At 32.4% G+C, this 57671-nt stretch carries 63 protein-coding genes, 2 tRNA genes and 1 pseudogene (2 of these 66 only partly in view); 13 read left to right on the forward strand and 53 right to left on the reverse strand.

Going from position 1 to position 57671, the window contains the following annotated elements; genetic code table 11:
* Together KCTC32516_RS00845 and kynU are read right to left on the reverse strand one after the other, a co-directional pair.
* Window positions 1-773, reverse strand: partial view of an FAD-dependent oxidoreductase gene (locus KCTC32516_RS00845; protein WP_301401375.1) — the 5' portion only. Its footprint begins 652 nt before the window's first position; the window shows 773 of its 1425 coding nt (coding positions 1-773); the start codon lies at window positions 771-773; its stop codon lies beyond the left edge, outside the window.
* Window positions 774-854: 81 nt separating this feature from the next.
* Window positions 855-2117 (reverse strand): kynureninase, encoded by a 1263-nt coding sequence (gene kynU / locus KCTC32516_RS00850; RefSeq protein ID WP_301401377.1) that lies wholly within the window; start codon window positions 2115-2117, stop codon window positions 855-857.
* A 90-nt stretch (window positions 2118-2207) separates the two neighbouring features.
* On the opposite strand from kynU, the gene KCTC32516_RS00855 reads away from it, so the two are divergent.
* Complete coding sequence (locus tag KCTC32516_RS00855) at window positions 2208-3401, forward strand: C40 family peptidase (RefSeq protein WP_301401379.1); 1194 nt, start codon at window positions 2208-2210, stop codon at window positions 3399-3401.
* Here KCTC32516_RS00855 and KCTC32516_RS00860 read toward each other — a convergent pair.
* The 4 genes from KCTC32516_RS00860 to KCTC32516_RS00875 form a co-directional block, all read right to left on the reverse strand.
* Window positions 3398-3550 carry a hypothetical protein gene (locus tag KCTC32516_RS00860; protein ID WP_301401381.1) on the reverse strand — a complete coding sequence of 51 codons (153 nt, stop codon included), beginning with the start codon at window positions 3548-3550 and terminating at the stop codon, window positions 3398-3400. The two genes, KCTC32516_RS00855 and KCTC32516_RS00860, sit on opposite strands and share 4 nt — an antisense overlap.
* Window positions 3551-3575: 25 nt before the next feature.
* Window positions 3576-3887 carry a hypothetical protein gene (locus KCTC32516_RS00865; RefSeq protein WP_301401383.1) on the reverse strand — a complete coding sequence of 104 codons (312 nt, stop codon included), beginning with the start codon at window positions 3885-3887 and terminating at the stop codon, window positions 3576-3578.
* A 430-nt stretch (window positions 3888-4317) separates the two neighbouring features.
* Window positions 4318-6201 carry a phosphoglycerate dehydrogenase gene (gene serA / locus KCTC32516_RS00870; RefSeq protein WP_301401385.1) on the reverse strand — a complete coding sequence of 628 codons (1884 nt, stop codon included), beginning with the start codon at window positions 6199-6201 and terminating at the stop codon, window positions 4318-4320.
* Window positions 6202-6207: 6 nt separating this feature from the next.
* Entirely contained in the window at window positions 6208-7023 is an 816-nt protein-coding gene (locus tag KCTC32516_RS00875) for a UbiA prenyltransferase family protein (RefSeq protein ID WP_301401387.1), read from the reverse strand.
* A gap of 152 nt (window positions 7024-7175) precedes the next feature.
* Between KCTC32516_RS00875 and gcvP the strand changes: the two genes are divergently transcribed.
* Window positions 7176-10061, forward strand: a complete 2886-nt coding sequence (gene gcvP / locus KCTC32516_RS00880; RefSeq protein ID WP_301401389.1) for an aminomethyl-transferring glycine dehydrogenase — start codon at window positions 7176-7178, stop codon at window positions 10059-10061.
* A gap of 307 nt (window positions 10062-10368) precedes the next feature.
* Here gcvP and KCTC32516_RS00885 read toward each other — a convergent pair whose 3' ends face one another.
* Both KCTC32516_RS00885 and KCTC32516_RS00890 read right to left on the reverse strand, forming a co-directional pair.
* On the reverse strand, window positions 10369-11880 hold the full coding sequence (locus KCTC32516_RS00885; protein WP_301401390.1) for an FMN-binding glutamate synthase family protein: 1512 nt from the start codon (window positions 11878-11880) through the stop codon (window positions 10369-10371).
* A gap of 143 nt (window positions 11881-12023) precedes the next feature.
* Complete coding sequence (locus KCTC32516_RS00890; RefSeq protein ID WP_301401392.1) at window positions 12024-12275, reverse strand: type B 50S ribosomal protein L31; 252 nt, start codon at window positions 12273-12275, stop codon at window positions 12024-12026.
* Between the two features lie 173 nt (window positions 12276-12448).
* On the opposite strand from KCTC32516_RS00890, the gene KCTC32516_RS00895 reads away from it, so the two are divergent.
* The 4 genes from KCTC32516_RS00895 to KCTC32516_RS00910 all read left to right on the forward strand — a co-directional run bounded on the left by KCTC32516_RS00895 (window position 12449) and on the right by KCTC32516_RS00910 (window position 16497).
* Window positions 12449-13489, forward strand: coding sequence for a glutaminyl-peptide cyclotransferase (locus KCTC32516_RS00895; protein ID WP_301401394.1), 1041 nt, complete (start codon window positions 12449-12451; stop codon window positions 13487-13489).
* Between the two features lie 113 nt (window positions 13490-13602).
* Entirely contained in the window at window positions 13603-15117 is a 1515-nt protein-coding gene (locus KCTC32516_RS00900; RefSeq protein WP_301401396.1) for a hypothetical protein, read from the forward strand.
* Window positions 15118-15482: 365 nt separating this feature from the next.
* The gene (locus tag KCTC32516_RS00905) at window positions 15483-16034 is read left to right on the forward strand and encodes a YceI family protein (protein ID WP_301401398.1); all 552 of its coding nucleotides are present in this window, start codon (window positions 15483-15485) and stop codon (window positions 16032-16034) included.
* A gap of 1 nt (window position 16035) precedes the next feature.
* Window positions 16036-16497: an OB-fold protein gene (locus KCTC32516_RS00910; protein WP_301401400.1), complete on the forward strand. Its 462-nt coding sequence runs from the start codon at window positions 16036-16038 to the stop codon at window positions 16495-16497.
* A 65-nt stretch (window positions 16498-16562) separates the two neighbouring features.
* On the opposite strand, the gene KCTC32516_RS00915 is transcribed toward KCTC32516_RS00910, so the two are convergent.
* Window positions 16563-17843, reverse strand: a complete 1281-nt coding sequence (locus tag KCTC32516_RS00915) for a metal-dependent hydrolase family protein (protein WP_301401402.1) — start codon at window positions 17841-17843, stop codon at window positions 16563-16565.
* Between the two features lie 89 nt (window positions 17844-17932).
* On the opposite strand from KCTC32516_RS00915, the gene KCTC32516_RS00920 reads away from it, so the two are divergent.
* The 3 genes from KCTC32516_RS00920 to KCTC32516_RS00930 all read left to right on the forward strand — a co-directional run bounded on the left by KCTC32516_RS00920 (window position 17933) and on the right by KCTC32516_RS00930 (window position 20394).
* Window positions 17933-18613: an SDR family NAD(P)-dependent oxidoreductase gene (locus KCTC32516_RS00920; RefSeq protein ID WP_301401404.1), complete on the forward strand. Its 681-nt coding sequence runs from the start codon at window positions 17933-17935 to the stop codon at window positions 18611-18613.
* Window positions 18614-18734: 121 nt separating this feature from the next.
* Complete coding sequence (locus KCTC32516_RS00925) at window positions 18735-19328, forward strand: SprT-like domain-containing protein (RefSeq protein ID WP_301401406.1); 594 nt, start codon at window positions 18735-18737, stop codon at window positions 19326-19328.
* Complete coding sequence (locus tag KCTC32516_RS00930) at window positions 19318-20394, forward strand: mannose-1-phosphate guanylyltransferase (RefSeq protein WP_301401408.1); 1077 nt, start codon at window positions 19318-19320, stop codon at window positions 20392-20394. The genes KCTC32516_RS00925 and KCTC32516_RS00930 overlap by 11 nt, the downstream gene beginning before the upstream one ends.
* Window positions 20395-20503: 109 nt before the next feature.
* On the opposite strand, the gene KCTC32516_RS00935 is transcribed toward KCTC32516_RS00930, so the two are convergent.
* From KCTC32516_RS00935 to KCTC32516_RS00960, 6 genes are all read right to left on the reverse strand, one after another.
* Window positions 20504-21967 carry a DUF389 domain-containing protein gene (locus KCTC32516_RS00935; RefSeq protein ID WP_301401410.1) on the reverse strand — a complete coding sequence of 488 codons (1464 nt, stop codon included), beginning with the start codon at window positions 21965-21967 and terminating at the stop codon, window positions 20504-20506.
* 82 nt (window positions 21968-22049) lie between these two features.
* A complete protein-coding gene (locus KCTC32516_RS00940) occupies window positions 22050-24449 on the reverse strand; it encodes a TonB-dependent receptor (RefSeq protein ID WP_301401412.1) in 2400 nt (799 codons plus the stop codon).
* Between the two features lie 90 nt (window positions 24450-24539).
* Window positions 24540-24621 (reverse strand) — tRNA-Tyr (locus KCTC32516_RS00945).
* A gap of 43 nt (window positions 24622-24664) precedes the next feature.
* Window positions 24665-24737: transfer RNA gene (locus KCTC32516_RS00950), tRNA-Lys, on the reverse strand.
* 63 nt (window positions 24738-24800) lie between these two features.
* The gene (locus tag KCTC32516_RS00955; RefSeq protein ID WP_301401414.1) at window positions 24801-25568 is read right to left on the reverse strand and encodes an ABC transporter ATP-binding protein; all 768 of its coding nucleotides are present in this window, start codon (window positions 25566-25568) and stop codon (window positions 24801-24803) included.
* Entirely contained in the window at window positions 25569-26309 is a 741-nt protein-coding gene (locus tag KCTC32516_RS00960; RefSeq protein ID WP_301401416.1) for an MlaE family ABC transporter permease, read from the reverse strand.
* A 106-nt stretch (window positions 26310-26415) separates the two neighbouring features.
* Here KCTC32516_RS00960 and pafA point away from each other — a divergent pair, with 106 nt between their 5' ends.
* Entirely contained in the window at window positions 26416-28056 is a 1641-nt protein-coding gene (gene pafA, locus KCTC32516_RS00965) for an alkaline phosphatase PafA (protein WP_301401418.1), read from the forward strand.
* A gap of 2 nt (window positions 28057-28058) precedes the next feature.
* Here the strand turns inward: pafA and KCTC32516_RS00970 are convergent.
* Both KCTC32516_RS00970 and ctlX read right to left on the reverse strand, forming a co-directional pair.
* Window positions 28059-28743 (reverse strand): annotated as a pseudogene (locus KCTC32516_RS00970) (PrsW family intramembrane metalloprotease).
* Between the two features lie 4 nt (window positions 28744-28747).
* Window positions 28748-29683, reverse strand: a complete 936-nt coding sequence (gene ctlX, locus KCTC32516_RS00975) for a citrulline utilization hydrolase CtlX (RefSeq protein WP_301401420.1) — start codon at window positions 29681-29683, stop codon at window positions 28748-28750.
* Window positions 29684-29805: 122 nt separating this feature from the next.
* Here ctlX and KCTC32516_RS00980 point away from each other — a divergent pair, with 122 nt between their 5' ends.
* On the forward strand, window positions 29806-30942 hold the full coding sequence (locus KCTC32516_RS00980) for a T9SS type A sorting domain-containing protein (RefSeq protein WP_301401422.1): 1137 nt from the start codon (window positions 29806-29808) through the stop codon (window positions 30940-30942).
* Here the strand turns inward: KCTC32516_RS00980 and rocF are convergent.
* The 36 genes from rocF to rpsL form a co-directional block, all read right to left on the reverse strand.
* Window positions 30939-31898 (reverse strand): arginase, encoded by a 960-nt coding sequence (rocF, locus tag KCTC32516_RS00985; protein WP_301401424.1) that lies wholly within the window; start codon window positions 31896-31898, stop codon window positions 30939-30941. The genes KCTC32516_RS00980 and rocF overlap by 4 nt on opposite strands.
* 14 nt (window positions 31899-31912) lie before the next feature.
* Window positions 31913-33199 carry a citrate synthase gene (locus KCTC32516_RS00990; RefSeq protein WP_301401426.1) on the reverse strand — a complete coding sequence of 429 codons (1287 nt, stop codon included), beginning with the start codon at window positions 33197-33199 and terminating at the stop codon, window positions 31913-31915.
* Window positions 33200-33373: 174 nt separating this feature from the next.
* Entirely contained in the window at window positions 33374-34663 is a 1290-nt protein-coding gene (eno, locus tag KCTC32516_RS00995; protein ID WP_301401428.1) for a phosphopyruvate hydratase, read from the reverse strand.
* Window positions 34664-34708: 45 nt separating this feature from the next.
* The gene (gene carA, locus KCTC32516_RS01000) at window positions 34709-35812 is read right to left on the reverse strand and encodes a glutamine-hydrolyzing carbamoyl-phosphate synthase small subunit (RefSeq protein ID WP_301401430.1); all 1104 of its coding nucleotides are present in this window, start codon (window positions 35810-35812) and stop codon (window positions 34709-34711) included.
* Between the two features lie 162 nt (window positions 35813-35974).
* Complete coding sequence (rplQ, locus tag KCTC32516_RS01005) at window positions 35975-36448, reverse strand: 50S ribosomal protein L17 (RefSeq protein ID WP_301401432.1); 474 nt, start codon at window positions 36446-36448, stop codon at window positions 35975-35977.
* A gap of 60 nt (window positions 36449-36508) precedes the next feature.
* Entirely contained in the window at window positions 36509-37501 is a 993-nt protein-coding gene (locus KCTC32516_RS01010; protein WP_301401434.1) for a DNA-directed RNA polymerase subunit alpha, read from the reverse strand.
* A 98-nt stretch (window positions 37502-37599) separates the two neighbouring features.
* Window positions 37600-38205: a 30S ribosomal protein S4 gene (gene rpsD, locus KCTC32516_RS01015; RefSeq protein ID WP_301401436.1), complete on the reverse strand. Its 606-nt coding sequence runs from the start codon at window positions 38203-38205 to the stop codon at window positions 37600-37602.
* Window positions 38206-38287: 82 nt separating this feature from the next.
* Window positions 38288-38671 (reverse strand): 30S ribosomal protein S11, encoded by a 384-nt coding sequence (gene rpsK, locus KCTC32516_RS01020; RefSeq protein WP_301401438.1) that lies wholly within the window; start codon window positions 38669-38671, stop codon window positions 38288-38290.
* A gap of 12 nt (window positions 38672-38683) precedes the next feature.
* The gene (rpsM, locus tag KCTC32516_RS01025; protein ID WP_301401440.1) at window positions 38684-39058 is read right to left on the reverse strand and encodes a 30S ribosomal protein S13; all 375 of its coding nucleotides are present in this window, start codon (window positions 39056-39058) and stop codon (window positions 38684-38686) included.
* Window positions 39058-39174, reverse strand: coding sequence for a type B 50S ribosomal protein L36 (gene ykgO, locus KCTC32516_RS01030; protein ID WP_004568720.1), 117 nt, complete (start codon window positions 39172-39174; stop codon window positions 39058-39060). The genes rpsM and ykgO overlap by 1 nt, the downstream gene beginning before the upstream one ends.
* A gap of 11 nt (window positions 39175-39185) precedes the next feature.
* Window positions 39186-39401 (reverse strand): translation initiation factor IF-1, encoded by a 216-nt coding sequence (gene infA, locus KCTC32516_RS01035; protein ID WP_068206835.1) that lies wholly within the window; start codon window positions 39399-39401, stop codon window positions 39186-39188.
* A gap of 1 nt (window position 39402) precedes the next feature.
* On the reverse strand, window positions 39403-40722 hold the full coding sequence (secY, locus tag KCTC32516_RS01040; protein ID WP_301401443.1) for a preprotein translocase subunit SecY: 1320 nt from the start codon (window positions 40720-40722) through the stop codon (window positions 39403-39405).
* Between the two features lie 12 nt (window positions 40723-40734).
* Window positions 40735-41184: a 50S ribosomal protein L15 gene (gene rplO / locus KCTC32516_RS01045; protein WP_301401445.1), complete on the reverse strand. Its 450-nt coding sequence runs from the start codon at window positions 41182-41184 to the stop codon at window positions 40735-40737.
* Window positions 41185-41198: 14 nt separating this feature from the next.
* A complete protein-coding gene (gene rpmD / locus KCTC32516_RS01050) occupies window positions 41199-41381 on the reverse strand; it encodes a 50S ribosomal protein L30 (RefSeq protein WP_301401447.1) in 183 nt (60 codons plus the stop codon).
* A gap of 11 nt (window positions 41382-41392) precedes the next feature.
* Entirely contained in the window at window positions 41393-41917 is a 525-nt protein-coding gene (rpsE, locus tag KCTC32516_RS01055; protein ID WP_301401449.1) for a 30S ribosomal protein S5, read from the reverse strand.
* A gap of 10 nt (window positions 41918-41927) precedes the next feature.
* Window positions 41928-42278, reverse strand: a complete 351-nt coding sequence (gene rplR, locus KCTC32516_RS01060) for a 50S ribosomal protein L18 (protein WP_301401451.1) — start codon at window positions 42276-42278, stop codon at window positions 41928-41930.
* A gap of 11 nt (window positions 42279-42289) precedes the next feature.
* Window positions 42290-42835, reverse strand: coding sequence for a 50S ribosomal protein L6 (rplF, locus tag KCTC32516_RS01065; protein ID WP_301401453.1), 546 nt, complete (start codon window positions 42833-42835; stop codon window positions 42290-42292).
* Between the two features lie 12 nt (window positions 42836-42847).
* The gene (rpsH, locus tag KCTC32516_RS01070; protein WP_301401455.1) at window positions 42848-43246 is read right to left on the reverse strand and encodes a 30S ribosomal protein S8; all 399 of its coding nucleotides are present in this window, start codon (window positions 43244-43246) and stop codon (window positions 42848-42850) included.
* A gap of 152 nt (window positions 43247-43398) precedes the next feature.
* Complete coding sequence (rpsN, locus tag KCTC32516_RS01075) at window positions 43399-43668, reverse strand: 30S ribosomal protein S14 (RefSeq protein ID WP_034043320.1); 270 nt, start codon at window positions 43666-43668, stop codon at window positions 43399-43401.
* Between the two features lie 3 nt (window positions 43669-43671).
* Entirely contained in the window at window positions 43672-44223 is a 552-nt protein-coding gene (rplE, locus tag KCTC32516_RS01080) for a 50S ribosomal protein L5 (protein WP_301401456.1), read from the reverse strand.
* A 2-nt stretch (window positions 44224-44225) separates the two neighbouring features.
* The gene (rplX, locus tag KCTC32516_RS01085) at window positions 44226-44534 is read right to left on the reverse strand and encodes a 50S ribosomal protein L24 (RefSeq protein ID WP_301401457.1); all 309 of its coding nucleotides are present in this window, start codon (window positions 44532-44534) and stop codon (window positions 44226-44228) included.
* Window positions 44535-44547: 13 nt separating this feature from the next.
* Entirely contained in the window at window positions 44548-44916 is a 369-nt protein-coding gene (gene rplN / locus KCTC32516_RS01090) for a 50S ribosomal protein L14 (RefSeq protein WP_301401459.1), read from the reverse strand.
* Between the two features lies 1 nt (window position 44917).
* Entirely contained in the window at window positions 44918-45175 is a 258-nt protein-coding gene (gene rpsQ / locus KCTC32516_RS01095) for a 30S ribosomal protein S17 (RefSeq protein ID WP_301401460.1), read from the reverse strand.
* Between the two features lie 18 nt (window positions 45176-45193).
* Complete coding sequence (gene rpmC / locus KCTC32516_RS01100) at window positions 45194-45385, reverse strand: 50S ribosomal protein L29 (RefSeq protein ID WP_301401462.1); 192 nt, start codon at window positions 45383-45385, stop codon at window positions 45194-45196.
* A gap of 12 nt (window positions 45386-45397) precedes the next feature.
* Window positions 45398-45826, reverse strand: a complete 429-nt coding sequence (gene rplP, locus KCTC32516_RS01105) for a 50S ribosomal protein L16 (protein ID WP_301401464.1) — start codon at window positions 45824-45826, stop codon at window positions 45398-45400.
* A gap of 22 nt (window positions 45827-45848) precedes the next feature.
* Window positions 45849-46556: a 30S ribosomal protein S3 gene (gene rpsC, locus KCTC32516_RS01110; RefSeq protein ID WP_301401466.1), complete on the reverse strand. Its 708-nt coding sequence runs from the start codon at window positions 46554-46556 to the stop codon at window positions 45849-45851.
* An 11-nt stretch (window positions 46557-46567) separates the two neighbouring features.
* Window positions 46568-46975 carry a 50S ribosomal protein L22 gene (rplV, locus tag KCTC32516_RS01115; RefSeq protein ID WP_301401467.1) on the reverse strand — a complete coding sequence of 136 codons (408 nt, stop codon included), beginning with the start codon at window positions 46973-46975 and terminating at the stop codon, window positions 46568-46570.
* Between the two features lie 6 nt (window positions 46976-46981).
* Window positions 46982-47260: a 30S ribosomal protein S19 gene (gene rpsS, locus KCTC32516_RS01120; RefSeq protein ID WP_301401469.1), complete on the reverse strand. Its 279-nt coding sequence runs from the start codon at window positions 47258-47260 to the stop codon at window positions 46982-46984.
* Window positions 47261-47266: 6 nt separating this feature from the next.
* A complete protein-coding gene (gene rplB / locus KCTC32516_RS01125) occupies window positions 47267-48091 on the reverse strand; it encodes a 50S ribosomal protein L2 (protein ID WP_301401470.1) in 825 nt (274 codons plus the stop codon).
* Window positions 48092-48105: 14 nt separating this feature from the next.
* A complete protein-coding gene (gene rplW / locus KCTC32516_RS01130) occupies window positions 48106-48396 on the reverse strand; it encodes a 50S ribosomal protein L23 (protein WP_301401472.1) in 291 nt (96 codons plus the stop codon).
* Between the two features lie 5 nt (window positions 48397-48401).
* Window positions 48402-49031: a 50S ribosomal protein L4 gene (gene rplD, locus KCTC32516_RS01135; RefSeq protein ID WP_301401474.1), complete on the reverse strand. Its 630-nt coding sequence runs from the start codon at window positions 49029-49031 to the stop codon at window positions 48402-48404.
* Complete coding sequence (gene rplC, locus KCTC32516_RS01140; RefSeq protein ID WP_301401476.1) at window positions 49031-49648, reverse strand: 50S ribosomal protein L3; 618 nt, start codon at window positions 49646-49648, stop codon at window positions 49031-49033. The genes rplD and rplC overlap by 1 nt, the downstream gene beginning before the upstream one ends.
* 302 nt (window positions 49649-49950) lie before the next feature.
* Entirely contained in the window at window positions 49951-50256 is a 306-nt protein-coding gene (gene rpsJ, locus KCTC32516_RS01145) for a 30S ribosomal protein S10 (RefSeq protein WP_301401478.1), read from the reverse strand.
* A 19-nt stretch (window positions 50257-50275) separates the two neighbouring features.
* A complete protein-coding gene (gene fusA, locus KCTC32516_RS01150; protein WP_301401480.1) occupies window positions 50276-52393 on the reverse strand; it encodes an elongation factor G in 2118 nt (705 codons plus the stop codon).
* 3 nt (window positions 52394-52396) lie between these two features.
* A complete protein-coding gene (rpsG, locus tag KCTC32516_RS01155) occupies window positions 52397-52873 on the reverse strand; it encodes a 30S ribosomal protein S7 (RefSeq protein WP_301401481.1) in 477 nt (158 codons plus the stop codon).
* A 27-nt stretch (window positions 52874-52900) separates the two neighbouring features.
* On the reverse strand, window positions 52901-53275 hold the full coding sequence (rpsL, locus tag KCTC32516_RS01160; RefSeq protein WP_188597492.1) for a 30S ribosomal protein S12: 375 nt from the start codon (window positions 53273-53275) through the stop codon (window positions 52901-52903).
* Between the two features lie 153 nt (window positions 53276-53428).
* Here rpsL and KCTC32516_RS01165 point away from each other — a divergent pair, with 153 nt between their 5' ends.
* Both KCTC32516_RS01165 and KCTC32516_RS01170 read left to right on the forward strand, forming a co-directional pair.
* Complete coding sequence (locus KCTC32516_RS01165; protein ID WP_301401483.1) at window positions 53429-55102, forward strand: BamA/TamA family outer membrane protein; 1674 nt, start codon at window positions 53429-53431, stop codon at window positions 55100-55102.
* A 107-nt stretch (window positions 55103-55209) separates the two neighbouring features.
* Window positions 55210-57671, forward strand: the 5' portion of a protein-coding gene (locus tag KCTC32516_RS01170; RefSeq protein ID WP_301401485.1) for a SusC/RagA family TonB-linked outer membrane protein. The gene runs 700 nt beyond the window's last position; the window shows 2462 of its 3162 coding nt (coding positions 1-2462); its start codon is at window positions 55210-55212; the stop codon falls past the right edge of the window.

Genomic DNA, 57671 nt, shown 5'->3' on the forward strand with positions numbered 1-57671 from the left:
ATTTTTTCTTCGGATGTTAAATTATTGAAATTATATTCGCCTTCATCATAACTTAAAAAAAGTGTGACAGTAAAACTTCCGTCCATATTTGGCAATGCAATTAGCATATAATCGCCACGAGGCCAAATGTGTAAATGATCTTTACTTATTTGATGTTTTTTGTTATTTCCTGCAGGAATTTCCAATTCTTTATATCCGTGCGTTAAGTATTCTTGCGAATAACTAAACAAAAATTTACGCTCCAAATAATAACTTTTACGCAAAATAGAACCAGCACCATCTGTTCCAAAAATAACATCGGCATTTACAGAAAATTCTTGTTTAGATTCATAATCTTCAAAATGTGCAACAGTATTCTCAATATCTACAGCAATACATTTTTTATTGAAATGAATGTTTACATTTTCGTGCTTTTCTGCTTCAGTTAATAAAATTCCGTTTAAATCTCCACGAGAAATCGAATTGATATATTCTCCTTCTCTACCTGAATAATTAGAAGCAAATGTATTTCCTTTTGTATCGTGCATTAAACGTCCGTACATCGGAATACAAATTGCCTTTGCTTGCTCTTCTACTCCAGCCAAACGCAAGGCTTTAAATCCGCGATCTGACAAGGCTAAATTAATGCTTCTTCCAGCAGAAATATCGATTTTTCTTAAATCTGGTCTGCTTTCATACACGTCTACTTTATACCCTCTTTGTGCTAAACGCAATGCTAAAAGCGAACCGCATAATCCAGCACCGATTATTAATATGCTTTCTTTTTTATTCATTTATTCTTATGTCTGTTCGAGCGCAGTCGAGAGCTAATAAATACCTCTCGACTACGCTCGAGGGTACATTCTTACTTTTAATTACAACAATCCTTTTAAAACTTCCACCATTCTATACACATCTTCAAAACTGTTATACATTGGCACAGGTGCACAACGAATTACATCGGGTTCTCGCCAATCTGTAATGATATTATTTTTGGTTAGCTTTTGATGCAACCTTTTATCCGCATTTTTTACTTGAATTGATAATTGGCAACCGCGTTCTTTTGGATTTTTTGGCGTGATAATTTTTATTTCATCTGAATCAATCTCATTAATTAAAAATTCAAAATAACCAGTTAATTTTTCTGATTTTTTACGCAATGCTTCCATGCCAACTTCGGCAAACATATCTAAAGAAGCTTTAATTGCTGCCATCGATAATATGGGCGGATTGGACAATTGCCAACCTTCTGCTCCTGGCATTACATCAAAGGGTTGACGCATATTAAAACGTGTTTCTTTGTTATGATTCCACCAACCTGAAAAGCGCGGTAACTCTTTATTATATCCATGTTTTTCGTGCACAAATAACCCGCCCAAACTTCCTGGACCAGCATTTAAATATTTATACGAACACCAAGCTGCAAAATCGACTCCAGAATTGTGTAAATCTGGAGAAATATTTCCAGCTCCGTGCGCTAAATCAATTCCGACAAAACATTTTTTTGAATGACCAATTTCTGCAATTCTTTTTAAATCTAATGATTGTCCTGTGTAATAATTGACGCCGCCAATTAACAATAATGCAATTTCATCGCCTTGTTCAGAAACGATGGTTTCTAAATCTTCAATGTTTAATAAATCTTCTCCTTTTCTTGGTTTCCACTCTATCAAACCTTCATCAACATCAAATCCGTGGAATTTTAGTTGCGATTGCACCGCATATCGATCCGAAGGAAAAGCATCTGATTCAATGACAATTTTATATTTGGTTTTTTTTGGTTGATAAAAAGACACCATTAACAAATGTAAATTGGTTGTTAAGGTATTCATAACCACAACTTCTATCGGTTTTGCACCAACAATTTCTGCCATGTTTTCAGTTAACAATTCGTGATATGACATCCAAGGGTTTTTGGCTTCAAAATGTCCTTCTACTCCGTACTTTGCCCAATCGTCTAATTCTTGCTGAATATATTTTTGTGTATTTTTTGGTTGTAATCCTAAAGAATTTCCTGTAAAATACAACCAATCATTTCCGTTTTTATCTTTCGGAATATGAAATTGTTCACGTAAATATGAAAGTTCATCTTCTGTATCTTGTTGTTTTGCGTATGCGAATGTGTTTTGGTAAATCATCAAAAAAATGGTTATCCCCAAATATAAGATTATTCGAGAAATCAATTTGAATATTTTAGCTATTTTGTACATTAGCAAAAAATCTATCAGATGAAATCTATCAAAGTTCTTTTTGTTTTACTTTTCACCGTTTTTATTTCTTGTAAAAATACCTCAAGTTCTATTTCGGATTTAGAAAAAGTTGAAACAAACTTAAAGCAACAATTTGCTCCAGACAAACGTGTCAAAATCTTTGATATTCAGTTTGAAAATAAAAACAACACATTGGTGTTAAAAGGGGAAACAACCACAAAAAAGGCTTTTAATATGTTGATTGATAGCCTAAAAAGAAGAAGCATTGCTTTTAAAAATGAAGTCAGAATTCTACCTGATTCTGCTGTTGGAGATAAAAAGTATGCGCTGGGAAACAATTCGGTAATAAATATTAGATCACAGCCAAAACATTCTGCCGAATTAGGTACGCAAGGTTTGTTGGGAATGGAGTTAAAAGTATTGGATAAAAAAGGAAGTTGGTATAGAGTACAAACTCCTGATAACTATATTTCTTGGGTTGATGGGGGTGGAATTGAAAGAATGACTGCTGAAGAATTACAAAGTTGGAACACAAAAAACAAACTGATTTACACAAAAAACTCAGGATATGTATATGAGCAAAAAAGTGAAAATTCTACCAGAGTTTCTGATATTGTTTTTGGCGGAATTTTAGCCATAAAAAAAGAATACGATTCTTATTACGAAGTTGAATATCCTGACGGAAGAAATGGTTTTGTAAAAAAAGCGGATGCTGTTTTATACAATTCTTGGTTGAAAAAGAATCCTGCAAATGCAGAATTCATTGAAGAGTCTGCAAAAACAATGTTGGGTGTTCCTTATTTGTGGGGCGGAACTTCTACCAAAGGAAACGATTGTAGTGGTTTTACAAAAACGGTCTATTTAATGAACGGGTTTGTAATTCCGCGTGATGCATCACAACAGGTTACAGCCGGAAAAATAGTTGATGAAAACTTAAAATTTGAAGGGCTGGAAAAAGGGGATTTAATGTTCTTTGGAACTCCCGCTAAAGGTGGCAAAAAACAACGTGTTACACATGTTGGTATTTGGCTTGGAAACGGCAAAGGAGAGTTTATTCACTCAGCTAGTAATGTACATCTAAGTTCTATCAATGACAGTGAAAAACATTACGACGGTTTTAATAAAAACAGGTATTTAGGAAGCCGACGTTACTTAGGTGTTAAAGATGATAAAATTATTGACTTGAAAAAGTCTTTACAGATTAAACCTTAATTAAAAAAAGCTCCAAGAAATTCTTGATTTAACGCTGTAATTGATTTTAATTTCCACAACCCAACTATTGGATCTGTAGGTTTTTCATTTGAATTTGAACAACTTACTATAGTTAAAGCTATAGCCCATAATACTATTTTCTTTTTCATAATATATTTTTTAATAATTTAAAACTTATATTTCTTTGTCCGCATAACCTGTTACTTCAGTACCTGTAATTGCAATAATTAAACGACCATAATCACCTTCAAACACATTTCCATTTGGAAGCAATAGGTCCAATAAAGTTGATTGACCACTTTGTTTAATCATTTCTTCTCTTTGATTTGACAGTTTGATTTTAAAATAACAACGTTCAGAAGGTATTACCCTTATTTTATCTAAACTAGGTTTCCATCGATTCATACCAAAATAATAATCTTTTGATAAAAATTCAATTTTATCAAACTTAATAGAATCTGTAGGTGTAAATACGTTATTTTGCATTCCACCTATTACTATCTCAGCATCTTCAAAAGCCCCTACATAACTAGTAATAAAAAAAGAAAAGCCTTCAAATTCTATATCTTCATCTTTAACACAAGATGTAAAAATAAAACTGTAAGTACTAAAAGTAAAATTCTCTTTTTCATTTTAAAAATAAATTTGTGGTGCATTTTTTTGGTTAAAACATAGCTACTTTTACCAATCCAAATATAGGGAACTATTTTATAGTAATCTCTTTTATTTCTGCTTGCCCCTAAATTGTAAAGCAATATATGTACAGATTTCTCGACTTCGTTACACTCCGCTCGAAATGAGAATGGATGTCATCTCGACTGCAATGGAGAGATTTAAACAAGTATCAATCAAGAAATAGCTTTTCAACGACACTTCGTTTTACTAGAAATGACAATTCTTTGCCTTTTTATTTAGATTAATACAACACTCTAAACTTTATCGTTCCTTCTACTTCTTTGAGTTTTTTAATTACTTTTTGATTGTATTTTTTGTCTAAATCGGTAATTACATATCCTACTTTAGCGTCTGTAGATAAATATTGACCTGTAATATTCATGTCATATTTTGCCAAGACTTTATTAATCTTTGCCATTACACCAGGTACATTTTCGTGAATGTGTAAAAAACGATGTGAATTCTTATATTGTGGCAATCGTATGTTTGGAAAATTAACAGCATCAACGGTATTTCCAGAATTGATATACGCCATTATTTTATTCGGTACAAAATCTGCAATATCTTTTTGTGCTTCTTCTGTACTACCGCCAACATGCGGAGTTAAAATTACATTATTTAAACCTTGTAATTCTGTGTGAAAGCTTCCGTTTGCTCTTGGCTCTTCTGGATATACATCTACAGCTGCTCCTGCTATTTTACCACTTTTTAAAGCGTCGGTTAATGCTTTTATATCAACTACAAATCCGCGAGAAAGATTTACAAAATGCACGCCGTCTTTCATTTGAGAAATTTCTTTTTCTCCAATAAAATTTTTATTGGCTGCATTGTCATCAATATGCAAGGTAATTACATCTGAGATTGCTAATAAATCTGAAAACTTATCTATTTTTGTAGCGTTTCCTAACGACAATCTGTCTTCTACATCGTAATAATACACATCCATTCCGAGTGCTTCTGCCAATACAGATAATTGTTTACCAATATTTCCATATCCTATAATTCCGAGTTTTTTTCCTCTTACTTCTCTAGATCCTTCTGCTGATTTATTCCATTGTCCATTGTGCAATTCTGTGCTTCGCTTAAAAACACTTCGCATCAACATAATAATTTCTCCAATAGCCAGTTCTACCACAGAACGCGTATTGCTATAAGGTGCATTAAAAACAACCACTCCATTTTCTTTACAGGCATCTAAATCAATTTGTTTTGTACCAATACAAAAAGCTCCAACAACCATCAATTTTTCTGCTGCTTCAATTACTTTTTTGGTGACTTGTGTTTTAGAACGAATCCCTAATACATGTACTTCTTTTATCCTTTCTATTAATTCATCTTCCGACAAACTTTTAGAAACGGTTTCTACTGTAAATCCGTCTTTTGATAATTTTTCAAAAGCATCTGGATGTACATTTTCTAACAATAATATTTTAATTCGATTCTTTGGATAAGAGATGTTTCTTGGTAACTTATTTACAAATAAAAATTCGTCTAAATTGGGCGTAATAAAATCTGCATTTTGCGTGGTTTTATCTCTAGAAACATTTTCTGTATACGCAAAGAATTTATGCGCAATTCCGGCTTCCCTCGTCACATAATCACTATAACCGTCTCCAATAACCTGAATTTCTCCTTCCAATTTTAAATCGCGCAAACATTGTATTTTTCCGTTATGTACAGACAACGGATTTTCGCTATCAAAACCAACTATACAATCGTTTTTATCATACTCAAATGTATTTGCAAACACTCTATCCGCAGGAATATTGTAGGCTGCAACAATAGGAATGATAAATTCTTTAAATCCGGCAGAAATTACATAAATAGATGCTGCATATTTTTCAAAAAAGGCTTTGTTTCTTTCTATTGACGGAGACACTTTTTTATGCAGTTCTTTAATCAATTTTGGTAAATCAGCTTTTTTAGCTTGTAATAGCTTGATGCGTTTTTCTAAGGATTCTGTAAACGAAATCTCGCCGTCAATTCCCAAATTTGTAATGGCTATTATTTCTTTAATAATTGCATCCTTTTTTGGATTTTCTGCCAAGGTGATTTCTGCTAAAACATCCAAAGCTTCTACACTTGTAAGTGTGCTATCAAAATCGAAAACGTAATTTCTGTTCATTCAAATTTAAATTATACTTGTTAAAATAATCCACCAAAAAATTGGCAAAGATTCTACCCAAAAAGAGCTGTAATAGGTAGATTGATTTTTCTCTGCACGCATTAAAAATAATAACGTTGCTAAAGAAAAACCTAAGAAGATATTTTTTGATATTGGTTGCGTAGAAACTAAAAACTCGATGACTAATGCAAAAACCAACAATACAAATCCGAGTTTTTTGGTGTTTTTAATTCCGATTTTCTTAGGTATGGTTTGTAAAGAAATGGCATCGTATTGTATGTCTCTAATATCAAAAGGTAAAATTAAAACTGCTACAATTAAGAATCGTTGAATTGCATATAAAACGATGCTTTCATCTATAGTCTTATCAGCATTTAGCAATGGTAACAACACTGTTGTGCCAGCCCAAACAATTCCGACAATGATGATTTTTAAATAACTAATTGCTCGTAAACTTTTTTGGAATCCGCTTAAAAAAGGAATTGCATACAAAACCGTTAAAAAACCAAACGGAATAAACAAACCGAGTATTTTTATTGACAATTGATACGCATAAAAACACATCAATAAAAAACACAACAACGAAAAAACCTGAATCACTTTTAAGTCTTTGGTTAAACTTCTGTGATGGAATTTTGCTATCCCAAAATACTTTACAAAATTGTATCCTGTTATGGTGCTAAAAAACATAAAATAATTAAAAGCACTATTGGTTTCAATATCAAAATAAAGTTCTGTAATTCGTACAAAAGCAAATACCGACAAAGCAACATGAATGCTTGAGTTTAAATAAAAATTTAAAAGTTTTTTTAAAGTTGTCATCTTGCAAAAATAGCATTTATGTTAACAACCTCATTATTTGGTTCATAAAATGTTTCTTTTAATGAAATTGAATCATAAAATATTCTTGAATTTTAATTACTTTTGGTACGCAAAATTAAAAGTGTATTTATCCAATATAAAACAACTACATAATGAACACAAATTCATTTCAACTAAGGCATATAGGTCCAAACTCAACGGAGCAAAAAGAGATGTTAGCAACAATTAAAGCTGATACTTTAGAGCAATTAATTACAGAAACAATTCCAGATGATATTCGCTTAGAAAACAAGTTAGATTTAGAGTCTGCAATGAGCGAATATGAATACTTAAATCATCTTCAAGAGTTAGGTTCAAAAAATAAGGTTTTTAAAAGTTATATTGGATTGGGATACCACGAAGCAATTGTGCCAAGTGTAATTCAACGTAACATTTTAGAAAACCCGAGTTGGTACACAGCGTATACACCTTATCAAGCAGAAATTGCACAAGGAAGATTAGAAGCTTTGTTAAATTTTCAAACAATGATTTGTGATTTAACCGGAATGGAATTGGCAAATGCTTCTTTATTGGATGAAGGAACAGCGGCTGCAGAAGCAATGGCGTTGTTGTTTGATGTTAGAGAAAGAACTCAGAAAAAAGCCGATGTAAATAAGTTTTTTGTTTCTGAAGAAATTTTACCACAAACATTATCGATTTTACAAACGCGTTCTACACCAATCGGAATTGAATTAGTGGTTGGAAATCATGAAGAATTTGGTTTCTCTGACGACTTTTTCGGAGCGATTTTACAATATCCTGGAAAACACGGACACGTTTTTGATTATTCAGATTTTGTTACCAAAGCAAACGAAAACAATATAAAAGTTGCCGTTGCTGCAGATATTTTATCCTTAGCTAAATTAAAAGCACCAGCAGAATTTGGAGTTGATGTCGTTGTTGGAACTACACAGCGCTTCGGAATTCCGTTAGGGTATGGCGGTCCACACGCTGGATATTTCGCTACAAAAGAAGCATATAAAAGAAGTATTCCAGGAAGAATTATTGGAGTCACAAAAGATGTTGATGGAGGACGTGCTTTGCGCATGGCTTTGCAAACTCGTGAGCAACATATTAAGCGCGAAAAAGCAACTTCTAATATTTGTACTGCACAAGTTTTACTAGCGGTTATGGCGGGAATGTACGCTGTCTATCATGGTAAAGACGGAATTCAGTTTATTGCAGATTCTGTTCATAATAAAACAAAATTAGTAGCTGATTACTTAGAAAAAGCGGGTTTTAATCAAAAAAATTCCTCTTATTTTGATACGCTTTTAGTTGAAGTTGATTGCTTGAGCCTAAAACCTGTTGCAGAATCTTTTAAAGTTAACTTTAATTATATAACGGATAATCTTATTTCAATTTCTATAAACGAAGCAACCACGCAAAAAGATTTGATGAAGCTTTTTACCATTTTTGGGCAATTAAAAAAGCAAACTGACACTTCAAAAGCAGAAAGTTATGGTGATTTTCATCAAATTTTAACACAAGAATCTTTTAACTCTGATTTTGTAGCAATTCCGGAAAATGTTCAAAGAAACACGTCTTTCCTAGACAACGAAGTCTTTAACACGTATCATTCAGAAACTGACATGATGCGTTATATCAAAAAATTAGAACGCAAAGATTTAGCGTTAAATCATTCTATGATTTCTTTAGGATCTTGTACAATGAAACTAAATGCGGCATCAGAAATGTTGCCTTTGAGCAATCCACAATGGGGAAATATTCATCCTTTTGTTCCTTTAAATCAAGCTGAAGGCTATCAAACTGTTCTTAAAAATTTAGAACATCAATTAAATATTATTACAGGTTTTGCAGGCACTTCTTTACAACCAAATTCTGGTGCACAAGGTGAGTTTGCAGGTTTAATGACTATTAGAGCATATCACCAAGCAAATAGTAATGAACATAGAAATATTTGCTTAATTCCTGCTTCTGCTCACGGTACAAATCCTGCATCCGCAGTGATGGCCGGAATGAAAGTTGTGGTTACCAAAACTGCAGAAAACGGAAATATTGATGTAGAAGATTTACGCGAAAAAGCACTATTACACAAAGAAAATTTAGCTGCTTTAATGGTAACATATCCCTCAACTCATGGAGTTTATGAAAAGGAAATTAGAGAAATTACAAAAATTATTCATGATAATGGCGGACAAGTGTATATGGACGGTGCAAATATGAATGCGCAAGTTGGATTGACAAATCCGGCAACGATTGGCGCAGATGTTTGTCATTTAAATTTACACAAAACTTTTGCCATTCCGCATGGTGGTGGTGGACCAGGAGTTGGACCCATTTGTGTCGCTCCACAATTGGTTCCGTTTTTACCAACAAATCCGATTATAGAAACTGGCGGAGAAAATGCAATCACAGCTATTTCTGCTGCACCTTGGGGTTCTGCATTGGTTTGTTTAATTTCTTATGGATATATTACGATGTTAGGTGTTGACGGACTAACAAATGCTACGATGAACGCTATCTTAAATGCCAATTATATGAAAGATCGTTTACATGGACATTATGAAACGTTGTACACTGGAGAAATGAACAGAGCTGCACACGAAATGATTTTAGATTGTAGAGATTTTAAACAAAATGGAATTGAAGTGGTAGATATTGCAAAACGTTTAATGGATTATGGTTTCCATGCGCCAACAGTTTCTTTTCCTGTTGCTGGAACTTTAATGATTGAACCAACAGAATCTGAAAGTAAAGCTGAATTAGATCGTTTTTGTGATGCGATGATTGCTATTAGAAAAGAAATTAAAAATGCTTCTAAAGACGATGCTAACAATCCTTTAAAAAATGCGCCGCATACACAAGAAATGCTAACTGCAGATGATTGGACTTTGCCTTATACTAGAAAACAAGCCGCTTTTCCTTTAGAATATATTGTCGACAATAAATTTTGGCCTTCGGTTCGTAGAGTTGATGATGCTTTTGGAGATAGAAACTTAATTTGTTCTTGTAACCCAATTGAAGATTACATGTAGCAGACAATGTCTGCAGATAAATATTTGAACCGCTTTTTACTAATTTTTTAGTAATTAAGCGGTTTTTTGTGCTTTTATATAAAAATTTAAAAGTATCATAATTATTAATTAAACATTTTGTGCATTTGTGTTTTAATGGTGAGGGACACTATATTGGTTAGTTATAAGCCCACACCCCCAGAGGTTCAATTAATTATAAGTTTGAACCTTCTTTATTTTTAGCCGGCTTATCATTCCTGCGTTGGCAGGAATCCATAATAAACAATGTGCAGATTCCCATTTCTATGAGAATGACGATACAGAAAAACTATTTATAATAAACCTCTTCCAAAGTAACTACTTTTTCATTATTAGCTCTTCTAAACACTTGGTTTGGTTGTAAGTCTAAAAATGTTTCAACTCCCATTGCTGCAACCATTTCTTTTACCGATTCTATTGTTTTTTCATGATAATTTTTTACACGAACATTTTTCTTTTCTACAACCAATGCTTTTACCAAATGTGGATCCTGTGTTGCAACACCAACCGGACAGGTATCTAAATTACATTCTCTTGCTTGTATACAACCCAAACTTAACATAAAACTACGTGCCATATTAACAGTATCTGCTCCTAAAGCCAACAACTTTACAACATCAAAAGCATCAATAGCTTTACCACTTGCAATAATTTTTATTTGATTTTTTAAGTTGTACTTTTCAAGTAACTTTTTTATATAAGTCAACCCTTCTAATAATGGAGTTCCAACATAATTGGTAAATTCCATTGGCGCAGCACCTGTTCCTCCTTCACCTCCATCTACAGTTATAAAGTCTGGATAATTATTTACTTCTGCAAAAGCTTTAATCATTGTTTCTATTTCTTCATTATTTCCGACGCATAATTTAATTCCTACAGGTTTTCCTTCGGATAAATCTCTCACTTTCTGAATAAATGAAATCATTTCATCAAAATTAGAAAAAGCAGTATGTCCCGGAGGAGAATCTACTTGTGTAAATGGTTCTACAGAACGAATTTTAGCAATTTCTTCGGTGTTCTTTTTTGCAGGTAAAATTCCGCCATGACCAGGTTTTGCTCCTTGAGAAAACTTAATTTCAATCATTTTTACTTCTGGGCGAATTGCATTTTCTTTGAAAGTATCTGCGTCAAAATACCTTTTTCCGTTTTCGTCGTGCTTTCCTGCTCCAAAATAACCAGTTCCAACTTGAAAAATGATATCACCACCTTGTAAATGATATGGAGAAATTCCGCCTTCACCAGTATTATGCGCAAAATTCCCCATTTTTGCTCCTTGGTTTAGCGCCATAATGGCGTTTTTACTCAACGAACCAAAAGACATTGCAGAAATATTGATAATAGAAGCATCATATTTTTGAGTACACTTATCAGAACCAAAAACAACGCGATCTCCTTTTATATGATGATGATCTTTCGGAAACAAAGAATGTTTTACAAACTCGTACCCTTTTTCATATATATTGTGCTGTGTACCAAAAGGAACTGTATCCTTCTGTAATTTTGATCGCTGATAAACAATATTTCTTTTTTCTCTATTTATTGGTTTTCCGTTTAAATCATCTTCTATAAAATACTGTTGAATTTTACTTCTCTCTTCTTCAAAAACCCACCTTAATCTAGCAACTAACGGAAAAGCTCTTAATAAAGAATGTCTTCTTTGCATACTATCTTTAATTGCAACTGTAGTTAAAACAACACTAATTGATAGCATAATAATGGTTCCTGTTTGTGGCATAAAATAAACCAACACTCCAAATAAAACAGTAATACTAATAAAAATAGATAAAATTGTATTTCTCATAATTAAATTTTAATATCATTAGACCTTAGTCGTAAGAAAAACTAAAAGTAACATTCTAAATTGATTATAAAAAGTTAATTTAAAACATAAAAAAAGCCTCAACTATGTTGAGGCTTTTAAATATGGTTAAAATTCTAAGAAATTTATTTCTTGAATTTTGCGTATTTGTTTTTGAATTTATCGATACGTCCTGCAGCATCAATTAATTTAGACTTACCAGTGTAAAACGGGTGAGATGTTCTAGAAATCTCTAATTTAATTAGCGGATATTCTACACCATCAACTTCTAAATTTTCTTTAGTATTTGCAGTAGATTTTGTTAAAAAAACATCTCCGTTAGACATGTCCTTAAAAGCTACCATTCTATAATTCTCTGGGTGTATACCTTTTTTCATCTTACTTTTACTTTTATAATCTTTTAATATTTTGTTTATAAAAGAGTTAAGCTGGTAAATTCTTACTCTTAGACTTAAATAACAAACATAAGTTATTTGAGGCTGCAAATTTAACGATATTTTTAAGATTACAAAGAAATAATTTATTTAATTTGTGTAAAATTATTTAAACTATGCGTTTATCAAAATACATTTCTCTTTTAGCAATCTCTTTTATTTTGTTTACTTCTTGTAATGATGCTTACAAATTTAAGCTAACTACAACTAAAAAACTAGTAATCAATCAAGAAGCTACAGCAACTTTAACAGAAAAAAATAACAAACCAATCGATTCTATTCAGTTTTTTGTCAACGGAAAGAGAGTTGCATCAAAAGGAAATACCATCACATTTGGCACAAAAGAGCTAGGTGTTGGGAAGTTTACGGTAACCGCTTTGGTTTTTTATCCTGAGAAAACAAAAAAAATTAACAATTCTATTGAGGTTTTATCAAATGTAGAACCAGCAATTTACAGTTATAAACTCATCAACACCTATCCGCACGATAAAACTTCTTATACGCAAGGATTGGAATTTTACAACGGCTTTTTATACGAAACTACCGGGAAAAAAGGAAAATCTGTATTGCGTAAAATAGAATTAAAAACAGGGAAAGTTTTACAAGAAACAAAACTAGATAAAAAATATTTTGGAGAAGGAATGACCATTTTAAATGGCAATATTTTCTGGTTAACATGGCAAGCTAGAAAAGGTTTTGTGTACGATTTAGAAACCTTTAAACAAAAAAGCGAATTCAGTTATACATGGAGCAATGAAGGTTGGGGCTTAACAAACGACGGAACGCATTTGATAAAATCTGACGGAACTGATAAAATTTGGTTTTTAGATCCAATAACATTAAAAGAAAAAAAATCAATTCAAGTGTACACAAACAAGTATTCGCTAAAAGAATTGAACGAAATAGAATACATTAATGGAAAAATTTACGCAAATAAATGGCAACAAAATTCTATTGTAATTATTGATGCTAAAACCGGAATCGTGGAGGGTGTTGCTAATTTATCTGGATTGAAAAAAGAAATTGAAAAAACACAAACCTTAGCCAATCAAGACGAAGTTTTAAACGGAATTGCCTACGACAAAGAAACTGGAAGAATTTTTATTACTGGAAAACATTGGGGAAAACTTTTTGAAATAGAATTAGTAAAACAATAACAATATCTAAATCAATTAAAAGTTCTATTTTAATAGTCTAAAATGTCAGGTCGAGCATAGTCGATACCAACAAAAAACCTTTCGACTCCGCTCAAGGAGACAATTGTATCTTTATGAGAAAAATTTTCACCCTTTTAATTTGTGTTCTGTTAATTTCTGTGAGTTCTTGCAGAAAAGACTTTGGCACAATTCCTAGTTACGGTAAACTTACTTTTTCTAAAGACACCGTTTTTTTAGACACTGTTTTTACAAATATTGGCTCTAGCACTTACAACCTTAAAGTGTATAATCAGAGTAACAGCGCAATTACAATTCCCGCTATACGTTTAGAAAAAGGAAATGCTTCTAATTACAGAATTAGTGTTGATGGAATTCCTGCTAAAACCTTCCAGAATATTGATGTTTTAGCCAAAGACAGTATTTTTATTTTTGTAGAAACTACTATTGATTATACTTCAGTTTCCGATCCAATTTATACAGATAAAATTATTTTTGATACAGGAAATAATCAGCAAGATGTAGATTTAGTGACACTTGTGCAAAATGCTACTTTTATTTATCCAGGAAAAAATGCCATTTCTATGAAAATAGATTCATTGACTTTGGATGGAAAACCAACCACCATTAAAGGTCGATTTTTAACCGATTCTGAATTGATATTTACCAACATAAAACCTTATGTAATTTATGGGTATGCGGCAATTCCTGCAAACAAAACAGCAACCATACAAGCTGGCGCAAAATTATATTTTCATAACGATTCTGGATTGATTGTCGATAATAAAGGAAGTTTAAAAGTAAACGGAACCACCAATAGTAAAGTTGTTTTTGAAGGCGACAGATTAGAACATCGTTTTAATGCTGTTCCTGGTCAATGGGGAACTATTTGGATGCGCGCAGGAAGTAAAGAAAACGAAATTAATTATGCCATTATTAAAAACGGAATTATCGGCGTTTTAGTTGATTCTTTAGGGTCTAACGCACCAACTTTATCGATAACAAATACGCAGATTTACAACAATTCAAATTTCGGGATTTTAGGAAGAGAAACCAATATTTTAGGAAAAAATCTAGTGATTGGAAACACCGGACAATCTTCTTTAGCGTGTGCAATTGGCGGAACATACAACTTTACACATTCAACTTTTGCAAATTATTGGAGTAATGGAACAAGACAATTACCAGCCGTTTTGGTGAATAATTTTTTCACCTATGCTGATGCAAACAATCAAGAAATTACAGAAACAAGAGATTTGCACGCAGCAAATTTTACCAATTGTATTATTGCAGGAAACAACAATATTGAGTTTGTATTAGACAACGTTTCGGGCAGTTTGTTTAATTATGCTATCCAAAATAATATGATTCAATTTAACGATATTAACAACACTCATACTACAAATACAGAATTAGATTTTAGCGATACTTCTCATTATCTAAACAATATTTTAAACGGAACCGTACATTTTAAAGATGCATTTACCAATCAATTTAATATTGGTCAAAATAACACCGGAATCAATAAAGCATTAAACAGCGCTTCGCAAGCAATTCCTTTAGATATTTTAGGAACAGACAGAACAACTTCTCCAGATATCGGTGCATACCAACACATCACTTTTCAATAGTTCTTAAGCCTGTCTGCCGTCAGGCAAGATCCGCTCGAACTGACAAGAACAATATCATTCCGACTGAAATGGAGGAGTCTCATAAAAAAAACAAAAATATTAGAGATTTTTCGACTTCACTTTGTTACGCTCAAAATAACAAAACTAATGTCATTTCGAAATGAGTCTTTTTAGACGATTGAGAAATCTCATGAAATTGAACTACAATTCTTGAGATTCCTCCTCGTTCCTCGTTCGGAATAACAGCGAGTTTAAGATTTCTCGTCGCTCATGCTTCGCTCTGTCGAAATGACATTTAGGTTTTTTTTGTAAGGTTCTTTCTCTTCTTCGTCAAAATAGGCAGAACGAATTTAAAAACCTTCAACATGAAAAAATTATTTTTAGTAATTTTATTAATCAGTATTTCAACAACTACTTTTGGTCAAGAAAAATTAAAAACTACAAGTGGTCATATTAAATTTTTCTCTACAACTCCAGCAGAAGATATTGAAGCAAACAACTATAAAGCAATTAGCAATTTAACGCCATCAACTGGTGATCTTGTTTTTTCAATTCCAATGCAAAGTTTTGAATTTGAAAAATCTTTGATGCAAAAACACTACAATTCAAAGAAGTTTTTAAATACAAAAAAGTTTCCAAAAGCAAAATTTAAAGGAAGTATTACTAATTTATCAGCCATTAATTTTTCTAAAGACGGAACGTATACTGCTGATGTTTCTGGTGATTTAACCATTCATGGAATTACTAAAAAAGTTTCAGAAAAAATGATGCTTGTGTTAAAAAATAGAGCTGTAACAGGAACAACAACTTTTGACATTATACTTGCAGATTATGGTATTGAATTTACAAAAGGAAAACCATCAAAAAACATTGCAAAAAGCGTAAAAATTACAGCAGTTTTAAATTATACAAAATAAGATGAAATCTAAAATTATTAAAATTGTTTTAGCATTTATAGTTATTGCTATTGGAGTTGTTGCATACTTGTGGTTTATGCCTCATAGAGATGTGCAATCTGTTAACGCTTTTAAAACAATTGATGCAACAGAATTAGTCAATGAATTTTTAACTGACAAGGAAAAAGCTAATGCACTGTATTTAGATAGTGACGAAGGCGAATCTAAAGTATTAATTGTAACAGGAACTGTTGCTAGAATCTCTAAAGATCAACTAGGACAATACGTTTTACTCTTAAAAAGGAATGCTGATAAAATGGGCGTTTCATGCACATTTACGTTAGAAAGTAATTCGCAAGTTGCAGGTATTAAAATCGGTGACGCTGTAAAAGTAAAAGGCGTTATCCGTTCTGGAGCTGAATATGACGAAGATTTAGATTTAATGGAAAATGTAATTATAGAAAAAAGTGCATTGATAAAGTAATGTATTACCCCTTTTAAAGAAAAAGCAGTTAAGAAATCTTAACTGCTTTTTTATTTTACTTAAATTTATTTTTTATAAACAATTCCGTTTTTCATCACAAAAACTACATTTTCCATGGTGTGAATATTTTTTGTTGGATCGTCATTTACAGCAATTATATCAGCAAAAAAACCTGGTTTAATTTGTCCAATTTCGTTTTCCATCTTTAAGATTTTCGCATTGGTAACTGTAGCAGCTTGGATGGTTTCCATTGCTGGCATTCCTGCTTCTACCATAAACCCAAACTCTTTTCCGTTTTCTCCGTGTTTATAAACTCCTGCATCTGTTCCAAATGCAATTCCTACTCCAGCTTTATAGGCTTTTGCAAAAGTTCCTTGAATTTTTGGACCAATATTTAAGGCTTTAGGGACAATAATAGCTGGGTAATATCCTTTTATTTTTGCTTTTTCAGACACTTCTTTTCCTGCAGTAATTGTTGGTACTAAATACGCATCGTGTTTTACCATTAATCTCATGGTTGCTTCGCTCATTAATGTACCGTGTTCAATGGTTTTTACGCCGCCTAAAATAGCACGTCGCATTCCCTCATCGCCATGTGCGTGCGCTGCAACATGCATTCCGTAATCTTTTGCAGTTTCTGTAATTGCTTTAATTTCTTCTATGGTAAACTGCGGATTTTGTCCGCTTTTAGCAACACTTAAAACGCCGCCAGTTGCTGTAATTTTAATAACATCTGCACCATTTTTATAGCGTTGTCTTACTGCTTTTCTTGCATCTTCTACACTATTTACAACACCTTCTTTTGGCCCAGGATCTCCCATTAATTTTTTACTCATTCCGTTTGTTGGATCTGCATGTCCGCCAGTTGTTGCCAACGATTTTTCTGCTGTAAAAATTCGTGGCCCTACAATTTTTCCTTCATTAATTGCATTTCGTAAAGACACATTCACGCCGCTCCCTCCTAAATCTCTAACAGTTGTAAAACCTGCATTTAATGTAGCTTTTGCATAGTTTACCGAGTTGAATGCAATGTCTGCGTCGTTTTTTGTAAAACGTTCTATATATCTATCAGGACTTGTTTCCATTTCTAAATGAACGTGCATATCAATTAAACCCGGCATTACAACTTTGTCTTTTAAATTGATGACTTTATCGTTTTTGCTTTTTGGCTGCACATAACCCTTATGAATATGGGTGATTTTGTTTCCTTCTACAACAATTGTTTTTTTACTTTCAATTGTACCAGACTTTGTATCTACTAATTTTCCGCATAAAATATATGTTTTTTGAGCTGATACAAAAGTTACCGACAATATTAAAATGATTGATAGTACTAAATTTTTCATGATTCTTGTTTTTAGATTTTATAAATGTATTAAAAAATGAGTAGATTGCTTGCTTTAAATCTTAGCTTTCAAAAAGAATATCAAAATACATGAAAAACGTTATCATTACAGGAACTAGCAGAGGAATTGGCTTTGAATTAGCACAATTATTTGCAGATGCAAATTATAATGTATTGGCAATTTCTAGAAATACAAAAACGATTTCGAAATTAAATCATCCAAAAATTACCGCTTTATCAGTTGATATTTCTGATGAAAAAGACGTACATAAAGTGGTTGATTTTGTTGCATTAAACTGGAAAAATGTGGACATTATTATTCATAATGCTGGAATGTTAGTCAATAAACCGTTCACAGAATTGTCTTCAGATGATTTTTTAGAAGTGTATAAAGTAAATGTTTTTGGTGTTGCAGAATTGACAAAAAATATGATTCCGTTTTTACAAAAAGGAAGTCATGTTGTTACTATTAGTAGTATGGGTGGAATTCAAGGAAGTTTAAAATTTCCAGGACTGGCAGCGTATAGCTCATCAAAAGGAGCGGTAATTACCTTATCAGAATTATTGGCAGAAGAATACAAAGAACACCAAATTTCTTTTAATGTTCTTGCACTTGGAGCGGTACAAACAGAAATGCTAGCAGAAGCTTTTCCTGGTTATAAAGCAGCAACAACGGCAACAGAAATGGCAAGTTATATTTTTAATTTCTCTTTAACAGGAAATCAGTTTTACAACGGAAAAGTATTGCAAGTTTCTAGTACAAACCCATAAAAAATATCAGAATGTCACTTCGAGTGATTTTCTGAAAGAAAATTGTATCGAGAAGTTTTTAATAATGAGTTCTCGATACAAAAATTTTACAAATTTTCACTCGAACTGACAGATAAGACATTTGAAAAACAGTTATCAAACATACATTCCCGAAAAAGCAATTCCGATTGTTCAATATTTAATTGAGCAGCATCATTTTACGTTAAAAATTGTAAATCAACGGCAAACAAAACATGGCGATTTTAGAAAAATGCCAAATGGTAATTTTCAAATTACGGTTAATAATAGCTTAAATAAATATCAATTTTTACTAACGTTAATTCACGAAATTGCGCATCATGTAACCTATCAAAAATTTGGAAGAGTACAACCACACGGAAAAGAATGGAAAACCATTTTTCAACATTTAATGTTGCCGTTTTTACAACCAGAAATTTTTCCGAAACACATCTTACCTATTTTAGCCAATTATTTAAAAAATCCGAAAGCAAGTACAGATGCTGATGTAAAATTATCGTTAGCTTTTAAAGAATTTAGTAAAGAAACCGGAAAGAATTATATCTTTGAAGTACCTTACGGAAGTTTGTTTCGTTTTAAAAACACGATTTACAAACGAGGAAATAAAAGAAGAACACGTATTGAATGCTTACAAACCAGAAACGGAAAAGTGTATTTGTTCAATCAAAATGTAGAAGTTGAGATTTATGAAGAATAACTATTATGCAGTAATTATGGCTGGTGGTGTTGGATCTAGATTCTGGCCAATTAGTACACAAGAATTCCCAAAACAGTTTCATGACATGTTGGGAACAGGAAAGTCTTTGTTACAACAAACTTTTGATAGAATTCATCATTTAATTCCGTCTGAAAACATATTAATTGCTACCAATGCTCGTTATAATGAGTTGGTTTTAGAGCAATTGCCAAACGTGAAGCAACAGCAGATTTTATTAGAACCAGCAATGCGAAATACAGCGCCTTGCATTTTGTGGTCGGCTTTAAAAATTTATCATCAAAATCCAGATGCAGTATTATTAATTGCACCTTCTGATCACTGGATAGAAAATGAAACCGAATTTCTTAGAAATATAGAAACATCCTTTAAAGCGTGTGCTGAAAATGATATTTTAATGACGCTTGGGATTCAACCAAATTCGCCAAATACAGGTTATGGATATATTCAATTTGAAGAAACGGGTGCTGAAATTAAAAAAGTAAAACAGTTTACAGAAAAACCAGATGCAGCAACTGCTACCAAATTTTTAAATAGTGGAGATTATTTATGGAATGCCGGAATTTTTGTGTGGTCTGCAAAAAGTATTATTGCTGCTTTTGATAAATATGCACCAGAAATGATGGAGCTGTTTGCTCAAAATGATAAAAACTGGAATACTGATTTAGAAACCGACTTTATCAATAAAAATTACGAAAAAGCAGAAAACATTTCTATCGATTTCGGAATTATGGAACGTGCAAATAATGTGCAAATTTTACCTGTAGAATTTGGCTGGAACGATCTTGGAACCTGGGGATCTTTGTATCAGAAGTTAGAAAAGGATTCACAAGAAAATGCTGTTGTTGGTGCAGAAACTATCTTTAGAGACGCCAACGGAAACATGGTAAAAACACAATCTGGAAAGCGTGTTGTCATACAAGGTTTACACAATTTTATTGTGGTAGAAAAAGACGGTGTTTTGCTCATTTGCCCAAAAAGTGCAGAACAAGATATTAAAGAAATCACCTCCGAAGTAAAAAACACTTTTGGTAAAGACTACGTATAAAAGAACTCGGTTGTCTAATCGAGCGGAGTCAAGAACTAATCATTAGATTAACTTTTAATTACATCTCGACTCCGCTCGATATGACATTTTAACATTACTTTTTTTTAGTTTACTTTTCTCGTTTTATAAATAACGTATCGAGTTTCATTTCGGCTTGCATCCACTTTCTTAACTCCAATTCTTTTACATTAATAATGCTGCTTTTTATGGAGGGATTCCATTTAACTATTGCTATAGGAATCGTGTCAATTTTAATAAAATCACTTGAAGAAAGCTCCTTAGAAAATCCTATTTTTTCAATATCCTGAAATCGAATTTTTGCTTCCTTTGCAATACTACTAAAGGCAATTGCGTTTTTGTTGTTTATTGCTGCTCTTTGCTCTATATTCTGATTTAGAACTGTGATGGTGTTTTTTAACTCTTCTATTTCTTTTCTAAGTCCTAAAATAATTTTTTTACTATCTTCTAATTCTTGTCTTTTATCTTTGTACGCTATAGTAATTAAGTCAAAACTTTTGGTGTTGCTACCCTTAACCTCTAACTTAAAATCTTTTAAAGCTTTATAGTTAGCATTATTTGTTAGTTGATTATTAAGTGCATTAATTTCACCTTCTCCCATTTCATTAAAAAATTTTAACTGTAATGTTTTTGTATCTAAATTAGGTGTAGATTCCATTAAATGAAAAGAAGGATTGCTATTAACTTCATTCTTTATAAATTTTGAAATTTGAATATTCATTTTACTTTCTTTATACACCGTAACAAAAGTAAAAACTGCAGGAATCATTACTACAATCGCAAGTACAGATGCCAATTGTGCGGTACGCCTTCTCTTTGCTGAGTTTATATATTTTAGCATCGGAAAACTCAACAGTTTTAATACTAAAAATGTTGCCAACGCAATAAAAATTGTATTGATAATAAACAAATACATGGCTCCAAAAAAGTAAGAAAAATTACCAATTGCGAGTCCGTAACCAGCTGTACATAAAGGCGGCATTAAAGCGGTTGCAATAGCAACTCCAAAAATTACTGAAGCTACAGTTCCTTTTTTAGTTCTCGCCACCATTAAGGCTAAACCACCAAAAAAGGCAATTAAAACATCCCGAATATCTGGACGAACACGCCCTAATAATTCTGAATTATCTTCACTTAACGGAAAAATATAAAAGAATAAAAATGCTGTTAGTAAACTCAACACAATCATAGTTGCTAAGTTGATTAAAGATTTACGTAACGTATCAATATCATTAATAGCAATTGACATTCCAATCCCTAAAATTGGCCCCATTAATGGAGAAATTAACATGGCTCCGATTACAACAGCTGTTGAATTTGCATTTAATCCGATAGATGCAACAAAGACCGCAAAGATTAAAATCCAAGCGGTTGCTCCTTTAAACGGAATATCAACTTTTATCGCTTCAATTGTAGCTTGATGATCTGTGTCTTGGCGAAAATCTAATAATTCTAGCAAGAATTTTTTTATACTCATAAACAAGCCTTTTGCATCTTGCTTTACTTCTTGTTTTACTTGCTCTACAGCTTTGTCTTTCTCTAGATTTTCTTCCATTAAATATCTGTTTAAATACCTTTGTAATATACAAAAAAGAAAATATTTGCAACGATACTATATTTTACACTAAAAGGAAAATTTAAAAATCTACAATAAACCCAAATCCGGGTAAGGCACTGCCATTTGTTCTATCTAATTTTTCTAATACATACTTATTAGAATCTGTAGCATCAGTAACTTTATTACCATTTGCATCTAGAGTTGGTAAAAGAACAGACAAAACATCTGCTTGACTAGAAAATAAATTTTGTACATCTATGTAAAAATTTAATGAGAATTTTTTCCAGTACCAAGTTTTATCTATTCTAACATCAAGTTGTGTATAGGTATTAAATCTTTTTGAATTTAATTTGTCATAATCAAAGATTCCTTTGTTTTCTATATCATAATTTGCAATTACAGAAGAAGCATTGATATCGTATGGCGTATAAGGCTGCCCTCCAACCAATCTAAACTTAGCACCAAGTTCCCAATTTTTTTTCAACTTTTTACCTGCTGTTAATGTTAGTAAATGTTGGTTATCCCAAGAAGATGGCACATAATTATTCGATTTGTCTTGAAATTCACTTCTCACAAAAGTGTAGGATAAAATTCCGTACAAACCTTCATATGATTTCTTTTGAGCAAAAATTTCAAAACCATATGCTTTCCCTTTTGATGTAGAAGTTACTTCTTCGCTTCCAACAACACCAAAATCGGCTCCTAAATTTGCCAAACTAATTTGGTTTCTGACAGAAAAAGGATAATTAGTATACGATTTATAAAATCCTTCTAAAGTGATTTTTGAACTGGAATCTGGTTTAAATTCTAAACCAGAAACAAAGTGATTTGATTGTATGTATTTTAAATTTGGTTGATTTACCAATGCATTTGTGTTATCTCTAAATCCTAGCGTGGTGTAAGACGGCAATTGATAATAGGTTCCTACAGAAGAATTGATAGCCCATTTATCATTTAAAGAAAATGAAACTGACAATCTTGGCGAAAATTGATTTAGCACATTTTTCATTGGTGTATTGTAGTTATTCCCATCCAATCTAAAACCAAAAGACAAGCCTAATTTTGAATCTAAATAGTCCGTAGATACTTGACCAAATACACCATATTTGAACAGGTTCAATTCTGATGAGAAGTTTTTAATATCGGTTCCTTGAGAATTTGCAACTTTTTTAAATGTTGTATTTGAATAATGGGCTTGTTCTAAACCAAAACCAACATTTATTTTAAAATTATTTGTAGTTGTGTTATTTTCGAAACGAAACTTATTTTCAATTTCTTTAGAAACATAATCTAGTAGTAAATCATTTTGCAATCCAGAATTATTAAAATATTTAATCGAATTGTTATTCAAAACACTTCGGCTAATCACAAACAATTGATTTGAATTTTCTGCATAATGTTTTAAGGTTGATCCAACCGTATAATTCCATTGATTTTGTTCAGGGATATTACTCAAAGAATATCTGTTTCTTTTAATTGTTTTTTCATCTGTAACACCATCATTTACACTTTCATTTAAATTAAAATCATCAATAGCTCCAATTACCAAGAATGAAAGTACATTGTTCTCTGATAAATTTGAATTTATATTTAACTGATAATCTGTATAAGTTGGCAAAAAAGGTAATTTTAACAATTTAAATAAAAATTGCAAATAAGATTGACGCACAGAAGCTATAAATGTAGTATTCTTCCCTAAAGGACCATCTAATGTAATTCCTGCATCCGAAGTTCCAAGCGTAGCTCTTGTGTTTAATGTCGTTGGATTTCCTTTTTTTTGTGTAAATTCAATTACAGAGCTCAACGCATTTCCTCTGTTCGCAGGAAAAGCACTTGTATAAAAATCTACATTTCTAATCAAATCTGCATTGATCAATCCAACAGGTCCACCCGTTGCTCCTTGCGTTTGAAAGTGGTTGATTACAGGAACTTCAATTCCGTCTATATAAAATTTATTTTCAGAAGTTGCTCCACCTCTTATTATGATATCATTTCTAAAACCCGGATTTGAAGCGACTCCTGGTAAAGATTGCAATACTTTTAAAATATCTCTATTTCCTCCTGGATTTTTTTCTATTTCGACAATACTTAATGTTTGTTTAGACAACGGACTTGTTATCGACTTTTTAAATAATCTACTCTGAAGAACAACCTCATCTAATTTAGAGGCCGTTTCTGTAAGTTCTATTTCTATATAAGGTGATTTATCATTTGTTACCAAATAACTTTCGGAAATCATTGTTTTATATCCAATAAAAGAGGCTTGTATTTTAATATATCCTAAAGTTGAGTTCTCTAAGGTAAATTCTCCTTTTTCATTTGTTGTTGTTCCTTTTTGAGTTCCAACAATTAATATAGAAACAAAAGGTAGCGTTTCTCGTGTTTTACTATCAATAATTTTTCCTTTGACAACTCCTTGAGAAAATAATTGTACTGATGATGAAGCAATTATTATAAATAAAAGAAAATACTTTTTCATTTTTACTTTTTTAATTGAACAACAATACATTTTTTTGTTGATATAACAAAAAAAAGCAGTTCACTAAAAGTAAACTGCTTTATCATATTGTGGTGAGAGCAGGATTCGAACCTGCGAAGACGTAGTCAGCGGATTTACAGTCCGCCCTCGTTGGCCGCTTGAGTATCTCACCAAAATTTTCAAATAAAAAGCTTCTCAAAATGAGAAGCTTTTTGTGACCGGGCTGGGGCTCGAACCCAGGACCCTCTCCTTAAAAGGGAGATGCTCTACCAACTGAGCTACCAGGTCAATTTTCTTTTGTCTTAGCGGGTGCAAATATAGTAGCAATATCTAAATAAACAAATGTTTTTTTTAATTTGTTTTGTTTAAATATGCTTCTCGTACTTTCTTAAATAAATTAGAACTATATACAAAGTTTACAACTGCTTCATTGTCAGTTTTAAAGATTTCTTTATTACTTCCTTCCCATGCTTTTTTTCCGTTTTTTAGAAAAAGAATTTTTTCGCCAATTTCCATCACAGAGTTCATATCATGTGTGTTAATTACCGTTGTAATTTGATATTCTTCTGTAATTTCTTTTATTAGATTATCAATAATAATTGCTGTTTGCGGATCTAAACCAGAATTTGGCTCATCGCAAAACAAATATTTAGGATTCATTACAATTGCTCTTGCAATGGCAACTCTTTTTTGCATTCCTCCAGAAAGTTCTGCAACATACTTTTTATTTGAACCTACCAAATCGACTCTTTTTAAGACAAAATTTGCGCGTTCTAACATTTTTTTATCAGAATCTTTGGTAAACATTTTTAAAGGAAACATTACGTTTTCTTCTACTGTTTGAGAATCGAACAATGCACTTCCTTGAAAAACCATTCCAATTTCTTGACGCAATTGTCTTCTTTCGTCAGAATTCATTTCTGTATTTACGCGTCCATTAAACTCAATAGTTCCTTTTTCTGGAGTGTGTAATCCAATTAATGATTTTAAAAATACCGTTTTTCCAGAACCACTTTGCCCAATAATTAAATTGGTTTTACCTGGTTCAAATGTGGTAGAAATTCCTTTTAAAATCTCTACGCCGTTAAATCCTTTATATAAATTTTTTACTTCTATCATTTAAGTTAACAGCATTTGAGTTAATAAATAATTACAAATAACAATTAAAACGGTTGTCCAAACTACAGATCTAGTACTCGCTTTTCCTACTTCTAAAGAACCCCCTTTAACATAATATCCTTGATACGAAGGAACTGTTGCAATGATAAATGCAAAAACTAACGTTTTTATGATTGAATACTGTATTAAATACGGATCAAAATCTGTTTGCAACCCTTCTATATAATCAACTCCAGAAAACAAACCTGTTAAAGTACCAGCAAGCCAGCCACCAAAAATTCCTAAAATCATTCCGAGAATAATTAAAAAAGGGTAAAAGAAAACGGTTGCAATAATTTTAGGCAATACCAAATAGTTTAAAGAATTAATTCCCATAACTTCCAAAGCATCAATTTGCTCTGTAACCCTCATTGTACCAATACTTGATGTGATATAAGAACCTACTTTACCCGCCAAAATAATAGAGCAAAATGTAGGTGCAAATTCTAAAATGATAGATCTTTTTGCTGCAAATCCTATTAACGTTTTCGGAATTAATGGGTTGTTTAAGTTTAATGCTGTTTGCAAAGCGATAACGCCACCAATAAAAAAAGAGATAAATGCAATAATTCCAAGAGATTTTACACCAAGCTCTTCTATTTCTCTAGACAATGCTTCTCTAAAAACACGAGCTCTTTGTGGTTTTCTAAAAACCTGTTTAAGCATCATAAAATACTTACCAATATGTTCTAGATAATTCATGAATTCAATTTCTTTCTGCTAAAGTATTAAATTATCATTAACAGTCCTTAAAATTGTCCTATTCTTAATTAAAATATTTACTTTTGATTCTCTTAAATCTATCACCATGAAGAATTCAATTGCATTCCTTTTTTTATCCTTATTAATCTTTACAGGTTGTAAATCAGAAAAAACAGTTCCAAAAAAACCAAAATTAGTCATCGGAATTGTAATTGACCAAATGCGGTACGATTATTTAATTCGATTTTCAGATAAATATGGCGAAGATGGTTTTAAAAGAATTATAAAAGATGGATTCTCTTTAGAAAACGCCAATTATAATTACATTCCGACGTATACAGCGGTTGGACACACTTCAATTTACACCGGAACAACTCCAGAAAACCACGGAATTATCGGAAATAATTGGTATGACAAATACGCGAAAAAAAATATTTATTGTGTAGATGATGCTACTTATACAAGTGTTGGAGTTGACTCAAATGGCGGGAAAAAATCTCCGCACAGAATGCAAACCACAACGATTACAGATCAACTACGATTGGCGCAAAATATGCACGGAAAAACAATTAGTATTGCCATTAAAGACAGATCTGCTGTGTTGCCTGGCGGGCATACTGCAAACGGAGCATTTTGGCTTGAAGGAAAAAATGAAGGAAAATGGATTACAAGCTCTTATTATATGAACCAATTACCTGCTTGGGTAACAAAATTTAATACTTCTGGGAAAGCTGCGGCATACATGTCTAAACCTTGGAATACATTATATGACATCAATACATATACAGAAAGTATTACTGATAACAATCCGTTTGAAGGAAAGTTTAATGGAAAAGAAGAACCAGTTTTTCCGTACGACATTCCAACTTTAAAAGAAAAAAACGGGAATTATGAAATGATAAAAGCAATTCCAGCTGGAAACTCTTTTACCACAGATTTTGTAAAAGCTGCTATTGTTGGAGAAAATTTAGGAAAATCTAAATACACAGATTTTTTAGCCGTGAGTTATTCTTCTACTGATTATGTTGGACATCAATTTGGCGTTGCTTCTAAAGAAGTTGAAGACACGTATTTACGATTAGATAAAGATTTAGCGAGTCTATTTTCGTTTTTAGACACTGAAGTCGGAAAAGGAAATTATACTTTATTTTTAACGGCAGATCATGCAGCTGTTCAAGTTCCTGCGTATTTACAATCAGTAAAAATTCCAGCGCATTATCTCAACTCTAAAGCATTAAGAACATATATAAATAGCATTACTTTAAAATATTTTAAATCGGATAAGCTGGTAGAAAATATTTCAAATCTTCAAGTTTTTTTAAATAAAGAAAAGATAGAAAGTTTACAATTAGATGCAACTATCGTTGCTCAAAAAATTGCAGATGAAGTCATCAATTTTGATAACATATACAAAGCTGTAACTGCAAGAACAATGCAAACAACACAATTTACAGATGGCATTTTACATAAATTACAAAAAGGATACAATCAAAAATTTTCTGGTGATGTGTTGCTAATTATGATGCCATCAGCTTTAAATCGTTCTTCTAAAACAGGAACTTCTCATGGTTCTGGATATAGTTACGATACACACGTACCCATTATTTTTTACGGAAATGGAATTAAAAAAGGAACTTCTAAAAAAGCCTATACCATTACAGATATTGCACCAACCATTGCCAATTTATTACAAATTCAATTTCCGAATGGAACAACTGGATTGATTATTGATGAAGCGTTGAAGTAATATCAATGCTTAAACTGAGATCTCGCTTGGTGTTTTTTGATTGCTTTTCTAGCCATAATAATTCCAATGAATAAAGAAATAAAAGCACCCATAGAAATTCCTGGAATAAAGTTGATAAACAAAAAGAAATCATAAGCACCATGAAAAACGGTTGCCGCTAATAATCCCGTAAGATTCAATCTAATTTTATCTTTTTTGGGTGCAGCAAACTTTGCTTTCCCTATAAAATAACCCATCAAAATTCCGAATGTTGCATGCGCAGGAACTGCTGTAAAAGCACGTACAATTCCGTTTTGCCATTCCAAACTGAAACACATACATGATGTTTTCTATGGCTGCAAAACCCATAGAAACCATTACTGCATACACAATTCCATCAAAAGGTTCGTCAAATTCTTTATTGCGTTGTGCATAATATCTAACGATAATATATTTAGAAAATTCTTCTACCAAGGCAACGACAACAAAAGCTTTAAAGAATTGTTGAGCCACACTTAACGGATCTGCAGTTGGAAAAATCAACTTAAGAATGAATCCAATAATTAATGTAATAATGATGCTTGCTGATGCTCCTAAACCAAAATTTTTAAGCACAAATTTTATGGGCTCTCTTTCATATTTATCTTTCATATAAATATACATCATTATTACAATTGCAGGCGCTAACGCCAATGCTAATAAAATCATAAACTTATTCTTTTGGTAAAAAAACTTCTGCCATCATACAACGTGCACTTCCACCTCCACACGTTTCAATGGTTTCTAATGAACTATGAATAATCGGATTGTTTTTTTCTATTTTTTGCAATTGCTCTTTTCTTAACGAATGATAAGCCGACGAACTCATTACTAAATAACGTTGCTCATTTGCACCTTTTACTTGCAACATATTTCCTGCAAATGCATTTACTTGTTGCTCGGTAATATCAATGATTTCTTTTCCACTTTCTTTTAAATGATTGATGACATTTTTGCGTTCTTTTTTATCATCAATAGAAGCCAAACAAATAATTGCAAATTGTTCTGCAACACACATCATTACATTGGTGTGATAAATGGCTTCTCGCTGTTTATTTACTGTTTGATTTGATGTGAAAATAACGGGTGTAAATTCAAAATCTTCACAAAACTCGATAAACAATTCTTCATCTGCTCTTGGCGATAATGCACAATATGCTTTTTGATTTTCTCTGTCTAAAACGATACTTCCAGTTCCTTCTAAAAAAATTTCTTCTTTTTCGGCTTCTGTATAATTCACTATATTTTCGATTACAAATCCTTTAGATTCTAATGTTTCTAAAACATCTTCTCTGCGTTCTAACCTTCTGTTTTCGGCAAACATTGGATACAGACCAACATCACCATTTTCGTGAAAAGAAATCCAATTATTTGGAAAAATAGAATCGGGAGTACTTGGTGTTTCTGTATCATTTACAACGACAATTTCTACTCCATTTTCTTGTAATATACTTACAAAATCGTCAAACTCCTTTTGCGCTTTTGCATTTATCGTAGCGGGTAACGTGTCGGTTATTTCTTGCTGATAATAATTGTTTACCGCAGTTTGTTCGTTCATTCGAAAACCAACAGGGCGAACCATTAAAATGGTATTTGTAGTTTGTTGCATTTCTTAAATTTATCAAAAGGTAAAATTACAAGAAATTTTAATGTAAATTAGATTTGAATTTTACTATTTTGTAGTCTATTATAAATGATTTGTATTTATTAAATGTACAAAAAAGCAAAAAAATGAGACACCTTTCACTTCTTTTCTTATTGATAATGAGCTGTTTTCCTTTACACGCTCAAATAGAAAATATTACAGAAAAGTATGATTTACCAAATGCTGTTTCAGAAACTTCTGGATTGCTTTTTTTAAATGGAAAATTAATTACTCATAATGATTCTGGCGATGCTGCTAACTTATATGAACTTGACACCATTACAGGAAATATTATAAGAACAATTAATATTAGCAATGCAACAAATGTAGATTGGGAAGATATTACTCAAGATGACACTTACATTTACATTGGCGACTTTGGAAACAATAGTAATGGAAATAGACAGGATTTAAAAATCTATCGTATTTTAAAGTCTGACTTTACAAATAGCACAAGCATTACTTCAGAAACGATTGCATTTAGCTATGAAGATCAAACAGATTTTGCTTCGCAACCAAATAATTCAAATTTTGATGCAGAAGCAATTTCTGTTTACAAAGACAAACTTGTAATTTTCACGAAAAACTGGAAAGACAATACCGTAAATGCGTATACAATTCCGAAAATTATTGGAAATCATTCTGCAAAAAAAGTAAGCTCATATACTTCTAACGGATTGATAACAGGTTCTACTTATAACAAAGATGATGACAGTTTTTTATTATGTGGCTATACAACAAATGGCGCGCCTTTTTTAATTTATATCAAAGTTAATGCAATTACAAATGATGCTATTTTTAGTGGTGTTATAGAAAGAACTGATATTAACCCCACTTTAGGCCCAAGTCAAATAGAAGGAATTACAGCAATAAGTGGTGAAAAATATTTTTTGTCTCGTGAAAAAGTAGAAATAGGTGGAACAGTTTTAACTCAAAAATTATATCGGTTTGACAATGGTTCTTTTAGTCCTTTACATATTGATGATGTAGAATTGACTCGTTTACAAGTATTTCCTAACCCCAGTCAAGAAATTTTATTTATTAAAGGATTAAACTTAGATATTAAACAACTTTTTGTAATTGATATAAATGGAAAAACGGTTATAAATCAAAAAAATTCCAATAATCAAATTCTAATTAAAGAATTAACTATTGGAACTTATTTTTTAAAAATTGCATTAAAAAATAACACAATTATTACTAAAAAATTTATTAAAAATTAAAGCACTTTTTTTATGGTCTTGGTAACATCATCCAAAATTTCGAATGCGGTTTCTGCCATAACATTTCCTTTTAAATCTAACAACGGATTTACTTCAACAAACTCTACACAAACTACTTTTTTTGTTTCAATAATCTGATTCATTATTTGCGTCACTTCTTGTTGATCAAACCCTTTAGAAACAGGGGTTCCCGTTCCGTAAGAAACCATATCACAATCCATAGAATCTACATCAAAAGAAATGTAAATAACATCGCAATTAGACAGTTTTTCTAGAGCTTCATTCACACATTTTTCTAAACCTCTAAAACGAGTTTCAGAAACTGTATAATTTTTTATTTTAAGGTTCTTAATTTGCTTTTCCTCTGGGTCTTCAGTATCTCTAACTCCAAAATACACCACATTTTCTGCAGTAACTTTAGGTCCATGAATCCCAATATTTTTCATTCGCTCCCACAAATCTGCAGTTTGTCTAGATACTTCGTTTATTTGAAAATCAAGATTATCTTCAGATAAAGCAGCTGCTAATGGCATTCCGTGTATATTTCCAGATGGAGATGTATATGGTGAATGAATATCTGCATGCGCATCAATCCAAACTACTCCAACAGTTTCTTTTGGATACGCCGCTTTTACCCCACTAATTGTACCCAAAGCAGAAGAATGATCTCCAGACAATACAATCGGAAACGTTTTTTCTTGCAACGTAACTTTTACGTGATTGCTAAGTCGAGTACATTGCATTAACACACAATCAATCCGTTTTGCAAAAGAATTTTTTACTTTGTTATAAATAGATTCGTTTGCTGTTGACACATCTATAAAATCAAACTGATCAAAATAATTGTTATTCTTATTTATTGCAGCAATTTCTATCGCATCAATTCCCATATCAGAACCACGAGTTCCAGCTCCAATATCAGATCTATTTTTAATTATTTTTATTGAGTTTAACATATTATAAACGTCTATTATCTTTTATCAATCGTTGTAAAACTCCTTAAAGTCTCTCCAGTATAAATTTGTCTTGGTCTTCCAATAGGTTCTTTACCCAAACGCATTTCTCTCCATTGTGCAATCCAGCCAGGCAATCTTCCTAAAGCAAACATTACGGTAAACATTTCTACAGGGATTCCCATAGCACGATAAATAATTCCTGAGTAGAAATCTACATTTGGATATAATTTTCTGTCAACAAAATATGGATCATTTAATGCTTCTTGTTCTAGGCTTTTTGCAATTTCTAAAATAGGGTCATTTACGCCTAAGTTATTTAAAACTTCATCTGCAGCTACTTTAATAATTTTAGCTCTTGGGTCAAAATTCTTATACACTCTATGTCCAAATCCCATCAAACGGAAAGGATCATTTTTATCTTTTGCTTTCGCCATGTATTTTTTTGTATCTCCACCATCTTCTTTGATCGCTTCTAACATTTCTAACACTGCTTGGTTTGCACCACCGTGTAATGGCCCCCAAAGAGCAGAAATTCCTGCTGATAAAGAAGCAAATAATCCAGCATGAGATGAACCCGTTATTCTAACTGTAGACGTAGAGCAGTTTTGCTCGTGATCTGCATGTAAAATTAACAACTTATTCAATGCATTTACAACAATATTGTTTGTTGTATACTCTTTATTAGGTTGCTTAAACATCATTTTATAGGTGTTCTCTACATACCCTAAACAACAATCTCCATAATCTAACGGCAATCCTTGTTTCTTACGCATAGTCCAAGCTACTAAAACAGGGAATTTACCCATGATTTTCACAATAGCATTGTACATTTCATCCGCAGAATCTACATTTACAGAGGATGGATTAAAAGCTGTTAAAGCAGAAGTTAATGAAGAAATAACACCCATTGGATGTGCAGATTTAGGAAATGCATCTACTATTTTTCTGATATCTTCATCAACAATAGATTGTGCGCAGATATCATCTTGAAACTTTTTTAATTGCTGTTCAGTTGGCAATTCTCCAAAAATTAATAGAAATGCAACTTCTAAAAACTCTGCCTTCTCAGCCAATTCTTCTATAGAATAACCTCTGTATCTTAAAATCCCTTTTTCTCCATCTAAAAACGTAATGGCACTTTCACAAGAGCCTGTGTTTTTATATCCTGGGTCAATTGTAACAACTCCTCCAGTTACTGTTCTTAATTCTTTAATATCAATTGCTCTTTCATTTTCTGTTCCTGTAATTAACGGAAAATCAAACTCTTGTCCGTCTATTTTTATGGTAGCTTTATCTGACATTATTTCTAACTTGTTTTAATTATGAAGTGAATTGCGAAGATACCAATTTTTCAAAGATTTTAAAAGTCAAGTTAGATAGAATTTTAACATAAAAACATAGATTTAACTTATTTTTAAGCATAAAAAAACCTTATAAAATAAATTATAAGGTTTTTAATTATTGTAAAAAGTAATTTACTTTATTTTAAATGCTTTCTCCTTTGGAAAATAAGCTGTATTTGCCAACTCCTCTTCTATTCTTAACAACTGATTGTACTTTGCCATCCTATCTGAACGAGAAGCTGATCCTGTTTTTATTTGACCACAATTTAAAGCTACTGCTAAATCTGCAATGGTATTATCTTCTGTTTCTCCAGATCTGTGAGACATTACAGATGTATAACCAGCATTATGTGCCATATTTACAGCAGATATCGTTTCTGTTAAAGTTCCTATTTGATTTACTTTAATTAATATAGAATTTGCAATTCCATTTTCAATTCCTTTAGACAAACGCTCTACATTTGTTACAAATAAATCGTCTCCAACTAACTGTACTTTAGTTCCAACTTTATCTGTTAAATATTTCCATCCCTCCCAGTCGTTTTCATCCATTCCATCTTCAACAGAAATAATTGGATACTTTTCTACCAATTCTGCTAAGTAATCTGCTTGTTCTTTACTTGTTCTTATCTTTCCTGATTTTCCTTCAAACTTTGTATAATCATATTTTCCATCAACATAAAATTCTGCGGCAGCACAATCCAAGGCAATCATAATTTCATCACCAAAAGAATAACCCGCGTTTTTAACTGCCAAAGCAATCGTATCAATCGCATCTTCTGTTCCATCTAAAGTCGGTGCAAATCCACCTTCATCACCAACGGCAGTACTTAAATCTCTATCGTGTAAAACATTTTTTAAATGATGAAAAATTTCAGAACCCATTTGCATTGCATGCGTAAAATTTTTAGCTTTTACTGGCATTATCATAAACTCTTGAAATGCAATTGGTGCATCAGAATGTGATCCTCCGTTGATAATATTCATCATCGGAACTGGCAATGTATTTGCCGATACTCCGCCAACATACCTGTATAAAGGCATTCCTAATTCATTTGCTGCTGCTTTTGCCGCTGCTAACGAAACTCCTAAAATTGCATTTGCTCCTAAGACTGATTTATTTGCTGTTCCGTCTAAATCAATCATTATTTGATCGATTTTGTTTTGTTCAAAAACTGAAGTTCCTAGCAATTCTTGCGCTATAATTTGATTTACATTGGCAACTGCTTTTAAAACACCTTTTCCCATATACGCTTTTCCTCCATCACGTAATTCAACTGCTTCATGCTCTCCTGTTGACGCTCCAGAAGGAACCGCAGCTCTTCCTAAAACTCCATTCTCTGTAATTACATCAACCTCTACCGTTGGGTTTCCTCTAGAATCAAAAATTTGACGTGCATGTATGTTTATTATAATACTCATAGTTTTCTTTTTAAGTAGAAATTTCTGGATTCAAACAGAAAAATCTTATTTATTTTTAATATTTTCTATAAATTGATCGAACAAATATTCTGCATCGTGTGGCCCGGGACTTGCTTCTGGGTGATATTGGACAGAGAAACAGTTTTTATTTTTCATTCTAATTCCAGCTACAGTATGATCATTTAAATGCACGTGTGTAATTTCTACATTCTCATTTGCTTCTGTCTCTTCTCTATTAATTGCAAATCCATGGTTTTGAGAAGTAATTTCTCCTTTTCCAGTGATTAAATTTTTCACAGGATGATTAATTCCTCTGTGTCCATTATGCATTTTATACGTTGATATTCCGTTTGCCAACGCAATCACTTGATGTCCTAAACAAATACCAAATAAAGGCAAATTTCTTTTAATAATTTCTTTTGCCGTATTTTGTGCATCAACTAATGGTTCTGGATCTCCAGGTCCGTTAGAAATAAAGTATCCGTCAGGTTTAAAAGCACTCATTTCTTCAAAACTTGCATTGTATGGAAATACTTTTATGTAGGCATCTCTTTTTACAAAGTTTCTTAAAATGTTCTTTTTAATTCCAATATCTAAGGCAGAAATTTTATACGTTGCATTTTCATCACCTACAAAATAAGGTTCTTTTGTTGACACTTTTGATGCCAATTCCAAGCCATTCATGTCTGGAACTTTAGCTAATTGTTTTTTTAATGCATCAATATCATCAACTTCTGTAGAAATAATTGCATTCATTGCTCCATTATCTCTAATGTATGCAACTAAGGCTCTTGTATCAACATCAGAAATAGCTACTGTATGGTGTTTGATAAACCAATCTTTTAAGTTTCCATCAGAATCTACTCTAGAATGCGTAAAGCTAAAATTTCTACAAATTAACCCTGCAATTTTAATTCCGTCAGATTCAACTTCGTCATCATTAACTCCATAATTTCCAATATGTGCATTTGTTGCAACCATTAATTGACCAAAGTAAGAAGGATCTGTAAAGATTTCTTGATAACCGGTCATACCTGTATTAAAACAAATCTCTCCGGTTGCAGTTCCTTCGATCCCGATAGATTTACCATGAAAAATAGTCCCGTCTGCTAATAAAACTAAAGCTTTTTTTTGTTGTTGGTATTTCATTATTAGTTGTGTGTACTTTTATTAATTGTTATTTCAATCGTTTCGATTACAAAAGTAATAATATCTTAATTAGTAAACTTTTGTTGTTTATAAAATTGTATAAAAAAAAGGGATAAACGTAAACGCTTATCCCTTTTATATGATTTCATTAGAAATATCATATTATTCTTCAGAAGTTTCTGGTGTTTCGGTTTCTGCAACATCAACAACAGTATCAGCTTTCTTCTTCCCTCTACGAGTAGTTTTCTTAGCTTTCTTACCGTTAGGATTGTAAATTTCGTTGTAATCAACTAATTCTACCATTGCCATAGGAGCATTATCTCCTTGACGATTCCCTAATTTAATGATACGTACATATCCTCCTGGTCTATCTGCAATCTTCACAGATATTTCTTTGAATAATTCTGTAACAGCATATTTATCTCTAAGGTAACTAAATACAACACGACGGTTGTGAGTAGTATCGTTCTTAGATTTTGTAAGTAAAGGCTCTACGAATCTACGTAGTGCTTTTGCTTTTGCTTCTGTTGTGTTAATACGTTTGTGCTCAATTAATGAACAAGACATATTCGCTAACATCGCTTTTCTATGTGCTGTCTTTCTTCCTAAGTGGTTAAATTTCTTACCGTGTCTCATGACGTTTTCTTTTTACTCTCATCTTGCATCAACCCAGTTTGGGGCGCAAAATATGAAAGGTTAATCTCTATCTAATTTATATTTACTTAAGTCCATTCCGAAGTTTAGGTTTTTATTAATCACTAACTCTTCTAATTCAGTTAATGATTTTTTACCGAAGTTACGGAACTTCATTAAATCGTTTTTATTGAATGATACCAAGTCTCCTAAAGTATCTACTTCTGCTGCTTTTAAACAGTTTAAAGCTCTTACTGATAAATCCATGTCTACCAACTTAGTCTTTAATAACTGACGCATGTGTAATGATTCTTCATCATATGTTTCAGTTTGTGCTATTTCATCAGCCTCTAAAGTGATACGCTCATCAGAGAATAACATAAAGTGATGAATTAATATTTTAGCAGCTTCTGTTAATGCATCTTTAGGATTGATAGAACCGTCTGTGTCTATATCGAAAATCAATTTTTCGTAGTCAGTTTTTTGCTCTACACGAAAATTTTCAACAGCATATTTTACATTCTTTATCGGAGTGTAAATAGAATCTGTAAAAATTGTTCCTAAGGGTGCAGTTGATTTTTTGTTTTCTTCTGCAGGTACAAATCCTCTACCTTTTTCTATAGAAATTTCCATGTTTAATTTCACAGATTTATCCATATTACAGATCACTAAATCAGGATTTAGTACTTGAAAACCAGAAATAAAACGTTGTAAATCTCCAGCAGTTAATTGTTCTTGACCAGAAATATTGATAGAAACTGATTCTTTATCTGTTTCCTCAATTTGTTTCTTAAAACGTACTTGTTTTAAGTTCAAAATTATTTCTGTTACATCTTCTACAACTCCTTTAATTGCAGAAAATTCATGCTCTACACCATCAACTCTTAATGATGTGATTGCAAAACCTTCTAATGAAGACAACAATACTCTTCTTAATGCATTACCAACTGTTAACCCAAAACCTGGTTCTAAAGGTCTGAACTCAAATCTACCAGAAAAATCTGTAGATTCAATCATTATTACTTTATCCGGTTTTTGAAAATTTAAAATTGCCATATGTTTTCTTCGTTTTTAATTGTTATTCAGTTGCGCGATTTATAAGAGTGAAGATGTTCAAACAAACCCTTTGGCCAAATTTCAATATGATTAATTTATTATTTAGAGTATAACTCTACTATTAATTGCTCTTTGATATTCTCTGGAATTTGTACTCTTTCTGGTGCTTTTACAAACGTACCTGATAATAAATCAGAGTTCCAAGTTAACCATTCGTACACGTTACTATTAGAAGCTAAAGCGCTTTCAATTGCAACCAAAGATTTAGATTTTTCTCTAACCGCTACAACATCACCATCTTTTAAAGTGTGTGAAGGAATGTTTAAAATTTCTCCGTTCACAGTAATGTGACGGTGAGAAACTAATTGACGTGCTGCGCTACGAGAATTTGCGATACCTAAACGGTATACTACATTGTCTAAACGAGATTCACATAACTGTAATAAAACCTCACCAGTAATACCACCGGCTCTTTGAGCTTTTTTAAACAAGTTAGAGAATTGACGTTCTAAAATACCATAAGAGTATTTTGCTTTTTGTTTTTCTTGCAATTGGGTAGCATATTCAGATTTTTTACCTCTTCTTTTTGCGTTTCCATGTTGCCCTGGAGGATAATTTCTTTTTTCAAAGTTTTTATCATCTCCGAAAATTGCTTCTCCGAATTTACGGGCAATTTTAGTTTTTGGTCCTGTATATCTTGCCATTTCTTAGTTATTAAAGCTGGGATTATGAATTAAGGCGAAACTCCTTCGATAATCTAAAAATCCAACTTAGTTAAAAATTAAATTATACTCTTCTTCTTTTTGGAGGTCTACATCCATTGTGTGGTGCTGGAGTTACATCAATAATTTCTGTAACTTCAATTCCGTTATTATGTAATGTTCTTATTGCGCTTTCTCTACCATTACCTGGTCCTTTAACAAAAACCTTTACTTTTCTAAGTCCAGCTTCATGAGCAACTCTTGCACAATCTTCTGCAGCAGTTTGCGCAGCATATGGAGTATTCTTTTTAGAACCTCTAAACCCTTGCTTACCAGCAGATGACCATGAAATTACGTCCCCTTTTTTGTTTGTTAAAGAAATAATGATGTTGTTAAACGAAGCTGTAATATGTGCTTCACCAACAGATTCAACAATAACTTTACGCTTTTTTGTACTTGCTTTAGCCATAATATCTAGTTATTATTTAGTAGCTTTCTTTTTGTTAGCTACTGTTTTTCTTTTACCTTTTCTTGTTCTAGAGTTGTTCTTAGTTCTTTGTCCTCTTAAGGGAAGACCAGTTCTATGACGGATACCTCTGTAACATCCAATATCCATCAAACGTTTGATGTTTATTTGAACTTCAGAACGTAATTCTCCTTCAATTGTGAAAGACCCAACTTGTTCTCTAATTGCTGCGATTTGATCATCAGTCCAATCTTGAACTTTAATACTTTCGTCAACCTTTGCGTTTGCTAAAACTTCTTTAGCTCTACTTGCTCCTATACCAAAGATGTAAGTTAAAGCGATAACTCCTCTTTTATTCTTTGGAATATCAATACCTGCTATTCTTGCCATTACCCTTGTCTTTGTTTAAATCTAGGATTTTGTTTATTAATCACATATAATCTACCTTTTCTGCGAACTATTTTGCAGTCGGCACTTCTTTTCTTAACTGATGCTCTAACTTTCATCTGTATTTGTTTTAATATCTATAAGTAATTCTGGCCTTAGTTAAATCATAAGGACTCATTTCTAATTTCACTTTATCTCCTGGTAACAACTTAATATAATGCATACGCATTTTACCAGAAATGTGTGCTGTAACAATATGCCCATTCTCTAACTCTACACGAAACATCGCATTTGATAATGCTTCTGTTATGGTTCCGTCTTGTTGTATTGCTGGTTGCTTAGCCATATTATTTTAATGCTTTTCTACTAGTTCCTGTTTTCATTAAACCATCATAATGACTGTTTAATAAATACGAGTTAATTTGTTGAATGGTATCAATTGCAACTCCTACCATAATAATCAATGATGTTCCACCATAAAACATTGCCCAACTTTGTTGTACTCCAAATTGATACGCAATTGCTGGCAAAATAGATAAAGCTGCTAAGAATAACGATCCTGGGAACGTAATTCTAGATAATACAGAATCTAATCTTTCTGCAGTATCACTTCCTGGTTTAATTCCTGGTATAAAACCACCACTTCTTTTTAAGTCATCGGCCATTTTATTTGTAGGTATTGTAATTGCTGTATAAAAATAACTAAATACAATAATTAATACTGCAAATAACACATTGTACCACAATCCATGAATATCTTGCAATTCACTTAACATTGGGTATTTTCTTGCTAAAGCTACTGGCAAAAACATAATTGCCTGTGCAAAAATGATTGGCATTACACCTGCTGCATTTAGCTTTAACGGAATGTATTGTCTTGCTCCGGCTACATCTTTAATATCTCCAACAACTGTTCTTCTAGCATATTGTACAGCAATTTTTCGAACGGCTGTTACTAATAAAACAGTTAATAAAATCACCACAAACCAAACAAAAATTTCTAACAAAATCATCATAAATCCTCCAGCTCCTGCATTAGAAGTTTTAGCAACTAATTCTTGTACAAATGCTGATGGAAATCTTGCAAGAATCCCGACAGTAATTAATAATGATATTCCATTACCAACACCTTTGTCTGTAATTCGTTCTCCTAACCACATCGCAAAAACAGTACCTGCTGTTAACAATATAATTGATGAGAACCAAAATGCTCCACCAGGAACTAAAAATGCTTGTTCTGGTAAACCAAATGATGTTTTAATCGCAGTTATATAAGTTGGTGCTTGCACTAATGTAATACCAATTGTTAACCAACGAGTAATTTGTGTAATTTTCTTTCTTCCACTTTCTCCGTCTTTTTGTAGTTTTTGTAAATATGGAACCGCGATTCCCATTAATTGAACTACAATAGAAGCAGAAATGTATGGCATAATTCCAAGTGCCATGATAGACGCTCTAGAAAATGCTCCTCCAGTAAATGCATTTAATAATCCTAAAAGACCCGTAGAAGTTTGAGATTTTAAAGATGCTAATTGTAATGGATCAATTCCAGGTAATGGAACCTGAGCCATAAAACGATACACAGCGATTAAACCTAACGTTAAAATAAGCTTTTGTTTAAGCTCTTCTATTTTCCAAATGTCTCTTAAAGTATTTATCAACTTCATATTTACTTAATCTTATAATGTTACTGCTTCACCTCCAGCAGCTTCAATAGCAGCTTTTGCAGTAGCAGTAAATTTGTGAACAGTAATGTTTAATTTAGCTTTAAGCTCTCCACGACCTAGTATTTTAACTAATTCGGTTTTGCTAACTACTCTATTAGCGATTAAGATATCTAAAGTTACAGTATCTGTAATTTTACCTTCGTCTACTAATGTTTGTAATTTATCTAAATTAACTCCAACATATTCCTTACGGTTAATGTTTGTGAATCCAAATTTAGGAACACGTCTTTGAAGTGGCATTTGCCCTCCTTCGAATCCTATTTTTCTTGAATATCCAGAACGAGATTTCTGACCGTTGTGACCTCTAGTTGAAGTACCACCTTTACCAGAACCTTCACCTCTTGCGATTCTTTTTTCCTTTTTTACAGATCCTTCTGCGGGTTGTAAGTTATGTAAACTCATTTCTATATATGTCTTTATTTAATTTCCTCGAAAGAAACTAAGTGTTTTACTGTATTTACCATACCAATAATAGAAGGAGTTGCCTCGTGCTCTACTACTTGGTTCATTTTACGTAAACCTAATGCTTCTAAAGTTCTTTTTTGACTTTGAAGGCGTCCGATTTTGCTTTTTACTTGCTTAACTCTAATTTTTGCCATCGTTCTTAGATTTATCCGTTAAATACTTTTTCTAAAGAAATTCCTCTTTGTTTTGCAATTGTAACTGCACTACGCAATTGTAATAAAGCATCTAATGTTGCTTTTACTACATTGTGAGGGTTAGAAGAACCTTGAGATTTTGATAATACATCATGTACTCCTACAGACTCTAATACCGCACGTACAGCACCACCAGCAATAACTCCGGTACCATGTGAAGCAGGCTTTAAAAATACTTTTGCTCCACCAAATTTTCCTTTTTGTTCATGAGGTAAAGTTCCATTTAAAATTGGAATTCTAACTAAATTTTTCTTTGCGTCTTCAATTGATTTTGCAATTGCAGATGCAACATCTTTAGATTTACCTAATCCATGACCAACTACTCCGTTACCATCTCCTACAACAACAATTGCAGAAAATCCAAAAGCTCTACCTCCTTTAGTTACTTTAGTAACACGTTGTACACCAACTAAATGATCTACAAGTTCTAATCCGCTAGGTTTTACTCTTTCTACGTTTTTATAATTTTGATACATAATAAACTTCTTAAAATTTTAAACCAGCTTCTCTAGCAGCTTCTGCTAATACTTTTATTCTACCATGATATAAATACCCATTTCTATCAAAAGAAATTGTTTCTACACCAGCTTTCATAGCTTTTTCTGCTATTGATTTTCCAACTGATGCAGCAGTTTCTAATTTAGAACCTGTTGCAACATCTTTATCTCTAGAAGAAGCAGCTACCAATGTAACACCAGTAACGTCATCTACTAATTGAGCATATATTTCTTTATTACTTCTAAAAACAGATAACCTTGGCTGAGCCGCAGTACCAGAAACAACTTTTCTAATTCTATTTTTAATTCTTTGTCTTCTTTCAAGCTTTGATAATGCCATAATGCTATATATTATGCAGATTTACCTGCTTTTCTTCTTAATTGTTCTCCTACAAATTTAACTCCTTTACCTTTGTATGGCTCTGGTGCACGGAAAGAACGAATCTTTGCGGCAATTTGACCAACCAATTGTTTATCATGAGAAGTTAATTTAACGATTGGGTTTTTCCCTTTTTCAGATACTGTTTCTACCTTAACTTCTGGAGCTAATTCTAAAACAATATTATGAGAAAAACCTAATGCTAAATCTAATTTTTGTCCTTGGTTTGAAGCTCTATAACCTACCCCAACTAATTCTAAATCTTTAGTCCAACCTTTACTAACTCCTTCAATCATATTAAATACTAATGATCTATATAATCCGTGAGCAGATTTATGAGGTTTGCTATCAGATGGTCTGTTTAAAATAACAGTATCACCTTCTATCTTTACAGTAATATCGCCAGAAATCTCTTGAGATAATTCTCCTAACTTTCCTTTTACCGTTACTACATTTCCATCGATGTTTAATTCAACTCCGGCTGGAATGCTTACTGGGTTTTTTCCTATTCTTGACATCTTACTATAGTATTAATAAACGTAACAAATTACTTCTCCTCCAACATTCTCTTGACGTGCTTTCTTGTTAGTCATCACACCTTTAGATGTTGAAACGATTGCAATACCAAGACCGTTTAATACTCTAGGCATTTCTAATGCGTTAACGTATTTACGTAAACCTGGCGTACTGATTCGTTCTAGTTTTCTAATTACTGATTCTTTTGTTTCTCTATCATATTTTAAAGCTATTTTGATCGTTCCTTGAACTGATTCGTCATTGAACTGGTAGCTTAAAATATATCCTTGATCAAACAAAATTTTTGTCATTTCCTTCTTCAAGTTCGAAGCTGGAATTTCTACAACTCTGTGTCCTGCAGCGATTGCATTTCTAACTCTCGTTAAAAAATCCGCGATTGGATCTGTATACATATTTATTTAAAATTGCGATTTTGGTTTTTAATTACCTCTATTTATGCTACAGAATTCTCTGTGATAATTAAACCTGAAATCAGTTAATGTTTATTTACTCAAAAAAAATAGAGCGTGCAAAGATACACATTCTATTTTATTTTACAGGGTTTTTACCAACTTGCTTTTCTAACACCTGGTATTAATCCTTGGTTTGCCATTTCACGGAATGTCACACGTGATATTCCGAATGTACGCATATACCCTTTTGGTCTTCCTGTTAGTTTGCATCTGTTGTGCATTCTAACTGGAGAAGCGTTCTTAGGTAACTTTTGTAATGCTTCGTAATCTCCAGCTTCTTTCAAAGCTTTTCTTTTCTCAGCGTATTTAGCTACTGTTTTTGCTCTTTTTACCTCACGGGCTTTCATTGATTCTTTAGCCATGTCTTAATTTTTTTTAAATGGTAAACCTAATTCTCCTAATAATGACTTCGCTTCTTTATCGGTATCTGCAGATGTTACAAATGCAATATCCATTCCTCCGATTTTATTTACTTTATCAATATTAATTTCTGGATAGATAATTTGTTCAGTAATTCCTAAATTATAATTACCTCTACCGTCAAAACCATTTGCTTTGATACCGTTAAAATCTCTAACACGTGGTAAAGATGCAGTTACTAATCTATCTAAAAATTCGTACATTTTTTCTCCTCTTAACGTAACCATCACACCAATTGGCATTCCTTTACGTAATTTAAAGTTTGCAACATCTTTTTTAGATAAAGTAGCAATTGGTTTTTGTCCTGTAATTGTAGCCAACTCTTCAAGAGCATAATCTATCAATTTTTTATCTGCTATAGCTGCACCAACACCTTTACTAACTACAATTTTTTGTAATTTAGGCACTTGCATAATATTGCTATATCCAAATTCTTCTGTAAGAGCACTTACTACTCGGCTCTTATATTCTGCTTTTAATCTTGGTACGTAACTCATGATTATATTGCTTTTTTAGTTTTCTTAGAGATTCTAGTTTTAGTATCTCCTTCTACTGTATATCCTACTCTTACTGCTTTTCCACCTTCTACTAACGATAAGTTAGAGATATGAATGGAAGCTTCTTTCTTTACGATTCCTCCTTGTGGACTTTGAGCGCTAGGTTTTGTGTGTTTTGAAATCATATTAACACCTTCAACTATAGCTCTATTTTTATCTCTAAGGATTTGTAAAACTTTTCCTTCTGATCCTTTATGATCTCCTGCGATTACTGTAACAGTATCTCCTGATTTGATTTTAAACTTTGTCATCGTCTTATCTCTTTTAAAGCACTTCAGGTGCTAATGATACAATTTTCATGAATTGTTTCTCACGAAGTTCACGAGCAACTGGTCCAAATACACGTGTTCCTCTCATTTCCTCTGTAGGATTTAAAAGCACACAAGCATTGTCATCAAATCTGATGTAAGACCCATCTTTACGTCTAACTTCTTTCTTTGTACGAACAACTACTGCTCTAGAAACTTGACCTTTCTTTACAGTTCCGTTTGGAGTTGCTGCTTTAACTGTAACAACAATTTTATCTCCAACTCTAGCGTAACGCTTTCTTGTTCCTCCTAAAACGCGGATTACTAAAACTTCTTTAGCTCCAGTATTATCTGCTACTTTTAATCTTGATTCTGTCTGTAACATATTATTTAGCTCTTTCTAGGATTTCTACTAATCTCCAACGTTTAGATTTACTTAAAGGTCTTGTTTCCATGATCTTTACAGTATCTCCAACATTACAATCGTTTGTCTCATCGTGTGCAACGTACTTCTTCGTTTTTAAAACGAACTTCCCATACATTGGGTGCTTTGTTCTTTTTACCTCAGCAACAACAATAGATTTCTCCATTTTGTTACTAGATACTACACCAATTCTCTCTTTTCTAAGATTTCTTTTTTCCATCTTTAAAACTGACTACAATTATTGTAAATCTCTTTTTGTTAACTCTGTAGCAATTCTTGCAACAGATTTTCTTAAGGCTCTTAACTGTATTGGATTTTCCAACGGAGAAATCGCGTGAGCCATTTTTAAATCAGTATAGTTTTTTTTCAACGTACCAAGATTTTCTTGCAAATCTGCAGTTGATAATTCTTTAATTTCTGACTGTTTCATTTTCTTATCGAATTAAGCGTTATCAAAATCGCGAGCGATTATAAACTTAGTTTTTACTGGAAGTTTTTGAGCGGCTAAACGAAGTGCTTCTTTTGCAACTTCGATTGGTACACCACCAACTTCAAACAAAATTCTTCCTGGCTTTATAACAGCAACGAAATATTCTGGAGCTCCTTTACCTTTACCCATACGTACTTCTAATGGTTTCTTGGTAATCGGCTTGTCTGGAAAGATTTTAATCCATAACTGACCTTCTCTTTTCATATGACGAGTTGCCGCAATACGAGCTGCTTCTATTTGACGAGATGTTAGTAAGTTCTGATCTAAAGATTTAATTCCAAACATTCCGTTTGAAAGTTGAGTCCCTCTACCAGAGTTTCCTGTCATGTTCCCCTTCGCTTTCTGTACCTTACGGTATTTTACTCTTTTAGGCTGTAACATTTTTAATTTCTAATTTTAAAAATTATTTTCTTCTACGAGATTGTTGTTTCTTATTAGCTCCACCTTGTTTTTTTGACAAACCAACTAACGGAGATAATTCTCTTTTTCCATAAACCTCGCCCTTCATAATCCATACTTTAACTCCGATTCTACCGTAAGTTGTATGAGATTCTACAAGTGCATAATCTATATCTGCTCTAAAAGTAGAAAGAGGAATTCTACCTTCTTTATAGTGTTCAGAACGTGCCATTTCAGCTCCATTTAAACGACCTGAAATTTGGATTTTAATCCCTTCAGAATTCATTCTCATTGCAGCAGCAATAGCCATCTTAATTGCACGTTTGTACGAAATTCTATTTTCAATTTGACGAGCAACACTAGAAGCAACTAATTTTGCATCTAATTCTGGGCGTTTAATTTCAAAAATATTAATCTGTACTTCTTTACCAGTAATTTTCTTAAGTTCTTCTTTTAACTTGTCTACCTCTTGCCCACCTTTTCCGATAATAATACCAGGTCTAGCAGTAGTGATAGTAACGGTTACAAGTTTAAGCGTACGCTCAATAATAACTCTAGATACACTTGCTTTAAATAATCTAGCATTTACATACTTTCTTATTTTGTCATCTTCAGCTAATTTATCTCCGTAGTCATTTCCACCATACCAGTTAGATTCCCAACCTCTGATGATTCCTAAACGAAGTCCTATTGGATTTGTTTTTTGTCCCATGTCTACTTTAATTATTTGCTTTCAATATTTTTACTACCTAACTCTAAAGTAACGTGATTAGAACGCTTACGAATTCTATGAGCACGTCCTTGCGGAGCTGGTCTTAATCTTTTTAACATCCCTGCGCTGTCTACACAAATAGACTTCACATATAATCCAGCTTCTTCAATAGATGCATCTTCATTTTTAGCTTGCCAGTTTGCGATTGCAGACAATAACAATTTCTCTAAATTAATAGATGCTTCTTTTGAACTGAATTTTAAAATTTGTAGTGCTTTTTCTACTTCTACACCTCTTACTAAATCCGCTACTAAACGCATTTTTCTTGGTGATGTAGGACAGTTAGTAAGCTTAGCTAAAGCTTTTTGCTTTCTCGCTTCTTTTAACTGTTCTGCCATGTTATGTTTACGAACTCCCATTTCCTACTATTTTTTACCTTTATTTTTTGCACCTGCGTGTCCTCTAAAAGAACGTGTTGGTGAAAACTCTCCTAATTTATGCCCTACCATGTTTTCAGTAACATATACTGGTACAAACTGCTTTCCGTTGTGAACTGCAATTGTTTGTCCAACAAAATCAGGAGTAATCATCGTTGCTCTTGACCAAGTTTTAATTACTGATTTGCTTTCTGATGCTACATTAGCTAAAACTTTCTTTTCTAACTTGTAGTGAACGTAAGGTCCTTTTTTTAATGATCTTGCCATAACTTATTATTTCTTTCTACGTTCTAAAATATACTTATTACTAGCTTTCGTTTTAGATCTAGTTTTGAATCCTTTAGCAGGAATTCCGTTTCTTGATCTTGGATGCCCTCCAGAAGATTTCCCTTCACCACCTCCCATTGGGTGATCAACTGGGTTCATTACTACTGGTCTAGTTCTTGGACGTCTACCTAACCATCTACTTCTACCCGCTTTACCAGATACTAGTAATTGATGATCAGAATTAGAAACAACTCCAATAGTTGCCATACATGTTAACAAGATTAATCTTGTTTCCCCTGAAGGTAACTTCACTGTTGCATATTTTCCGTCTCTTGCCATTAACTGCGCAAAAGATCCTGCAGAACGAGCCATAACAGCTCCTTGTCCTGGACGTAATTCAATACAAGAAATTGTAGTTCCTAATGGTATCTCACTTAACAACATTGCATTTCCAATTTCTGGACCTACACCTGCTCCTGATACAATAGTTTGACCTACTTCTAATCCGTTTTGTGCAATCACATAACGTTTTTCTCCATCAGTATAACTAACTAAAGCAATAAATGCTGTACGATTTGGATCGTATTCGATAGTTTTTACTGTTGCAGGCATACCTGTCTTATCTCTTTTGAAATCGATAATACGGTATTTTTGTTTATGACCACCTCCAATATTACGAGTTGTCATTCTACCTTGATTGTTTCGACCTCCAGATCTTTTTTTCGGAGCTAATAAGCTTTTTTCCGGCTTGTCAGTAGTAATGGTGTCGAACCCATTTACTACTCTAAAACGCTGACCTGGTGTTACTGGTTTTAATTTTCTAACTGACATTCTTGTCTTTTTACTTAAAGATTGTTATAAAAATCTATAGTTTCTCCTTCTGCTAACTGCACAATTGCTTTCTTGTAAGCACCTTTCATTCCTGTAACCATACCTTTCTTTGTGAATTTAGTATTTCTTTGAACAGGGTAATTCATTGTTCTTACAGCTGAAATTGCAACTCCATAAGCAGCTTCAATAGCTCCTTTGATTTCCAATTTGTTAGCTCTTTTATCTACAACAAATGCATAACGATTATTTAACTCGCTATCGGTTGTTGCTTTTTCGGTAATAATAGGTTTAATTAAAATATTCATTGCTATTATTTGCTAAAATTTGATTCAACTCCTTCTAAAGAACCTTCAGTAAACACAACTTTATTTGCGTTTAAAACTCCGTAAGTGCTTATATCTGAACCACTTACAACTTTAGTTCTTTTTAAATTTCGTGATGACAAATATACATTATTATTTGACTCAGCCAACACAAACAAAGATTTTTTGTTTTCTAACCCTAATGCTTTCAATACATTAACAAAATTCTTAGTTTTTACTGTTTCAAAATCGAAGTTCTCAACAACTACTAAGTTTTTATCTTTTGCTTGTGTACTTAACGCAGATTTACGAGCTAAACGCTTTAAATTTTTGTTTAGTTTGAAAGAGTAATTTCTTGGTCTTGGTCCGAACATACGTCCTCCACCTCTAAAAACACCAGACTTGATAGAACCTGCTCTTGCAGTACCAGTTCCTTTTTGTTTTTTAATCTTTCTTGTACTACCAGAAATCTCAGCTCTTTCTTTCGATTTGTGAGTTCCTTGTCTTTTATTTGCCAAATGCTGCTTTACATCTAAATATATAGCATGCTTATTTGGTTCTATTCCGAATACATCGTTAGAAAGTTCAACTTTTCTACCTGTATCTTTTCCTGTAATATCTAAAACTGCTACTTTCATTATTTCTGAATAGTTACGTAAGCATTTTTGTGTCCAGGAACTGCTCCTTTAACAACAAGTAGGTTTTTATCTGCAACCACTTTTAATACTTTTAGATTCTGTACTTTAATTGTATCTCCACCCATTCTTCCTGCCATTCGCATTCCTTTGAATACTCTAGCTGGATAAGATGCCGCTCCAATAGATCCTGGCGCTCTTAAACGGTTATGTTGCCCGTGAGTTGCTTGACCAACTCCAGCAAATCCATGACGTTTTACAACCCCTTGGAAACCTTTACCTTTAGAAGTTCCTGATACATCTACGAATTCACCTTCTTCAAAGTGCTCAACTGTAATTGAATCTCCTAATTTATACTCTTCTTCAAATCCTTGGAATTCTATGACTTTTCTTTTAGCAGATGTACCAGCTTTTTTAAAGTGTCCATCTAAAGCTTTATTAGAGCTTTTTGCTTTTTTGTCATCGAAACCAAGTTGTAAGGCGTTGTAGCCGTCAACCTCTTCGGTTCTGACTTGGGTAACAACGCAAGGACCTGCTTCGATTACTGTACAAGGAATATTCTTCCCGTTTTCGTCGAATAAGCTGGTCATTCCTATTTTTCTTCCTATTAACCCAGACATTCTGTTTAGATTTAAGACGTTAGATTTATATCCATCGCGTCTATATTAATAATTAATTTTTTGAAACTTACGTTTCTTTCGTCTTTCTAGAAATTCGTTCAAAAAAAACAGCGTTAAACATGTTCAACGCTGAATATGTTTTTACCGTTTTTCCTTCGCGAAACCCTCCGGACATGTATATTCTGAATACCTTCAGAATTTTTATTTTTATCTCTTTTATGAGATTCCGATTTTCATCGGAGTGTAAATGATACTAAATGCTTTCAGTCTATAAAATAAACTGAAAGCCTCGTTTTATTTACTTATACTTTGATCTCAACTTCTACACCGCTTGGTAACTCAAGTTTCATTAAAGCATCAATAGTTTTCGAAGAAGAACTATAAATGTCTAATAATCTTTTGTAAGCAGATAATTGAAATTGCTCTCTAGATTTTTTGTTTACGTGTGGTGAACGTAATACTGTAAAAATCTTTTTATTTGTTGGTAAAGGAATTGGACCATTTACTAATGCTCCTGTACTCTTTACTGTCTTTACGATTTTCTCAGCAGATTTATCTACTAAATTGTAATCATAAGACTTTAATTTGATTCTAATTTTTTGACTCATTTTTTATCTATTTAGTAAATTATCCTTTTGCTTTTGCAATTACATCTTCAGAAACATTAGATGGAGTTTCTGCATAGTGAGAAAATTCCATTGTTGATGTTGCTCTACCTGATGACATTGTTCTTAACGCAGTAACATATCCAAACATTTCTGATAATGGAACAGTAGCTTTTACTACTTTAGCTCCAGCTCTATCACTCATATCGGATACCTGTCCTCTTCTTCTATTTAAGTCTCCTACTATATCTCCCATGTTTTCTTCAGGAGTAAGTACTTCTAACTTCATAATAGGCTCCATGATCTTCGCTTTTGCAGCTTTTGCAGCAGCTTTGTATCCTAATTTAGCAGCTATCTCAAAAGATAACTGATCAGAATCCACAGCATGGAAAGAACCATCTCTAAGTGTTACTTTTAAAGAATCCATTTCGTATCCTGCTAAAGGTCCGTTTTTCATTGCCATTAAGAATCCTTTCTCAATAGAAGGAACAAATTCTTTTGGCACATTACCACCTTTAATTACAGATTCGAATACCAATCCATGAACACCTTCATCTGCAGGCTCCATCGTAAATACGATGTCTGCAAATTTTCCACGTCCACCAGATTGTTTTTTATAAACTTCTCTGTGATCTGCAGAAGCAGTAATAGCTTCTTTATATTCAACTTGTGGCTGACCTTCGTTTACTTCTACTTTGAATTCACGTTTTAAACGATCAACAATAATATCTAAGTGTAACTCACCCATTCCAGAAATAATAGTCTGTCCTGAAGCTTCGTCAGTTCTTACTTGAAAAGTTGGATCTTCTTCAGCTAATTTTGCTAAAGACATTCCTAATTTATCAACATCTGCTTTCGTTTTAGGCTCAACCGCAATACCAATTACTGGATCTGGAAAATCCATAGACTCTAAAACAATTGGATGTTTTTCGTCTGATAAAGTATCTCCTGTCTTGATCGATTTAAATCCTACAGCCGCACCAATATCTCCTGCTTCGATATAATCAATTGCATTTTGTTTATTTGCATGCATTTGATAAATTCTAGAAATACGTTCTTTTTTACCTGAACGATTATTTAAAACATAAGATCCTGCATCTAATCTTCCTGAATAAGTTCTGAAAAATGCTAAACGCCCCACAAAAGGATCAGTAGCAATTTTAAATGCTAAAGCAGCAAAAGGCTCCTTAACATCTGGTCTACGTTTTTCTTCTTTATCTGTGTCTGGATTAACCCCTACTACACTTTCTCTATCCATTGGAGAAGGCAAATAACGACATACAGCATCTAATAAAAACTGGACACCTTTATTTTTAAATGCAGATCCACAAATCATAGGAATGATTGCCATATCCATTACAGCAGCTCTAAGTGCAGCATGCACTTCTTCTTCTGTAATAGAATCTTCATCTTCCATAAATTTTTCTAAAAGATCCTCGTCATAACTTGCTACTTCTTCAATTAAAAGTGCACGATACTTACGAGCTTCTTCTTTCATATCCTCAGGAATTTCGATCACATCGAAAGTTGCTCCTTGAGTTTCATCATGCCATATAATAGCACGGTTTTTTACTAAATCTACAATACCTCTAAAATCTTCTTCGTCACCAATGTTTAAAACGATTGGCACCGCGTTTGATTTTAACATATCTTTTACTTGCTGACAAACCATCATAAAATCAGATCCTTGACGATCCATTTTATTAACGAAACCAATTCTAGGCACTTTATAGTTATCAGCTAATCTCCAGTTAGTTTCTGATTGAGGCTCAACACCATCAACAGCACTAAATAAGAAAACCAATCCATCAAGAACTCTTAATGAACGATTTACTTCTACTGTAAAATCAACGTGACCCGGAGTATCAATAATATTAAAGTGATATCCTTTAGTTTCTGGAGTTGGCTGTGCATTTTCTAAAGGAAACTGCCAAGTACAAGTAGTAGCAGCAGAAGTAATTGTAATACCCCTTTCTTGCTCTTGCTCCATCCAGTCCATAGTTGCTGCACCATCATGAACTTCTCCAATCTTGTGAGAAACTCCTGTATAATACAAAACACGTTCTGTTGTAGTAGTTTTTCCAGCATCAATATGTGCTGCAATACCAATATTTCTTGTGTATTTTAAATCTCTTGCCATTTCTTAGAATCTAAAGTGTGAGAATGCTTTATTAGCTTCTGCCATTTTATGAACATCTACTCTTTTCTTAACAGCTGCTCCTTCTTCTTTAGATGCAGCTAATACTTCTGCAGCTAAACGTTGAGCCATTGTTTTTTCGTTTCTCTTACGTGTGTGCAAGATTAACCATTTGATAGCTAAAGAAACTTTTCTATCTGGTCTAATTTGCATTGGGATTTGGAATGTCGCTCCACCTACACGCTTAGATCTAACTTCTACGTGAGGCATTACATTTGATAATGCTTCTTTCCAAATTTCTAATGCTGATTTTTCTTCTTCACCTTTCCTTTCTTCTACGAGGTCTAACGCATCGTAAAATACTTTAAAGGCTACTGATTTTTTACCATCCCACATTAAGTTGTTTACAAAACGTGTAACTAATTGATCGTTAAATTTTGGATCTGGTAAAAGAATTCTTTTTTTCGCTCTTCTTTTTCTCATGTCTTTACATTAAAAAAGTTAATAAAATTACTTCTTTGGGCGTTTTGCACCATACTTTGATCTACGTTGAGTTCTTCCCTCAACTCCCGCTGTATCTAAAGCTCCACGTACTACGTGATACTTTACTCCTGGCAAATCTTTTACCCTTCCTCCTCTAACTAATACTATCGAGTGCTCTTGTAAATTATGTCCTTCTCCAGGGATGTATGCATTAATCTCGTTTCCGTTTGTCAATCTTACCCTTGCAACTTTTCTCATCGCTGAGTTAGGTTTTTTAGGTGTGGTTGTATAAACACGAGTACATACTCCTCTTCTTTGAGGACATGATTTTAAAGCAGCCGATTTACTCTTCTTAGTTATTTTGGTTCTTCCTTTACGTACTAATTGTTGTATCGTTGGCATACTAAATTGTTAATAATTACGTTTTTATTTATAATTTGTCTCTTTTTAAGAGTTTGCAAATGTACAATTAATTTCCAATTATTCAAATGTCAGTAAGTTATTTTTTAAAACAATCTTTTTTAATTGATTATTATAATTTTCAACTTACTTTTAATGGCTATAGATTTCTTGATTTTGAATAAAAACCTTACACCTTATATATATCTACTTTTTTTTAGCTTTTTTGTTAGTCCTTTTTACGGACAGGAGAACAATAACTACAGCTTAATCATAAAAAGTAAAGATAGTCTTGAAAGTAATGTAGTTAAAAGCATTAACTACAAAAGCAACTTCAAAAAAATTGAGCAACTACATAAAACAAAAGATAGTATTCTTACTCTTTTAAAAGAAAAAGGTTATTACACATTATTAACTGACAGCATCAATCAACAAAAAAAGAAGTACACGTATTATTTAAAATTAGGATTAAGAATAAAGAGTATCTATATAAAGGTAGATGTAAAAGATGCTAAAATTCTTCAAGCTTTAAATTTAAAACCCAAAAATGAGTATTTAATTCTTGAAAACGAAAAACTAAAACCACTACTAAATACTATCCAGAAATATTTAACTGAAAATGGTCAACTTTTTTCTAAAGTTAAATTGATAAATTTAAACACCAACAAGCAATCTCTTTTTACAGAACTTCAAATTAGTTATTCAAAAAAAAGAAGCATCAACAAAACAATACTAAATGGATATACAGATTTTCCTTCATCATTTATAAAGCATTATTTAAACTTAAACACTCAAGGTGTTGTTAATGAAACCAAAATTGAAGAAATATCTAGAAAAATCAATCAATTAAATTTTGCTTCTGAAATTAAAAAACCAGAAATTTTGTTCAGCAAAGATTCTACAATCCTTTATTTATATTTAAGAAAGAAAAAAGCAAGTAGTTTTGATGGATTAATTAATTTTTCAACTGAAAATAAAAAACTAAATTTCAGAGGTTATTTAGATTTAAACTTGGTGAATATTTTTAATAAGGGTGAAGAAATAAAAATCAATTGGAAAAACAACAGCAATAACAAACAAGATTTTATTTTAAAAACTAAAATTCCGTATATTTTTAATAGTAAAATTAGCACAGAGGCTGCTTTTAATTTATACAGAAGTGATTCTACCTACACTACTACAAACTCAAAAATCTTATTGAGCTATCCAATAAACCAGCTTACTGCTTTTTCTTTCTTATTTTCTACAGAAAACTCAAACGTTAACTCAACTGCAAACAACATTTCTAATTTTGATAAAAAAATGATCGGACTTGGAATGCGGCACAACTCACAAAAAAATAATAAACTTAGTGTTGATTTTAATATTTTATACGGAATAAGAAACACGAATGTAAAAACCAAGCAATTTTTGGTAAACTACACTGCTTCTGGGTTGATAAAAACCTCAAACAAAACAACCTTATTTATAAGGAACAAAAGTGGGCTTCTTTTTTCTGACTTCTATTTAAATAATGAACTCTTTAGAGAAGGAGGAGTAAATAGCATTAGAGGCTTCAATGAACAATCAATATTTACTTCAAAATTCTCATACATAAATAGTGAGTTCAGGTTTATCTCTAAAAACAACTCTTATTTATATAGCATTCATGATATTGGTGTTTTTAATTCAAACACACAAAACAACGTTCTATACTCTTTCGGAATTGGATACAATTATATTAAAAACAACAACTCAATTAACGTATCCTACACGCGTGGTGAGTCAAACCACATCATCTCTAATTTACTGTCTTCTTTTTTATCTATTAATTACTTAACATTATTTTAATAAGACGTTGAAAAGTTTCATGTTATATTAACATTTTTTAGCATTTTAGTTGCACAATTAACTTTTATTTATGACTTTTGGCTCTAATTAATTCAAATAATTATACAATGAAAACAAAGTTTAATGGAATTTTAACGCTATTGCTAGCGTTGGTGGTGCAAATTTCTTTTGCACAAGAAAAAACTGTTTCGGGTACAGTTTCTGACAATTCAGGAGCTTTACCAGGGGTTAGTGTCCTTATTAAGGGAACAACTACTGGTACTGAAACTGATTTTGATGGTAAGTATTCTATTAAAACTAAGACAGGCGATGTTCTTAGTTTTAGATATTTAGGGTACAAAACTGTTGAGAAAACTATTGGTTCTTCTAGTACTATTAATGTAACTATGGTAGAAGACGCAAATGTATTAGACGAAGTAGTAGTTACTGGTCTAGGTATTAAGAGAGATAAAAAAGCTTTAGGTTTCTCTCAACAATCCGTAGAGGGTGAGGCTTTAGTTAAAGCTAAAGAAACTGACATTTCTAATGCCCTAGCTGGTAAAATTTCTGGGGTTCAAATTGTTGGGAACAATAGTTCTACTTTTGGATCTTCTCAAGTTAAATTAAGAGGTGAGTCTAACGTTCTGTATGTGGTTGATGGTGTAAAAGTATATGCTTCTTCAGACATTAACACAGATAACGTTGCTGACATTTCTGTTCTTAAAGGTGGGTCTGCAACAGCTATTTACGGTCCTGATGGTAGAAACGGAGTTATTGTTATTACAACAAAACAAGCAACAAAAGGTGCAGCAACTATAGATGTAGATTATGCTACAACTGTAAACTCAGTAACTAATTTAGCTAAATATCAAAATGAATATGGTGGTGGTTACAGTCAAACATTTCCAACATTTGCTTTTGATCCATCAAAAGACCCTGCTTCTTGGGCAGCATTTAATGGCCAAAAAATACCTCAGTATTATGCAGATGAATCTTGGGGTCCTAAATTAGATGGAACTTTGGTTCGTCACTGGGATTCATGGATTCAAGGAGCTCCTACTTTTGGAGAACTAAGAGCATGGTCTCCTAGTAAGAATAGCACTGATTCATTCTACGACATTTCTTTAACTCAAAATGCTACAGTAGCGTTTAACAAAGCAGAAGACAATTACTCTGTCAGAACTTCTGTTTCATACATCAAACAAAACGGTGTTGTGCCAAACTCTAAAAAAGAGCAAACAAGAATTGCATTAAATGCAAAATACAATGTTTCTGACAAATTGGAGTTTTATGCTAATATTAACTACGAGAACAGATCTTTCTTAAATAATCCTGAACAAGGATATGGTAATTTAGGATCTAACTTTAATCAGTGGTGGCAAAGACAATTAGATTTTAAGAGATTGAGAAATTATGAGCAAGCAGGTCAAATTGTATCTTGGAACATCAATGGTCCTCGTAACACAAAACCTTTATATTGGGATATGCCATACTTTCATTCTTATGAAAACTTAAGACATAACTACAAAAATGCAGTTTATGGGAAAATTGGAGCAAACTATACGCTTAATGACAACATTAAAATAACTGCAGAAGTTAGAAGAACTTTTAACTCATATGCAGATGATGATAGAGGTACAACTAAAAGTTTATTAGATCAATCTTTCTACTCAGAATCTATGTCAAGAGCTTCGCAAAAGGAATTTTTTGCAATGGCAAACTACAACAAAAAGTTTATGAATGACAAGTTAGATGTAGATGTAATTGCGGGTACAGAGATAACTCAAAATGACTATAAAAGACTAAGCGCTAACACTGTAGGAGGGTTAACAATTCCTCTTTTCTATAATTTAGCAGGCTCAAAAGACGCTGTTTCAGCAAGAACAAGTATTATTCAATCAGAGTCAAGAAGTGTCTTTTCAAAAGCTTCTATAGGATATGAAAACATGGTATATTTAGATGGATCATATAGATTGGACTGGAAATCAACAGCAAACCCAACTAAAAACAGAGTTGATACTTATGGAGTATCTGCTAGTTTTTTAGCACACAAAGTATTACCTAAAAATGATATTTTAAACTTTGTTAAACTTAGAGCTGGGTATTCTACTTCTCCATTTTTTCCTAATGCTTACCAAATATCAAGTGTATACAATGTAGGAAGTCTTTATAATGGAAATGGAAGATTATCTGTTTCTAATACTCAAGCAAACCCTATATTAGAAGGTGGTGTTAGAAAAGAATTAGAATTAGGTACTGAAATGTATTTCTTCAACAATAAACTATCATTAGATTTAACTTATTTTAACAGAAAAGATGAAGGTATCCCAGTAAATGTTCCTTTAGATGGAGCTACTGGATACACTAACACTACTGTAAATGCAGGAAAAACATCTTCTTCTGGTATAGAATTAGGTTTATCAGGTGATGTAATAAGAACAGAAGATTTTACTTTTGGCTTAAGTTTCAACTTTGCTACTTTATCTAAAAAAGTAGATTTTATTTATGATGGTGTTGAATCGAGAGATCTTAGTACTTATACATCTAGAATGAAATTACAAGAAAGAGTTGGCCAAGAGTGGGGCTTATT

Source organism: Polaribacter huanghezhanensis (assembly GCF_030444335.1).
Lineage (GTDB): Bacteria > Bacteroidota > Bacteroidia > Flavobacteriales > Flavobacteriaceae > Polaribacter > Polaribacter huanghezhanensis.

Excerpts from the sequence above, each read along its gene's own strand:
- KCTC32516_RS00855 (WP_301401379.1), top strand. The coding sequence starts at position 2,208 with ATGAAATCTATCAAAGTTCTTTTTGTTTTACTTTTCACCGTTTTTATT.
- rplO (WP_301401445.1), bottom strand. The coding sequence starts at position 41,184 with ATGAGTTTACATAACTTACAACCCGCAGAAGGATCTGTAAAAAAGGAA.
- rpsL (WP_188597492.1), bottom strand. The coding sequence starts at position 53,275 with ATGCCAACGATACAACAATTAGTACGTAAAGGAAGAACCAAAATAACT.
- KCTC32516_RS00895 (WP_301401394.1), top strand. The coding sequence starts at position 12,449 with ATGCGTTTATCAAAATACATTTCTCTTTTAGCAATCTCTTTTATTTTG.
- rplD (WP_301401474.1), bottom strand. The coding sequence starts at position 49,031 with ATGAAAGTAGCAGTTTTAGATATTACAGGAAAAGATACAGGTAGAAAA.
- rpsD (WP_301401436.1), bottom strand. The coding sequence starts at position 38,205 with ATGGCAAGATATACAGGACCAAAAACTAAAATTGCCCGTAAATTCGGA.
- KCTC32516_RS00890 (WP_301401392.1), bottom strand. The coding sequence starts at position 12,275 with ATGAAAAAAGGTATACACCCAGAGAATTATAGAATGGTAGCTTTTAAG.
- rpsK (WP_301401438.1), bottom strand. The coding sequence starts at position 38,671 with ATGGCTAAAGCAAGTACAAAAAAGCGTAAAGTTATTGTTGAATCTGTT.
- carA (WP_301401430.1), bottom strand. The coding sequence starts at position 35,812 with ATGAAATACCAACAACAAAAAAAAGCTTTAGTTTTATTAGCAGACGGG.
- rpsC (WP_301401466.1), bottom strand. The coding sequence starts at position 46,556 with ATGGGACAAAAAACAAATCCAATAGGACTTCGTTTAGGAATCATCAGA.
- pafA (WP_301401418.1), top strand. The coding sequence starts at position 26,416 with ATGAAGAATTCAATTGCATTCCTTTTTTTATCCTTATTAATCTTTACA.
- KCTC32516_RS00875 (WP_301401387.1), bottom strand. The coding sequence starts at position 7,023 with ATGACAACTTTAAAAAAACTTTTAAATTTTTATTTAAACTCAAGCATT.
- KCTC32516_RS00990 (WP_301401426.1), bottom strand. The coding sequence starts at position 33,199 with ATGTCAGATAAAGCTACCATAAAAATAGACGGACAAGAGTTTGATTTT.
- KCTC32516_RS00865 (WP_301401383.1), bottom strand. The coding sequence starts at position 3,887 with ATGCAAAATAACGTATTTACACCTACAGATTCTATTAAGTTTGATAAA.
- KCTC32516_RS00905 (WP_301401398.1), top strand. The coding sequence starts at position 15,483 with ATGAAAAAATTATTTTTAGTAATTTTATTAATCAGTATTTCAACAACT.
- rplB (WP_301401470.1), bottom strand. The coding sequence starts at position 48,091 with ATGTCAGTTAGAAAATTAAAACCAGTAACACCAGGTCAGCGTTTTAGA.
- rpsS (WP_301401469.1), bottom strand. The coding sequence starts at position 47,260 with ATGGCAAGATCATTAAAAAAAGGACCTTACGTTCACTACAAGTTAGAA.
- rpsE (WP_301401449.1), bottom strand. The coding sequence starts at position 41,917 with ATGTATCAAAATTATAAAAACGTAGAAAGAGTAAAACCTAGCGGATTA.
- KCTC32516_RS00915 (WP_301401402.1), bottom strand. The coding sequence starts at position 17,843 with ATGAAAAATTTAGTACTATCAATCATTTTAATATTGTCGGTAACTTTT.
- ykgO (WP_004568720.1), bottom strand. The coding sequence starts at position 39,174 with ATGAAAGTTAGAGCATCAGTTAAGAAAAGAAGTGCCGACTGCAAAATA.
- KCTC32516_RS00935 (WP_301401410.1), bottom strand. The coding sequence starts at position 21,967 with ATGGAAGAAAATCTAGAGAAAGACAAAGCTGTAGAGCAAGTAAAACAA.
- rplE (WP_301401456.1), bottom strand. The coding sequence starts at position 44,223 with ATGAGTTACGTACCAAGATTAAAAGCAGAATATAAGAGCCGAGTAGTA.
- KCTC32516_RS00960 (WP_301401416.1), bottom strand. The coding sequence starts at position 26,309 with ATGAATTATCTAGAACATATTGGTAAGTATTTTATGATGCTTAAACAG.
- KCTC32516_RS00920 (WP_301401404.1), top strand. The coding sequence starts at position 17,933 with ATGAAAAACGTTATCATTACAGGAACTAGCAGAGGAATTGGCTTTGAA.
- rpsH (WP_301401455.1), bottom strand. The coding sequence starts at position 43,246 with ATGTATACAGATCCAATCGCGGATTTTTTAACGAGAGTTAGAAATGCA.
- rocF (WP_301401424.1), bottom strand. The coding sequence starts at position 31,898 with ATGTTAAACTCAATAAAAATAATTAAAAATAGATCTGATATTGGAGCT.
- infA (WP_068206835.1), bottom strand. The coding sequence starts at position 39,401 with ATGGCTAAGCAACCAGCAATACAACAAGACGGAACCATAACAGAAGCA.
- rpmD (WP_301401447.1), bottom strand. The coding sequence starts at position 41,381 with ATGGCAAAAATTAGAGTTAAGCAAGTAAAAAGCAAAATCGGACGCCTT.
- rpsQ (WP_301401460.1), bottom strand. The coding sequence starts at position 45,175 with ATGGAAAAAAGAAATCTTAGAAAAGAGAGAATTGGTGTAGTATCTAGT.
- rplX (WP_301401457.1), bottom strand. The coding sequence starts at position 44,534 with ATGACAAAGTTTAAAATCAAATCAGGAGATACTGTTACAGTAATCGCA.
- eno (WP_301401428.1), bottom strand. The coding sequence starts at position 34,663 with ATGAGTATTATAATAAACATACATGCACGTCAAATTTTTGATTCTAGA.
- rplN (WP_301401459.1), bottom strand. The coding sequence starts at position 44,916 with ATGTTACAGACAGAATCAAGATTAAAAGTAGCAGATAATACTGGAGCT.
- KCTC32516_RS00885 (WP_301401390.1), bottom strand. The coding sequence starts at position 11,880 with ATGAGAAATACAATTTTATCTATTTTTATTAGTATTACTGTTTTATTT.
- rplW (WP_301401472.1), bottom strand. The coding sequence starts at position 48,396 with ATGAATATTTTAATTAAACCTATTATTACCGAAAAAGCAACAACCGAT.
- rpsM (WP_301401440.1), bottom strand. The coding sequence starts at position 39,058 with ATGGCAAGAATAGCAGGTATTGATATTCCAAAGAATAAAAGAGGAGTT.
- KCTC32516_RS00930 (WP_301401408.1), top strand. The coding sequence starts at position 19,318 with ATGAAGAATAACTATTATGCAGTAATTATGGCTGGTGGTGTTGGATCT.
- kynU (WP_301401377.1), bottom strand. The coding sequence starts at position 2,117 with ATGATTTACCAAAACACATTCGCATACGCAAAACAACAAGATACAGAA.
- fusA (WP_301401480.1), bottom strand. The coding sequence starts at position 52,393 with ATGGCAAGAGATTTAAAATACACAAGAAATATTGGTATTGCAGCACAT.
- rplQ (WP_301401432.1), bottom strand. The coding sequence starts at position 36,448 with ATGAGACACGGTAAGAAATTTAACCACTTAGGAAGAAAGACAGCACAT.
- KCTC32516_RS00900 (WP_301401396.1), top strand. The coding sequence starts at position 13,603 with ATGAGAAAAATTTTCACCCTTTTAATTTGTGTTCTGTTAATTTCTGTG.
- rpsN (WP_034043320.1), bottom strand. The coding sequence starts at position 43,668 with ATGGCTAAAGAATCAATGAAAGCCCGTGAGGTAAAAAGAGCAAAAACA.
- secY (WP_301401443.1), bottom strand. The coding sequence starts at position 40,722 with ATGAAGTTGATAAATACTTTAAGAGACATTTGGAAAATAGAAGAGCTT.
- KCTC32516_RS00860 (WP_301401381.1), bottom strand. The coding sequence starts at position 3,550 with ATGAAAAAGAAAATAGTATTATGGGCTATAGCTTTAACTATAGTAAGT.
- rpsJ (WP_301401478.1), bottom strand. The coding sequence starts at position 50,256 with ATGAGTCAAAAAATTAGAATCAAATTAAAGTCTTATGATTACAATTTA.
- gcvP (WP_301401389.1), top strand. The coding sequence starts at position 7,176 with ATGAACACAAATTCATTTCAACTAAGGCATATAGGTCCAAACTCAACG.
- rpmC (WP_301401462.1), bottom strand. The coding sequence starts at position 45,385 with ATGAAACAGTCAGAAATTAAAGAATTATCAACTGCAGATTTGCAAGAA.
- KCTC32516_RS01165 (WP_301401483.1), top strand. The coding sequence starts at position 53,429 with ATGGCTATAGATTTCTTGATTTTGAATAAAAACCTTACACCTTATATA.
- KCTC32516_RS00980 (WP_301401422.1), top strand. The coding sequence starts at position 29,806 with ATGAGACACCTTTCACTTCTTTTCTTATTGATAATGAGCTGTTTTCCT.
- rplR (WP_301401451.1), bottom strand. The coding sequence starts at position 42,278 with ATGGCATTATCAAAGCTTGAAAGAAGACAAAGAATTAAAAATAGAATT.
- serA (WP_301401385.1), bottom strand. The coding sequence starts at position 6,201 with ATGAACAGAAATTACGTTTTCGATTTTGATAGCACACTTACAAGTGTA.
- rplF (WP_301401453.1), bottom strand. The coding sequence starts at position 42,835 with ATGTCAAGAATAGGAAAAAACCCAGTAAGCATTCCAGCCGGAGTTGAA.
- KCTC32516_RS00940 (WP_301401412.1), bottom strand. The coding sequence starts at position 24,449 with ATGAAAAAGTATTTTCTTTTATTTATAATAATTGCTTCATCATCAGTA.
- ctlX (WP_301401420.1), bottom strand. The coding sequence starts at position 29,683 with ATGCAACAAACTACAAATACCATTTTAATGGTTCGCCCTGTTGGTTTT.
- KCTC32516_RS00955 (WP_301401414.1), bottom strand. The coding sequence starts at position 25,568 with ATGATAGAAGTAAAAAATTTATATAAAGGATTTAACGGCGTAGAGATT.
- rplP (WP_301401464.1), bottom strand. The coding sequence starts at position 45,826 with ATGTTACAGCCTAAAAGAGTAAAATACCGTAAGGTACAGAAAGCGAAG.
- KCTC32516_RS01010 (WP_301401434.1), bottom strand. The coding sequence starts at position 37,501 with ATGGCAATTTTAAATTTTCAAAAACCGGATAAAGTAATAATGATTGAA.
- rplV (WP_301401467.1), bottom strand. The coding sequence starts at position 46,975 with ATGGGAGTTCGTAAACATAACATGGCAGAACAGTTAAAAGAAGCGAGA.
- rplC (WP_301401476.1), bottom strand. The coding sequence starts at position 49,648 with ATGTCTGGGTTAATAGGAAGAAAAATAGGAATGACCAGCTTATTCGAC.
- KCTC32516_RS00910 (WP_301401400.1), top strand. The coding sequence starts at position 16,036 with ATGAAATCTAAAATTATTAAAATTGTTTTAGCATTTATAGTTATTGCT.
- rpsG (WP_301401481.1), bottom strand. The coding sequence starts at position 52,873 with ATGAGAAAAAGAAGAGCGAAAAAAAGAATTCTTTTACCAGATCCAAAA.